This is a genomic window from Thermobifida cellulosilytica TB100, assembly GCF_001517975.1.
In the GTDB taxonomy this organism is placed as follows: Bacteria; Actinomycetota; Actinomycetes; order Streptosporangiales; family Streptosporangiaceae; genus Thermobifida; species Thermobifida cellulosilytica.
This window is the reverse complement of sequence record NZ_KQ950180.1, coordinates 1173410-1231080: the sequence shown is the minus strand read 5'-3', so window position 1 is coordinate 1231080 and position 57671 is coordinate 1173410. Positions and strand designations below refer to the sequence as shown.

The 57671-nt window shown below is 71.3% G+C and carries 35 protein-coding genes, 1 tRNA gene, 3 pseudogenes and 2 CRISPR repeat arrays (2 of these 41 running past the window's edge); of the genes and pseudogenes, 19 read left to right on the top strand and 20 right to left on the bottom strand.

All coding sequences use genetic code 11. The features are described from left to right. Window positions 1-125, top strand: partial view of a tetratricopeptide repeat protein gene (locus tag AC529_RS19455; RefSeq protein WP_083947936.1) — the final stretch only. 277 nt of this gene lie to the left of the window's left edge; the window shows 125 of its 402 coding nt (coding positions 278-402); its start codon lies off the left edge, out of view; the stop codon is at window positions 123-125. A gap of 62 nt (window positions 126-187) precedes the next feature. On the opposite strand, the gene AC529_RS05295 is transcribed toward AC529_RS19455, so the two are convergent. The 4 genes from AC529_RS05295 to AC529_RS05280 form a co-directional block, all read right to left on the bottom strand. Further along, the gene (locus AC529_RS05295; protein ID WP_068753997.1) at window positions 188-991 is read right to left on the bottom strand and encodes a hypothetical protein; all 804 of its coding nucleotides are present in this window, start codon (window positions 989-991) and stop codon (window positions 188-190) included. Between the two features lie 497 nt (window positions 992-1488). Then, a complete protein-coding gene (locus tag AC529_RS05290; RefSeq protein WP_068753995.1) occupies window positions 1489-1929 on the bottom strand; it encodes an ATP-binding protein in 441 nt (146 codons plus the stop codon). Next, window positions 1926-2180, bottom strand: a complete 255-nt coding sequence (locus AC529_RS05285; RefSeq protein WP_068753993.1) for a hypothetical protein — start codon at window positions 2178-2180, stop codon at window positions 1926-1928. Before AC529_RS05285 ends, AC529_RS05290 begins: the two co-directional genes overlap by 4 nt. Continuing rightward, window positions 2180-2590 carry a hypothetical protein gene (locus AC529_RS05280; protein WP_232306579.1) on the bottom strand — a complete coding sequence of 137 codons (411 nt, stop codon included), beginning with the start codon at window positions 2588-2590 and terminating at the stop codon, window positions 2180-2182. Before AC529_RS05280 ends, AC529_RS05285 begins: the two co-directional genes overlap by 1 nt. Window positions 2591-2883: 293 nt before the next feature. Here AC529_RS05280 and AC529_RS05275 point away from each other — a divergent pair, with 293 nt between their 5' ends. Together AC529_RS05275 and AC529_RS05270 are read left to right on the top strand one after the other, a co-directional pair. Next, window positions 2884-3699 carry a UTRA domain-containing protein gene (locus AC529_RS05275; protein ID WP_068753991.1) on the top strand — a complete coding sequence of 272 codons (816 nt, stop codon included), beginning with the start codon at window positions 2884-2886 and terminating at the stop codon, window positions 3697-3699. A gap of 911 nt (window positions 3700-4610) precedes the next feature. Continuing rightward, the gene (locus tag AC529_RS05270) at window positions 4611-5564 is read left to right on the top strand and encodes a DUF559 domain-containing protein (RefSeq protein WP_198156294.1); all 954 of its coding nucleotides are present in this window, start codon (window positions 4611-4613) and stop codon (window positions 5562-5564) included. A 595-nt stretch (window positions 5565-6159) separates the two neighbouring features. Here AC529_RS05270 and AC529_RS05265 read toward each other — a convergent pair. After that, on the bottom strand, window positions 6160-10209 hold the full coding sequence (locus tag AC529_RS05265; RefSeq protein ID WP_068753987.1) for an Eco57I restriction-modification methylase domain-containing protein: 4050 nt from the start codon (window positions 10207-10209) through the stop codon (window positions 6160-6162). After that, the gene (gene drmD, locus AC529_RS05260) at window positions 10206-13340 is read right to left on the bottom strand and encodes a DISARM system SNF2-like helicase DrmD (protein ID WP_068753985.1); all 3135 of its coding nucleotides are present in this window, start codon (window positions 13338-13340) and stop codon (window positions 10206-10208) included. Before drmD ends, AC529_RS05265 begins: the two co-directional genes overlap by 4 nt. Before the next feature lie 345 nt (window positions 13341-13685). On the opposite strand from drmD, the gene AC529_RS05255 reads away from it, so the two are divergent. From AC529_RS05255 to AC529_RS05245, 3 genes are read left to right on the top strand one after another with little or no spacing between them, the layout of a single operon-like run. After that, window positions 13686-17783, top strand: a complete 4098-nt coding sequence (locus AC529_RS05255) for a TerB N-terminal domain-containing protein (protein ID WP_068753982.1) — start codon at window positions 13686-13688, stop codon at window positions 17781-17783. Then, complete coding sequence (locus AC529_RS05250; protein ID WP_068753980.1) at window positions 17780-19111, top strand: ATP-binding protein; 1332 nt, start codon at window positions 17780-17782, stop codon at window positions 19109-19111. Before AC529_RS05255 ends, AC529_RS05250 begins: the two co-directional genes overlap by 4 nt. Continuing rightward, window positions 19080-21284: a DEAD/DEAH box helicase gene (locus AC529_RS05245; RefSeq protein WP_068753978.1), complete on the top strand. Its 2205-nt coding sequence runs from the start codon at window positions 19080-19082 to the stop codon at window positions 21282-21284. The genes AC529_RS05250 and AC529_RS05245 overlap by 32 nt, the downstream gene beginning before the upstream one ends. Before the next feature lie 106 nt (window positions 21285-21390). Here the strand turns inward: AC529_RS05245 and AC529_RS05240 are convergent, their stop codons facing one another. From AC529_RS05240 to speB, 3 genes are all read right to left on the bottom strand, one after another. Continuing rightward, the gene (locus tag AC529_RS05240) at window positions 21391-22998 is read right to left on the bottom strand and encodes a BCCT family transporter (protein WP_198156293.1); all 1608 of its coding nucleotides are present in this window, start codon (window positions 22996-22998) and stop codon (window positions 21391-21393) included. 206 nt (window positions 22999-23204) lie between these two features. Continuing rightward, entirely contained in the window at window positions 23205-24599 is a 1395-nt protein-coding gene (locus AC529_RS05235) for an FAD-binding oxidoreductase (RefSeq protein ID WP_068753976.1), read from the bottom strand. Between the two features lie 261 nt (window positions 24600-24860). Beyond that, the gene (gene speB, locus AC529_RS05230; protein WP_068753974.1) at window positions 24861-25814 is read right to left on the bottom strand and encodes an agmatinase; all 954 of its coding nucleotides are present in this window, start codon (window positions 25812-25814) and stop codon (window positions 24861-24863) included. Between the two features lie 365 nt (window positions 25815-26179). On the opposite strand from speB, the gene AC529_RS05225 reads away from it, so the two are divergent. From AC529_RS05225 to AC529_RS05215, 3 genes are all read left to right on the top strand, one after another. After that, window positions 26180-28267 carry a WD40 repeat domain-containing serine/threonine protein kinase gene (locus AC529_RS05225; RefSeq protein WP_068753971.1) on the top strand — a complete coding sequence of 696 codons (2088 nt, stop codon included), beginning with the start codon at window positions 26180-26182 and terminating at the stop codon, window positions 28265-28267. 350 nt (window positions 28268-28617) lie between these two features. Continuing rightward, a complete protein-coding gene (locus AC529_RS05220; protein ID WP_157080052.1) occupies window positions 28618-30672 on the top strand; it encodes a WD40 repeat domain-containing serine/threonine protein kinase in 2055 nt (684 codons plus the stop codon). Between the two features lie 306 nt (window positions 30673-30978). Then, window positions 30979-33189 (top strand): WD40 repeat domain-containing serine/threonine protein kinase, encoded by a 2211-nt coding sequence (locus AC529_RS05215; RefSeq protein ID WP_083947934.1) that lies wholly within the window; start codon window positions 30979-30981, stop codon window positions 33187-33189. Between the two features lie 37 nt (window positions 33190-33226). Here the strand turns inward: AC529_RS05215 and AC529_RS19960 are convergent. Together AC529_RS19960 and AC529_RS05200 are read right to left on the bottom strand one after the other, a co-directional pair. Further along, a pseudogene (locus AC529_RS19960) lies at window positions 33227-33391 on the bottom strand (MmcQ/YjbR family DNA-binding protein); the annotation flags it as partial. A 454-nt stretch (window positions 33392-33845) separates the two neighbouring features. Continuing rightward, window positions 33846-34115, bottom strand: coding sequence for a GntR family transcriptional regulator (locus tag AC529_RS05200; RefSeq protein ID WP_068753965.1), 270 nt, complete (start codon window positions 34113-34115; stop codon window positions 33846-33848). A gap of 475 nt (window positions 34116-34590) precedes the next feature. Between AC529_RS05200 and AC529_RS05195 the strand changes: the two genes are divergently transcribed. After that, window positions 34591-34806 (top strand): hypothetical protein, encoded by a 216-nt coding sequence (locus AC529_RS05195; protein WP_068753964.1) that lies wholly within the window; start codon window positions 34591-34593, stop codon window positions 34804-34806. 174 nt (window positions 34807-34980) lie between these two features. On the opposite strand, the pseudogene AC529_RS19445 reads toward AC529_RS05195, so the two are convergent. Then, a pseudogene (locus AC529_RS19445) lies at window positions 34981-35207 on the bottom strand (MmcQ/YjbR family DNA-binding protein); the annotation flags it as partial. 84 nt (window positions 35208-35291) lie between these two features. Then, window positions 35292-35918: a class I SAM-dependent methyltransferase gene (locus tag AC529_RS05190; RefSeq protein ID WP_068753962.1), complete on the bottom strand. Its 627-nt coding sequence runs from the start codon at window positions 35916-35918 to the stop codon at window positions 35292-35294. A 132-nt stretch (window positions 35919-36050) separates the two neighbouring features. On the opposite strand from AC529_RS05190, the gene AC529_RS05185 reads away from it, so the two are divergent. The 8 genes and pseudogenes from AC529_RS05185 (at window position 36051) to AC529_RS05155 (ending at window position 44991) form a co-directional block, all read left to right on the top strand. After that, on the top strand, window positions 36051-37190 hold the full coding sequence (locus AC529_RS05185) for a sensor histidine kinase (RefSeq protein ID WP_083947933.1): 1140 nt from the start codon (window positions 36051-36053) through the stop codon (window positions 37188-37190). After that, window positions 37187-37846 carry a response regulator transcription factor gene (locus AC529_RS05180; protein ID WP_068753958.1) on the top strand — a complete coding sequence of 220 codons (660 nt, stop codon included), beginning with the start codon at window positions 37187-37189 and terminating at the stop codon, window positions 37844-37846. Before AC529_RS05185 ends, AC529_RS05180 begins: the two co-directional genes overlap by 4 nt. A 67-nt stretch (window positions 37847-37913) precedes the next feature. Beyond that, a complete protein-coding gene (locus AC529_RS05175) occupies window positions 37914-38633 on the top strand; it encodes an ABC transporter ATP-binding protein (protein WP_068753956.1) in 720 nt (239 codons plus the stop codon). Then, entirely contained in the window at window positions 38630-39421 is a 792-nt protein-coding gene (locus AC529_RS05170) for a hypothetical protein (protein WP_068753954.1), read from the top strand. The genes AC529_RS05175 and AC529_RS05170 overlap by 4 nt, the downstream gene beginning before the upstream one ends. Window positions 39422-39435: 14 nt before the next feature. After that, window positions 39436-40188, top strand: coding sequence for a hypothetical protein (locus tag AC529_RS05165; protein ID WP_068753952.1), 753 nt, complete (start codon window positions 39436-39438; stop codon window positions 40186-40188). 171 nt (window positions 40189-40359) lie between these two features. Next, complete coding sequence (locus AC529_RS05160) at window positions 40360-44541, top strand: tetratricopeptide repeat protein (protein WP_157080051.1); 4182 nt, start codon at window positions 40360-40362, stop codon at window positions 44539-44541. Window positions 44542-44565: 24 nt separating this feature from the next. Further along, window positions 44566-44685 (top strand): annotated as a pseudogene (locus AC529_RS21295) (tetratricopeptide repeat protein); the annotation flags it as partial. A gap of 18 nt (window positions 44686-44703) precedes the next feature. Then, the gene (locus AC529_RS05155) at window positions 44704-44991 is read left to right on the top strand and encodes a tetratricopeptide repeat protein (RefSeq protein ID WP_068753948.1); all 288 of its coding nucleotides are present in this window, start codon (window positions 44704-44706) and stop codon (window positions 44989-44991) included. A 41-nt stretch (window positions 44992-45032) separates the two neighbouring features. On the opposite strand, the gene AC529_RS05150 is transcribed toward AC529_RS05155, so the two are convergent. Together AC529_RS05150 and AC529_RS05145 are read right to left on the bottom strand one after the other, a co-directional pair. Then, window positions 45033-45242: a hypothetical protein gene (locus AC529_RS05150; RefSeq protein ID WP_068753946.1), complete on the bottom strand. Its 210-nt coding sequence runs from the start codon at window positions 45240-45242 to the stop codon at window positions 45033-45035. Window positions 45243-45374: 132 nt separating this feature from the next. Then, window positions 45375-46622 (bottom strand): SEL1-like repeat protein, encoded by a 1248-nt coding sequence (locus tag AC529_RS05145; RefSeq protein ID WP_068753944.1) that lies wholly within the window; start codon window positions 46620-46622, stop codon window positions 45375-45377. 638 nt (window positions 46623-47260) lie between these two features. On the opposite strand from AC529_RS05145, the gene AC529_RS05140 reads away from it, so the two are divergent. Next, complete coding sequence (locus AC529_RS05140; RefSeq protein WP_068753943.1) at window positions 47261-48688, top strand: DHA2 family efflux MFS transporter permease subunit; 1428 nt, start codon at window positions 47261-47263, stop codon at window positions 48686-48688. Window positions 48689-49343: 655 nt separating this feature from the next. Further along, a CRISPR array of direct repeats spans window positions 49344-50533; the repeat unit is 29 nt; unit sequence GTGCTCCCCACGCACGTGGGGATGGTCCG. Window position 50534: 1 nt separating this feature from the next. Here the strand turns inward: AC529_RS05140 and AC529_RS05135 are convergent. The 5 genes from AC529_RS05135 to AC529_RS05115 all read right to left on the bottom strand — a co-directional run. Continuing rightward, window positions 50535-50786, bottom strand: coding sequence for a hypothetical protein (locus AC529_RS05135; protein WP_157080050.1), 252 nt, complete (start codon window positions 50784-50786; stop codon window positions 50535-50537). Window positions 50787-50854: 68 nt separating this feature from the next. Beyond that, a complete protein-coding gene (locus AC529_RS05130; protein ID WP_068753938.1) occupies window positions 50855-52075 on the bottom strand; it encodes a helix-turn-helix domain-containing protein in 1221 nt (406 codons plus the stop codon). Window positions 52076-52295: 220 nt separating this feature from the next. Then, window positions 52296-53360: direct repeats of the CRISPR family, unit length 29 nt; unit sequence GTGCTCCCCACGCACGTGGGGATGGTCCG. Window positions 53361-54355: 995 nt separating this feature from the next. After that, window positions 54356-54432, bottom strand: a tRNA-Pro gene (locus AC529_RS05125). A gap of 99 nt (window positions 54433-54531) precedes the next feature. Continuing rightward, window positions 54532-56619 carry a SpoIIE family protein phosphatase gene (locus AC529_RS05120; RefSeq protein WP_232306577.1) on the bottom strand — a complete coding sequence of 696 codons (2088 nt, stop codon included), beginning with the start codon at window positions 56617-56619 and terminating at the stop codon, window positions 54532-54534. Between the two features lie 190 nt (window positions 56620-56809). After that, a protein-coding gene (locus AC529_RS05115) for a metallophosphoesterase (RefSeq protein ID WP_068753936.1) crosses the window boundary here: on the bottom strand, window positions 56810-57671 show its 3' portion. The gene runs 74 nt beyond the window's last position; only the last 862 of its 936 coding nucleotides appear in the window; its start codon lies beyond the right edge, outside the window; its stop codon occupies window positions 56810-56812.

Sequence of the window (57671 nt, the reverse complement as noted above, 5' to 3'; positions counted from 1 at the left end):
TGGGACGGACCGGGGAAGCCCGGGAGCACCTGGAGGCCGCCAAGGCGCTGCTGGACGAGATCGGCAGCGAGCAGGCCGCCGACCTCGCAGAACGTATCAAGGGCTTGGACGTCGGCGGTGAGTAGCGGCCCCCGTGGACCTGCCGGGGAGGAGCGCTTCCCCGGGCCTGTCTCCCCGGGGGTGGGGGTCAGTCCCAGGGGACGGCGGCGAGGATGCGGCCGCGGTGGAAGCGGCGGAACGCGGCGTCGATGCCCATGCCGGGGAGTTTGAGGGTGCTGACGTAGGTGCGGCCGACGGCTTTGCGCAGGTCGGCGAGCGAGGCGCAGTCCGGGAGCTGGGCTGCGGCCTCGGCCAGGACGGGGTCGGCGGAGGCGCGGGCGGTGGGCGCGTCGACGACGGGCGCCCGGGGGAGGCGCAGCTCCTCCCGGTCCGCCCAGCCGCGGACGGCCTCGGCGTCGGGGTCGGCGGGCTGGCCGAAGAACCACTCTGAGAACGCGTCGTCGAAGTCCTCGTAGCAGCCCGCGCGGACCGCGTCGGCGGCGCGGCGGACGCCGTCGGCCAGGTCGAGCAGCCAGTGCGCCAGACTGGGCGCCTCGAAGCGGGCGTTGAGGCTGTCCCAGAAGGCGAAGACGCCGTGCCATTCGCCGGTGTCCGGGTCGACGTCCACGTAGTAGGCCTCGGCCACGCCGTTGGTGTGCAGGACGCGGAAGGTTCCGGGCGGGCCGCAGCGGTGGTCGGGTTCGGTGTTGAACTCGTTTTCGAAGCCGAACGCCTCGAAGAGGTCGGGGCTCCCCCCTCTCACGGGGGCGAACCCGCCGGTCTCGCGGGCGATGGCGCGGATGTCCTCGGGGACGGGGGCATCCCAGGCGTCCATGGCGCTGTCGCTGATCCCGGGCAGCAGGACGATTCCGCCGTCCGAGGCGTCCGCCGCCGCGCGCAGCGCCGCCACGACCTGTCGCGGGGTGGGGGGATCCGAGGAGAAGGCGTTCATGGGTCCTCCGGGGGTGGGCCGTTGCCGACGGTGACCACCCTGCCACGGGGGTGTGACGCGGGATGGGGGGCGAGGGCAGAGGGCTGGTTGCCGGGGCGGGGACGGGGTGTTCGAGGGCTGTCCATTCAGTCGCGCTATCCGGGAATCCTGTCCGCTTGCCTCGGCCGGGAGGCCCGGCAGCTTTGCCCTGTTCCTCGGGTGTGGGAGGGGTTGTCGGGTGGCGGGTATCCGGTGGCAAAGCGTTGCGGGAGGGTGGGAGTCCCTCCGGTACCGGAGCGGCGGTCAGGGCTGCCGGGCCTCCCGGCCGAAACGAACCAGCCACTTCACCGCCTGCCCGGTTTCCGAGGGGTTTGGGCTGGTGGAGGATCTCAACCCTTCCGGTCTGCCTCAGCCGCGAGGCGCGGCAGCCCTGCCCGGTCCTTGGGTGCGGGAGGGGTTGCCGGGCGGCGGGTGGGCTGCGGGCCGGGGCCGGGGAAGGAGCGGCCCCGGCCCGCAGGTCAGGCGGTGAGAGGGTCGGGGGGTTGGCCGGTGTCCCAGGTGAGGAGGAAGTAGACGCCGTGCTGCCAGGGGGCGAGGCTGCCCCACTTGGTGGCCAACTGGTCGACGAGGAACAGGCCCCGGCCGTGTTCGGCGAACGGGTCCTCGGGGGCGGCCACGTGCGGGAGGGCCTGCCGCAGGCGCGGGGCGCGGGTGCGGACCTCGGTCCAGGCACCGGAGGAGTCCACGCTCACCCGGACGGTGAACGTTTCGCCGGGGTCGCCGGAGCGGGTGTGGCGGATCGCGTTGGTGGCCAGTTCGGAGGTGAGGAGCGCGGCCCGGTCCACCACGTCGTCGGGGGCGCTGCTCTGCGGGTAGAGCCGGATCGCACCGGCCACGAACCGGCGGGCCGCGGCCACGCTGGCGGGCAGGCCGGGAAAGGACGTGAACGCCACGGTCACCGGGACTCCTCCCCACAGGACGGACCACTCCAGGGGCGGGTGCGGCGGTACAGGGCGGCGGCTGAGAGGGCCGCGCCGAGCAGGCTGTCGAGGTTGGCCAGCGCGGTGACGGTCGTGGCCGCGTTGTGGATCGGCAGGATCAACCGGTCTGAGCCGAGCACGACAGCCAGGCCGGTTTCGTGGTCTTCGACGTAGGCGCGGCCGTCGGCGAGCAGGGCGATCTGGTCGGTGCTCAGGGTGTAGTCGGCCATCAGAGTCCCCCGCTGTTCAGGTAGGCGCGGATGCGGCCGCGTGTCTGCTGGCCGTAGTAGCCGCGCACGGGGTGCGGGGGTTCGTAGGTGGCCAGGATGTGGTCGAGCAGGTCGAGGTCGCTGACGGCCACCACGTGCCCGGTCACCCGGTTGCGCGCCCGATAGGGAGAGGAAGAGCTGTACTCGTAGGTGGTCTCCCAGCGGGCCGAGTGCGCCTCGGCGGTCGCGGCGAAGGCCGCGTAGTCCGGGATACGGGGGATTTCCCGGGCCTGGCGGCGTGGCGGCGCGGCATGCCGCGGCCGGTGCACCACCGACCGACGTCGGGGCGGGTGGGGCGGGCGTCGGACGGCGAGCACGCCGAACTCGGCGAGCATAGCTGGTAAGAAGGGCAGCAACAGTAGAACACGCATCATTGGGTGACCTTCGGTTCAGTGCGGCTGGGAAACCGCGTCCACCAGGAATGCGGAACCATGCGGCTCGCGGCCGTGGGCTCCGAAGCGCCGAAGTTCGGAAGTATGCGACAGACTGACGGTGTGAGACCCCCGAACTCCGCCGCACACTCGCATCCCCACAGGCTCCCGAGAACCCCTCGTTTATGGGGGCTAAACTTCGGTGTGTACTGTGACGGTAGCCCAACTGCGCGGACCCTGCAATAGGGGGGCTAAACTTTTTTCGGGCGGACTAGCTACAGAGGACTAACAGCGTGGATGCCAGGACGCTGCACGACATCGCAGCCATACCCGACCCGCTCGACCGGGCGCGTGCCGCGTCGAGCGCCATGACCACCCTTCAGGGGCAGTCCGTCGAACTGTCCCGAATCCGCCGCCAGGCGATCATCGAAGCTCAGGAGTCCGGCGGTCTGCGGCAGGAGGACATCGCCCGGCATCTCGGCGTGACGCCGGGGCGCGTGTCGCAGATGAAGAAGGCGGGCGCGGGACCGGCGCACCAGGCGCCGCCCGGACCGACCGAGCCCCGGCCGCGCGTTCTGGTGGAGCGTGCTCTGCCAACACCGCCGAGTGTGCGCGGCTCCAAGAGCCTGTACCTGACCGAGGCCGAGCGGCAGGGGCTGACCGCCGAACGGAAGATGCTCTACATCGGCCGTGAACCGGCCAGTGACCATGTCGCCGCCGGACTGCGGACCGAACCGGGTGAGGATGTCATCGCCCGCCGCAAGATGTTCTGGGCCAACGGAGTTCCGGTGCGCATCTCCACCAGCTACTTCCGCACCGACGTCGCGGAGGGGACCCGGCTTGCCGAGGAGGGGTTCGTGCTGCCGACCCTCCAGGCCGCCATCGAGGAGTTGGGACACCGGTTCTCCCACGCCACGGAGACGCTGACCGCGCGACCGCCGACACCGTACGAGGCCGACCTGCTGGAAGTACCCGGCGAGTGGGTGGTCCAGATTCTGCGGGTCAGCGTGTCCACCGACGACATGCCGATCCATGCACTGGAGACCGTGTGCGCCGCCTCTCGCCACACCTTCCCCATCGGCCAGGTCGCGGGCTCCGACCAGTTCTGAGGACGCACGAAGGCCCCGGCAGCGCCGGGGCCTTCGCACATTCCTGGCGGAATATCCCAAACCGACTCTACACCGCCTGCCCAGGTGCCGATGGTCGTGACGAGAGTGGGCCATGATCTCAGCCCGAAGCCCTCATCCGCCACGACCGTCGGTGTCTGGGCCGGATTAGACACCCGCTGGCTGCTCCCCGTTCAGTGACCATGGTTGTAGTCCGTGGTGCTCGATCGCGCTGGGGTCCTGGGCCACAGACGGGCAGGGTCGTGCGATCGAGCGCCACGGGAACCGAGGGCACCAGAGACCACAATCCGGCACCCACAGCCGTCACCCGCTCACAAGCCGACCGGGGCACGGTCGGCGGGGAATCAACCGGTTTGTTTCAGCCGGGAGGCCCGGCAGCCTTGACCGCCGCTCGGGTACGGGAGGGATTGTCAGGTGACAGGTCTTCGGGAGTGAAGCGCCGTCACACGGCCACAGACTGGCCGGGGGTGAAGCGCTACGGGAGGGTGGCCATCCCCCAGGAACCGGAGCGGACCTCAAGGCTGCCGCGCCTCGCGGCCGAAGCAGACAGGGAGTGTTGAGGTCCCCATCAGCCCCGGAGCGGCCGGGGTGGGGTGGGCGGTGAACCATCCGGTGTCTTCGGCCGGGAGGCCCGGCAGCCTTGTCCGCCGCTCGGGTGAGGGAGGGGTTGTTGGGTGACAGGTCTTCGGGAGTGAAGCGCCGTCACACGGTCGCAGGTTGGCCGGGAGTGGAGTGTTGCGGGTGGGTGGCAGTCCCCCAGGAACCGGAGCGGACCTCAAGGCTGCCGCGCCTCGCGGCCGAAGCAGACGGGGACTGTCGGTGTGGCGTAGAGCTGTCCACAGCCTGGGGAAGAGTCTTGCTCGATGCCGGGGACGCTGCCGGACCCTGGGGGCATGAGCAGTCTTCCTCCGTATTCGGTGCACGCCGCCGGGTTCGTCCAACGCCGCCATCCCCGTGGCGGGACCATCGCCGAGCGGGCGGCGTTGCTGGGCGACACGCTCGGGGACGCTGTCCTGGTGGGGCGGGCCGCCGCTGCCCTGCACGGTCTGGACGTGCTGCCCCCGGGAGTGGCGGAAGCCGCCTGGCCGTTGCAGGTCGTCGTCGCGCCGGGTGTACGCCCCCGTGGTCTGGCCGGATGCGACATCCACGAGGCCGTGCTGCCCGAGGGCGACGTGTGCACCGTCGCAGGCATTCGGGTGACCACGTTGGAACGCACGGCCCTGGACTGCGCCCGGTCCCTGCCCCGGCTGGAGGCCGTGGCCGCAGTCGACCAGATCCTGCGGGCCGGGGTGGAGCTTGACCGGCTCCAGCGGCGCGGCCTGGAGTTCGCCGGACAGCGGGGAGACGCCGTCGTCTGCTCGGTGCTGCGGGTGTGCGATCCTGCGGCCGAATCCCCGGGGGAGAGCTGGACGCGCTGTCTGATCCTGGACGCCGGCCTGCCCCGCCCGGTCGGCCAGTACCGCCTGGACGTTTCCGGCCACGGCATCGTGCGGTTGGATCTGGCCTATCCCGACTACCGCCTGGCGATCGAGTACGACGGGCGGGAGCACCACACGAGGTTCTCCGATGTGCTGCGCGACCGTCGGCGGCGCGGCGCGCTGGAGAGTGAGGGCTGGACGGTGCTGGCGGTGCGCTCCGGTTCGGTGCTGCACCAGCCGGACGTGCTGTTCGCGAGGCTACTGCACCAGTTGCACGAACGCGGCTGGTCTGCCCCGGCGGGAACGCTGGCGACCATCCGCAAACGGATCAACTACATCTGCATGTGCCAGCGCAGGAACAGGGAGGAGTTCCGCTACACACAGCAGACAACGGCCATCGGACTGGGACGACCACTACGAGAGGAATAACCGACACCGGTCGGGGTTGCTGGTGAACTTGCCGGTTTGCTTCGGCCGGGAGGCCCGGCAACCTTGACCGGTCCTCGGGCGGGGGAGGGATTGTTAGGTGGCGGGTCTTCGGGGGTGAAGCGCTGCGGGTGGGTGGTCATCCCTCCGGGACCGGAGCGGGCCTCAGGGCTGCCGCGCCTCGCGGCCGAAGCAGACAGGAAGTGTCGGAGTCTTCATCAGCCCTGGGGCGACCGAGGGTGCGGCGGGCGGTGGGGTGGCTGGTCTGCCTCAGCCGGGAGGCCCGGCAGCCTTGACCGGTCCTCGGGCGGGGGAGGGATTGTTAGGTGGCGGGTCTTCGGGGGTGGAGCGTTGCGGGTGGGTGGTCATCCCTCCGGGACCGGAGCGGGCCTCAGGGCTGCCGCGCCTCGCGGCCGAAGCAGACAGGAAGTGTCAAGGTCCCCATCAGCCCCGGAGCGGCCGGAGTCGGGACAGGCGGTGAACCATCCGGTGTCTTCGGCCGGGAGGCCCGGCAGCCTTGGCCGCTCTTCGGGCGGGGGAGGGATTGTTGGCTGCCGGGCCTCGGGAGTCCAATTAATTCCGGGGCAGGTGGGCGGCGTCAGTCAAGCAGGCTCTGCTGGGTGGCGCGCGTGCCCTTCTTCTTGTCGTGCAGGCCTTGGGCGACCTCTTGGGCGTAGCGCTCGTGGTTCAGCTCAAGCAGGCTGTCCAGGATCTCGCGCTGGGCGGCCGGGCCGATGGTGTAGCGGAGTTCCTTCCTGCCGACCTTGTGGAACCCGTGGTCGAGGCTGCCGACTTTCTCGATGCGCTCCTCCCAGCCGTAGGCGCGGACAGTGGCCTCATCGATGGCTTTGTGGATCCGGCGCAGCTCCTCGATGTCGTCGTCGGAGCACTCCGGGTCGAAGACCAGGTTGTAGGTCTTGGTGAGACCGGACTGACGGGAGAGCATCACGTCCCGACGGAAGGAGTCCAGGCGGGAGCCGAGCTCGCGCAGTTCCTCGGTGAGTTCAGGGAGAGGGAAAGTTTCGAAGACGTCGGAGGGGGTGTAGCGGAGATCGGCCTTCATTGAAGAGCCACGGGACTTGGCCCACCAGTAGTGCGGCGAGCTTGAGAGCAAGGCCAGAATGGCGGTGTCGTCGGTGGCAAAGACTGCCAGCATATGCGAGAAAACTTGGCCAGTCGACACCATCATTGGCATTACAGTCTTACTGACGAGGGTAATTGCGATGGTGCGATCTAGGTCAGAAATAGCCGTATAAAGGTTTGGTGCTATCTCAGCATATTGCCACCATCGATCCCGGCGAGCTTTGCGTTTGTTCTGCTCTCGATCTGGCTTAACCAGCTTGACGACCTGCTCGTAGCACTCCGGGTACTCCTTCGCGCGTTCCTCTGACCAGTCGTGGAAGTTGATGACCCAACGGCTCCCCGAGTAGTCCGGGCGCGTGTTCAGGTCCTGCCCGTTGAGGTAGGGGAAGAGGACTTCCTTGTTGCGTGGGTCCTTCTCGATGAGTTCTTGTGCCTTTTCGGGGGGCATAGTGAAGCCTGTGCCGAGGATGTTGCTCCCCTGGAAGGAAATCCCCCTGTTGCTCGCAAGCCGCTCCGGATTTCCACTCACCCGGGAAGCAGGGTCCAGTGAAGGAGTGATGCCCGCTACCTCGCTTCCGTCAAGAATCTTCTTGGCCTTGTCCGACAGTTCGGCCCTGCTTCCCCATACCGCGCAGTACTCCAGAGCTGCACTCTTTGAAGGCCAAGGTTTGCTCTTGACTGCCTGCCGGATGGTGACCTTGTTAGCGACCAGTTGGTCCAACCCGACTTCCCGGGTGTCTCCTTGAGCCAAGGTATTGGTGGCGATCAGTCCGGTCTGACCACCGCTATTGAGGACGTCATGCGCCCGAAGTGCGAAGTAGGCGACTAGGTCGGCGCTTCCCCGAGCACCGTGGCCGATACCGTGCACCAAGTGTTCGCGGTACGCGGTTCCCAGGGCTCCGGTGAGCTTCTGTCCTCCCAAGAACGGAGGATTCCCGATCACCGCATCGAATCCGCCCTTTTCGAACACTTCCGGGAACACCAGTGGCCAGTGGAGCGGCTCCCGCTTGAAGGCCCCTTCCGGCCTGTCTGTCTCCAGCCATTCCCGGATCTGTTCGCGGGCCTGGGCCTCGGCGGTGTCGATCCGTCGAGCGTAGTCGGCGGCCAGGATAGAACCGTTTCTCAGGCCGGTGTCCCCGCGCTTGACATGGGCCAGCGCTGCTCCCACACACAGGTCGGCGAACAGTTCGGCGTATCCGGTGTCCAGTCGTACTCCGGCGAGAATGGAGCTTTTGCGGTGCACGCCATCGATCGTTCCGCCGTCGACCTCGGTGATCCTTCGGCGCTCTTTGGCGATTCCTGAAACCACCGAGCGCACGTTCGCCAGGAGTTGCGGATCGAGTCGGTCGTGGACCTCTTTACCCCTTTTCGGGTCCATGTGCATGTACTCGACCTGCTCCAGGGACGTGATCCCCAGCAGCGAGTCCCCCGCCACCAGTCGGTCGTCCAGGAACGTGAACGGCCGCTTCGGGTCCATGGACACCAGCCACAGCGACAGCTTTGCCATCTCCACGGCCATCGGGTTGATGTCCACCCCGTACAGGCAGTGCTCGATGATCTGCCGCCGTGCCTCGATGACGACCGGGTCCTCGTCGGCCCCCAACCCGTCACCGGTGGGGGTGTAGTCGCGGACCCGTTCGTCGCCTTCGGCGACCCACGCCTCGATGAGGCGGTCGCCCAGGTACCGGGCCGCGGCGACGAGGAACGCCGCCGAGCCCATCGCGATGTCGGCGACCTTCAGGTCCAGGATCTCGGCGCTCGACTTGAGCTTCCACTCGTCGCGGTCGGCGGTCTGCAACGGCCCCGGTTCGTACACCAAGGGCTCCAGCGCGCCCTCGACGACCTGTTCGGCGAGGAAGCGCGGCGTGTAGTGCGTGCCCGTGTTCCGGCGCAGCGGCGACTCCGTCACGTACAGCTCGCCCGGCAGCACCACCACCGGCAGTCCGCGCAGGTCGGTGCGGAGAATCCCGAAGAACGGCAGCAGCCGCTCCGCCAGCGGGTAGTCGCCGCGGGTCACCGCGAGCAGCTTCTTGCGGGCCTCCTCCCTCGCCGCGCCCGACAGCGGGGCCAGCCGCTTCTCCACGGCCCGCGCCGAACCGATGCCGGACTGCCTGTAGGCGTCCGAGACGGCCTTCGCCAGTCCGCTCAGGTCGGAGTGGTGCGCCGCCAGCGCCTCCAGGTCGGCGAGGCGCACCTCCTCCTCGCGGCCCTCCTTGCCGACCAGGCCCACGACCACGTCGTCGGCGCGGAAGCCGTCGAAGGACAGTAGGCCCTCGTACACGTAGCCGATCTGCTCGACGTCCAAGGTGCGGAACGACAGCTTGCGCCGCTCCTTCGACCGGCCCGAGCCGATCTCGACGTACTGCACGGCGCGCAGCATGTGCAGCACGGTGCGGTCGTCGATGTGCAGCGGCAGCCACGCGAACTGGTCCGGGTGGAACAGCGACCCGTCGTGCGCGGTCATGCGCAGCCTCGGGTGGTCCACGCCGTGGTAGACCGCGTTGAACAGGGCGAGCAGCCGGTGCCAGGCGGTGTAGGTGTTCTCCAGTTCCTCCTCGGAGCCCTCCAGGGCGCGCTGCTCCAGTTCGGCGCAGAGCCGGCCCGCCGAGTACGCCCTGGCGTACAGCTCGTTGTCGGACGGCAGCAGCTTCCGCTCCTCCGCGAACAGCAGGAACACCACGCGCATCATCACCGACACCGCGCCCCGGTACACCTCGTGCGCGGGCACGTGCGCCAGACTGGGCTCGCCGTGCTCCCGGGACCAGGTGTCGGCGCGGCCGATCGCGGCGACCAGCAGCTCCACGGCCTGGCGGACCTGCACGCCGAGGGCCTCGGTGATCTCCTCCTGAGAGTCCAGGCTCTTGCGCAGCAGCGGTACGAGCGTCTCCTCGTCGGGCACCGCGAAGAAGCGGCTGCGGCCCAGCAGCGAGAAGAACGCGCGCACCACGATCCGTTCGGCGGCCTCCGCCCAGGCGACCGCGTCGAACACGGCGGTGGTGGTGACGCCGCCGCGCGGCGCCCACACCAGCACCCACCAGCGGCCGTCGGTGGCCAGGCCCAGTTCCACGCCGTGGTGACGGCACAACTGGGCGAGCCGGTCCACGGGGGTCGCCGACCACGCCTCGCCCTTCACGCGGGCCGTGGGGGAGGCGTTCGGCGGACACACCAGGCCGAGCAGCCGCACCGTGTCCGGCTTGACGTCCTCGCCCGGCTCCACGAGGGCGAACGACGGGGTGACCGTGGTGTCGTGCTCGGGCACCTCCATCGCGAGGCCCGCCAGCTCCTCGGCGTCGGTGCGGTACTCCTCCCGCCAGTCGAGCAGTTCGCCGAGCACGAAGTCCACCCAGGGGCGCTGTCCGGCGGCCGTGTCGGCCTGCCAGGCGGTGTGCGCCCGGCGCAGTGCAGCGACCTGCTCCTTGGTCAGCGCCTCCAGGCTCGGCCAGGTGTCGCGGAGCACCGGCAGCGACAGGAACGGGCCGCTCACCTCGATCAGCGACAGCCACTCGCGGTGCTGCTGCGCACTGTCGGGGGCGGCGGGGCGGGAACGGCGAGGACGGGGACTCATCGGACGGCCTCCCGGGACGGAATGACGAACACCACGGCGACGGGGAACAGGTGCGGCTCCTGGCGGCTGTAGCGGGCCTCGATCGCCGCCAGTTCGCGTTCGCGTTCGGCGTCCAGCTCGTCGAGGCGGCGCTGCCAGTTGCGGCGGTCGCGCCGGTACTGCTCCAACTCCTCCTTCGACTTCTCCAGCTCGACTCGGCTGAACAGGGCGTCCTCGGCGTCGTCGGGGTCCGCCGCGAGCGCGGCGCGCAGGGTCGCGGAGAACTGCTTGAACACGGAGGTGATCCGCTCGCGTTCCTCGGCGGCGCGCTGCTCCAACTGGCGGCCCAGCGACTCCTGACGGGTCTTCTTCCGCCACTTGACGGCCGACATGAGGCCGTCGGAGATCTGCGGCCACCGCTGCGCGACGCGCTGCCACACCACGTCCGAGGCGGGGCGGCCACTGGTGAGCGCGCGGTCCAGGATGCCGCCGAGCACGCCCAGGTTCTCCAAGCGGCGGAACCGGCCGTGCTCGGGCGCCCACCCGCCCGCGTACAGCACCTCCTCGTGCAGTCGGATGCCGTCGGCGCCCACCAGCACGAACCGCGAGTAGGCGCCGACCAGTACGTCCTCCAGGGCCGGATCGTCGCTGACCACGGCCGTCACCCGGCGCAGCCCCACCCGGTCGTTGGACACGGCGGCGCGCAGCAGCCGCGTGGACATCGCCACCAGCGGATGGTTGAGGTGCGCGAGCACCACGTCGTCGCGGCCCCGCGCCACCTCCGGGTCGAAGGTGACCGGAAGCTGCCGGGGCTCGCCGCCCGACGGCAGCTTCTCCGTCAGCCCTTCGGCGGCGCGCGCCCACGAGTCGGTGAGCGTGGGCACGTCGAACAGGCCCTCGGCGAGCTCCCGCTCGTCGACGTGGGGGGTGAGGCTCTGCTGGTTGGCGAGGGCCAGCGCGGTGTCCACGACCCGCTTCACCCGGTCGGGGGTCAGGCCCAGCTCCTTGACGGTGGCGTCCAGCTTCTCGCGGAGTCTGCGCACCTGGTCGCGGACGTTGGCGTCGGAGGCCAGCCGCTCCTTGCGCGACCCGGCGTTCTCCACGTCGACGTCGGTGGCCTGGCCGAGCATGCGTCGCTGCACCGCGTCCGCCAGCACCGCGTTGACCTGGCCCAGGTCCTCCTCCATGCGCGCCACCTTCGTGGCGACCCGGGACAGGAACTCCAGGTCGGCCTCGTAGGAGTCGACGGCGCCCTGCCAGCCCGATCCCACGAAGTGCCGCACCTCGGGGGTTTGGGACTGGCCGTAGCGGTCGATGCGGCCGATGCGCTGTTCCAGCTTGTTCGGGTTGAACGGGATGTCGTAGTTGACCAGGCGGTGGCAGTGGCGTTGCAGGTCGATGCCCTCACCGGCGGCGTCAGTGGCCAGCAGGATGCGCACCGGGTGCTCGGACGGGTGCTTCTGGAAGGCCAGCCGCACCTGTTCGCGTTCGTGGGCGTTCATGCCGCCGTGCAGCACCGCCACCCGGTCGCCGCCCATGCCCTCCTGGCGGAGCAGGTCCACCAGCCAGTCGAGGGTGTCGCGGTACTCGGTGAACACCACGACCCGCTCGTTGGTCCAGTGCTGGTCGGGCCGGCACACCGACTTCAGGTAGCCGATCAGTTCGCGGGCCTTGGCGTCGGCGTTGGCCTCGTGGCTGACGGCCCACTCCAGCATCTGCTCCAGCAGGGCCGTCTCCTCGGAGTCGGCGTCGGGCTGCATGGGGCGGGTGCGGTCCAGCGCGTCGTCCTCCGCCTCTGCCAACTGCTCGTCGTCGTAGGCGGCGGTGTCGTCGAAGAAGTCCTCCAGCCACTCGGGCACGTCGTCGTCGACCGTGGTCAGGGCCGCGCCGGAGCGGCGGTTGAGCGTGTCCAGGTAGACGGAGAGGGTGTGCGCGAACGCCGCCGGACTGGAGAACAGGCGCTTCTTCAGCAGCAGGGTGACCAGGTCGGTGGCCTTGCGGCCGCGACGCGACGCGATCTTGGCGCGGCGCAGCTCCGCGAACCGGGTGAGCAGGCCGTGGATCTCGCGTTCGCTGTCCGGGTAGACCACCGGGAGCGCCTTCGCCTCGCGGCGTTGGAAACGCGGGTTGCCGTCGGCGTCCACAATGTCGGTCTTGAGGCGGCGCACCACCGTCTCGCGCACCGCCGCCCGGTCGGGGGCCACGCCGCGGGCGAACCGCTGGTCGTCGAGGATCTCCAGCAGCGCGGTGAACGACGCCTGGTAGCCGTTGTGCGGGGTCGCCGACAGGAACAGGCGGTGCGTGAAGTGAGGGGCGAGTCGGCGGATCAGCTTGGTCTGCTGCGAGTCGACCGCGTACACCTGCTTGGGCGCGGCCGGAGCGACATGGTGCGCCTCGTCCAGGATCAGTAGGTCGAAGGCGCGCGGGTAGCCGGGGCCGTCGGCGGGCAGCACCTCGTCGAGCAGCCGCTGCGCCTTCGCGCTGCGCAGCCACGGCAGGCTGACGATGGTCAGCGGGTACACGTTGAACGGGTTGGCGGCGCTGCCGAAGTCGCGGCGCACCCTGGCGCAGCGCTCCGAGTCCACGATGGTGAAGTCCAGGCCGAACTTCTCGGCCATCTCGTCGCGCCACTTCACGGTGAGGCCCGCCGGGCAGACGATCATGACGCGTTTGGCGCGGTGCCGCAGCAGCAGCTCCTGGGCGACCAGGCCGGCCTCGATGGTCTTGCCGAGGCCGACGTCGTCGGCGAGCAGCAGGTTCACGCGGGGTGCGGCCACGGCGCGCGACACCGGCTCCAACTGGTAGTCCTCGACGGTCACTCCGGAGCGGAACGGCGCCTGGAGCAGCCGTACGTCGGCGGAGGTGACGGCCGACCAGCGCACCGCGTCGAGGAATGCGGCGAGCTGGTCCGGCGGGTCGAACCCCGCGGCGACGGAGACCTCGGGCAGCGAACCGGCGGGCAGCACCCGGCGGCCCGGCTCCACCTCCCAGATCACTTCCAGGGTCTCGCCGAAGCGGCCGTCCTCGACGCTCTGCAAGGCCACCAGGGTGGCCTGCTCTCCGGCTGGTTCGACCTGGCTCACCACCCACTTCTGCCCCCGGACCGCCACCAGGGCGTTGGGGGTGGGCGTGTCCTTGGTTGTGCTCGCCATCGGGGTTCCTCGTCGTCGGACGGGTGGACGCGGACGCGGATCTAACTTACGGACGGGGTTGTGATCTGTCGAGAGTGGACATTATCTTGTTAGCTCAGTTCACACAACTGTAGTTGGTGGGTGGCTCCACAGGGATCGTGGCACACCGTCGGGGACGGTGTCTGGGAATCACCAGGAAATCACCACAATTCGGGACGCAGGTCCCCAGAAGGGCTGGTAGGAGAAGAGTGGGGACAGTGCCGCGCGGTGAGAAGCGGTCCCGGGGTGAACAGGCGGGGCGGAGCAGGCGCCGATCGCCTCTCCCCCTCTGACAGCATCGGGCGCTCGAGCAGCAAGGAGCAGGACTTGGCCAAGAAGTCATCGTTCTCCAAGCGCTTCCTGCCACCGGAGAGGCGGCAGAGCCCCGGTCCCAGCAAGGAGTGGCAGCAGGAGAACGACGGCCTCTGGTGGGTTCCTCCGGGAAGTTCGCTGGCCGTGATAAGCCTGGTCATCCCGGACGGAATGGTCTACGTCAACACCGGCTCCCAGGCCGCCGAGATCTCCGCGATCATCCCCGCTCTGTCAGTCGGTCTGATCGCGGACTTCCGACCCCAGACGATGAAACCGTCGGCCCTCCTCCCCTACCGCCGGCTTTCCCCGGCAGCCAGAGCCGCATACCTGCGGTGGCATGCCGACGGCAGGAAGAAGCCCGACGTGGCCGTCAACTTCGTCTACCTCTTCTTCACCGGACTGGAACGCCGGGTGCTCGGACAACTGCAGAAGAGCAGGCAGGTGGCCGACCTCCCGCTGCTCCGTGGAGAGGTGGACCGGCTGCTCACGGTCTACGGCCGCGACCCGCTCCTGAAGCAGCAGGCCGCCAACTTTCTCGACCTGCTTGCCTATGTGGAGGAGACCCCGCGACAGGACTGGCGCCTCGGTTGGGAGAAAGAGACTCTTCCGCTGTCGAGGACCTACCGGCCGGCCAACCCCGGCTGCCAGCCCGTCTACTACGGGAAGCGGCGGGTGACGAGTGCTCCTCCCCGGCCTGCCACCTCAGCGGGCCAGCAGCAGAAGACGGAGAACAGGCCACCCCAGCAGCCCGCTCCCGCGCCCGAGAGGCGGACTGCGGAGCCGACGAGGCCGGAAGCGCCCACGCCTCCGCACGACCTCTCAGGCGACGACGAGCAGTCCGCTGCGGTGCTGCCGCCGTCACCGGCACCCGGGACCGCCGGCCAGGACCAACCGGCCCCCACGCGAAGCGGCTTCTACCTCGACCTCGAACGGCTCGCCGCCGTGCAGGACGACGTGCGCCGGGCCGACGCGCTCCTCGCTGACCTCGATGACGACGAAGACGAGGAGGAGACCGGAGAAACAGCCCCGGTACCGGCCGTCGGCGCTGCCAAGAGCGTCCCCGCCCACGCCGGAGCCGCAGACCCGGAGCTTCCGGGACTGGAGCCTGCCCTGCGCACTTTCCTCGCGACCCTGGTGACCAGACAGGAGTGGTCCCGAGCCGACGCTTCCGCGCTCGCCCGGCGGCAGGGCCTGATGGTCGACGGCGCGCTGGCCGAGATCAACGAGTACACCCTCGACGCCGTCGACATGGAGCTCCTCGACGAGGACGGCGACACGATCGTCGTGGACCCCGAAGCACTGGAGGTACTCCGGGAACAAGGGGCACTGCCGACAGCAGTCGAGACGGCCGAGACACGGCGGGACCCCCAGCCCGCCGCCACGGCGGAGCCGCGCTCCGCCACCGTCCAGGCCAGAGAACAGCCCGCAGGAGCGCAGAGCGGTCCCCGCTGGACCAGGAAGGGAGAGGAACTCACCGTCCGGGGACGGAGGATCACCGCCGGAATGGTCTATTTCGGTACGCCCGACAGAGGCGACCGGCGGGCCGCGGTGATCGACCCGACCCTTCCCGCTCCCCTGTCCCCGGGAAAAGCGCTCACCAGCGACTACGGCAAGGGCTACCACCAAGGCGCCGACAGCACCCGAGGGCAGTATCTGGACTGGCTCGCCACGGGGCGCAACGGGACGCTCGACGACGACAGCCCGCTCTTCCTCTTCCTCTACGGCCTGGAACAGCGGGTGCTGTGCGACATCATGCCCGGCCACGCGCTCGCCGACGAACTGCCGGACATCCACACCGAACTGGTCCGTCTGATCGGCACCTACCGGTCCCTACGGCGTTTCCGGCACCGGGCACGGACCTTCAACTCGGTGGTCAGGCACCTCATCTACGGGGACAACGACTATCTGTTGACCCCGCCGTCCCCCACCGACCCTTTCGACTCGTTCCCCGACGAACTCCGCTACGGGCTCGGCATGCTGGCCTCCCGAGACGGAAAGATCCCGGTCGACTGGGCGCTCTCCTGGGCGGTACACCACAAGGAAGTCAGCCCTCCGATGGCCAGACGGTCTTCCGAGGACTTTCACGAGGCGTTCCGCAAGCGCTTCGCCGACGAGTTCCCCGAAGGGCTGCCCGTGCCTTTCCGCGGCGGAAAAAACGTCGTCTGGACCTACCAGCCGGCCAACCCGGACCTTGAGACGGTCACGCTCCCCGTCCGAGAAGTCGACGACGTCCACAGCCTTGCCCTTCCGCTGAACCATCTCCGGCGGATCGTGCAGGCCGCACTCGCCGACCTCGAGAAGAAGACCGGACAGCGGGATCCGGAAACGGCGCAACCCCCGGCAACTCCGACGGGACACCGCACACAGCCGACCGCTTCCACGACCGCGGCCGGGCTGCCGGCAGAACTGTCCACGGAGATCACCCACCGCTGGTCGAGCTGGAAAGCTCCGGGAACCATGCTGAGGGTCGGCCGCTACACCATTCCTGACGGGATGGTGTACGCGGGAAGCTCCGGAGCGGTGGGCATCACCGACATCGTGCAGTGGGCCTCAGCGATCGACATCTCCCTGGAGCGGGACCACACCGTTATGCATCCGAGAGGCAGAGCCCCGCAGCGGGAAGTCCTCGGATACCCCGACCTCACCCCCCAGGAGCGGTCGCGGTACCTGTCCTGGCTGGCGAAACGGGAAAGCAACGTATCGGTCCCCCTGGTCTTCGGAAGACTGTTCCGCAACGGCCTGGAACGTCGGATCGTCGAAATGATCCGCTCCCCGAAGGGGACGGTACGGGTTCCGCCGCGACTGCGCGAAGAACTGGAGAGGCTGGCCGAGTGGTTCGCCGCGAGCCCGGAGTTCACCGAGCAGACGCACCGCCTGCTCACCCTCGCCGACCTCGCCTCCGAGAAGGCCGAGCCGCCCGCCGAGCCGCCGCGCTACCGTCCGGGGGACGAGCAGATCCCCTACGGCTTCCGGCTGGGACTGGGTGTGCTGGCCAGGGACAACCGCTTTCTGCCCGCCGACTGGGCGCTGGAATGGGTGCTGTACCACCTGCGCCCCGCCGACCCCGAGGTGTACCGGAGGCTCACCCCGTTCGACGAGGAGGTGCTGCCCTACCGGGGCGAGCAGATCGTGCCGCGCTCCGCACCCCTACTCGAGTACGTCTACCAGTCCTCCTGCCCAGGGCTGGGAGAAGTCCGCCTGCCGGTACCGGGAGTGCGCGACGTGGAGAGGACCGCTCCGCCGGACAACCTCGTACGCCGCGTGCAGAAAGCCTACGAACAGGCCGTGCGGTCCCGCCGCCCTCCCGCGGAGACGGCCGCCGAGCAGCGCGCGGCGCGGGGGAGGGGAACGGCGCCGCCGACCGTCACGGGCCTCCGCACGGCCGCCACGCCTCCGGACGAGGCCCCCGAAGCGGTTGCCCGGCAGGGGACAACCGCTTCGGACTTCGCTGAGCTCGCCGTTCGGCTGGTTTCCTTGGAGGGGCCGCCCGCCGTGGCGCACAAGCTGGCCATCGTCCGCGCCATTGAAAGCATGGCGGACCTGGCCGGGAAGGAGTGGCGGGAGCTGCGCCTCCACGAACGAGGAATCGCCGGGGAGACCCCGCTCGACCTGTGCCGCCGTCTCGCCGGACTGCCGCTGCGGGACCGGGAGAAGGTCGGCGACCTCCTGCTCGAAGCCGCTGAGAGCGCAGGGAAGATCACCCGCGACCAGGCAGTCTTCCTGCTCGGCGTGCACCGCGTTCTCGGCCTGGAGGCGGTGCTCCGGCTGAGGCTGAGCTACCGGGGCACCGCGCTGCCACCCGAGAACGCCGTACCGGGGACTCCTGATGCCTTCTTCTTCCCCTCGGCCAGGACGCATCCCACGGAGCGGAGCCCCCGGGAGATCGACGGGCTCGACCAGCACCACGCCGCGCTGCTCACCGACCTCTCCACCCGGGAGCGCTGGAGCCTGGCCGATGCCGTTCGGCTCGCACGCTGGTACGGCCTGGATTACGACGAGGCGGTCGACCAGATCAACGAGGCCGCGTGGGACCTCGTCGACACCCCCGTGATCGACGAGAAAGAAGAGCGTGTCACCGTGCGCACGGTGATCTTCGAGGAGATGACCCAGTGACCGAAACCCCCGAAACCACCCGCAGCATCCGCAGCCGAGACAGGGGACCCCTGCTCGACGCACTGCGCAACGGCGTCGTCCCGCACCGCGGCGCCAGCCTCATCCAGGTCGGACGGGCCCGGGAACTCGAAGCGCTGCAGACCAGCATCGAACAGATCAAGCACGGAGCGGGCGCAGTCCGGTTCGTCATCGGCGACTACGGTGCCGGAAAGACGTTCTTCCTGCACGTCGTGCGCTCCCTCGCCCACAAGAACAAGCTGGTCACCGTCCACGCCGACCTCACCCCCGACCGCCGCCTCCAGGGCAGCCAGGGGCGCGCCCGCAAGCTGTACTCCACCCTCATGGCGAACATGGCGACCCGTGCCAAGCCAGGCGGCCAGGCGCTCACCTCAGTCGTGGAGCAGTTCGTGGCCCAGGTGCAGCGTGATGCCGAAGCCTCCGGGACCACAGCCGAAGAGCAGTTGAGCAAGCGCCTGTGGGGGCTGCGCGAATTCCCCGGCGGTCCGAGCTTCGCCAAGGTCGTCCAGGCGTACTGGCACGCCTACATCAACCAGGACGAGGAACTGCGTGCGCACGCCCTGCGCTGGCTCAGCGCCGAGTACGCGAAGAAGACCGAGGCCACCCGCGACCTGGGCGTCAGCGAGATCATCGACGACCGATCCCTGTTCGACCACCTCAAACTCATGGCGGCCTTCACCACCATGGCCGGATACAGAGGGCTGCTGGTCTGCCTCGACGAACTCGTCAACCTCTACAAGCTCAGCCACAAGGGATCAAGGGTCGCCAACTACGAGCAGATCCTCAACATCATCAACGACACCCAGCAGGGCCGGGCCGAACACATCGGCTTCCTGTTCGGCGGTACCCCCGAGTTCCTCGAGGACCCGATGCGCGGCCTGTACTCCTACGAGGCGCTGCGCTCCCGGTTGGAAGAGAACCCGTACGCCACCGGCGGGCTCGTCGACTACCACGGCCCGGTGCTGCGGCTCAGCCACTTCACCAAGGAGCACTTCTACGAACTGCTGCGCAAGGTCCGGCACGTCTACGCGGGCGGTGATCCGGCGCGCTACCCGCTGCCCGACGAGGCGATCGAGGCGTTCATGCAGCACTGCGCAGAGCGGGTCGGCGACGCCTACTTCCGTACCCCGCGTAGCACCATCAAGCAGTTCATCGGCCTCATGGACGTACTGGTGCAGAACGAGGACGCCGACTGGCGCGCCCTGCTGTCGACCGTGGAGATCGTCAAGGAGGCCAACCCCGACCTGCAACCCCTGCGTCCCGAGGACGACGTGGACAATGACTCGCCCCTCGCCTCCTTCCGGCTCTGAGAAGACGGGACCGGACGCGTTCGCCCTGCTGCACCGCGGAGTCCAGCGCTGGGTCTGGGAACGACGCTGGACCAGCCTGCGCCCCATCCAGGAACAGGCCATCCGTCCGATCATCGGAGGCGACACCGATGTGCTCCTGGCCGCGGCGACCGCCGGAGGCAAGACCGAGGCGGTGTTCCTGCCGGTGTGCTCGGTGCTGGCCCGCGACGCCGAGCACGGTGAGAGCACCGGAATCCAGGCGGTCTGCCTGAGCCCGCTCAAGGCACTCATCAACGACCAGCACACGCGCCTCACCGACCTGTGCGCGCGCATCGGGATCCCCGTCACCGCCTGGCACGGCGACATCGGGGTGATACAGAAGGACCGGCTGCGCGAGGAGCCCTCCGGCATCCTGCTGATCACCCCCGAGTCGCTGGAGGCGATGTTCGTCACCCGCGGTTCCACAGTGGCGCGGCTCTTCGCCGACCTGCGTTACATCGTCGTTGACGAACTGCACGCCTTCCTCGGCACCGCGCGCGGAGCACAACTGCGCTCCCTCATGCACCGGCTGGAGCGTGCTGCCGGCCACCGGGCTGCCCGAATCGGATTGTCCGCGACCCTTGCGGACCTGCGGGCCGCTGCCGAGTTCCTCCGTCCGGGGGAGGGCGATCGGGTCACGATCCTCGAGGACCGGGGAGCAGGCAAACAGTTGCTGCTCCAAGTACGCGGCTACGTCGCGGACCTGCGTGAGGACGCCGAGGGCGGAGCGTGCGACGCGGCCACCGGGCATCTGTATCAGGTGGTCCGCACCGGGCACAACATGGTGTTCGTCAACTCGCGGGCCGAGGCGGAGAGCTGCGCCGCCGCCCTGTCGGAATTCGCCGAACAGGACCGGATTCCCAACCCCTTCACCCCCCACCACGGCTCGCTCTCCGCAGAGCTGCGCGCCCATGCCGAACAGCGGCTGAAGAACCGGTCGGCACCCGCCACGATCGTGTGCACCGCGACTCTGGAGCTCGGGATCGACGTGGGTTGGGTGGACACGGTCGTGCAGCTCGGCACCCCTCCCACCGTGGCAGGGCTGCGCCAGCGGCTCGGCCGCTCCGGTCGGGGCAGCGCACCCGCGAAGCTGTACGTGTACATCACCGAACAGAGCCTGCCCGAGACCCCGGTGGAGCGGCTGCGCCTCGACCTGGTGCAGACCGTGGCCATGGTGGAACTGCTGCTGCGCCGTTGGTGTGAACCTCCCGATCTGGAGACGCCGCATCTGTCCACACTGGTACAGCAGATCCTGTCCGTGCTCGCCCAGCACGGCGGAGCGAGTGCACTGCGACTGTACCGGGAGCTGTGCGCCGACGGGGCCTTCCCCGGAGTGGACGAACAGACCTTCGCGGACCTGCTGCGTGCTCTCGGAGCACACGGAATAGTCACCCAGGAGCGCAGCGGCCTGCTGCTGCCGGGGAAAGTGGGGGAGACGCTCCTCAACCACTACTCGTTCTACTCGGCGTTCGACACGGTCGAGGAGTACACGATCGCCACCGTCGACGGCGACATGGGCACCATGCCGATCAGCCCGGCCGTGGACACGGGGGCGCTGCTGGCGTTCGGCGGACGCTCCTGGCAGGTGGTGGAGGTCAAACCCGCGGAACGCCGGGTACTTGTCGTTCCCGCCCGTGGCGGGGGCGTGCCGCCCGGGTTCGCCGGGGTGCCGGTGCCGGTCAGCGACGGCGTCCGACAACACATGCGAGAGGTGTACCTGGGCACGGACGTCCCCCGTTACCTCGACGAGGCAGCAGCGATCCTGTTGGAAGAGGGGCGTATGGCGTTTCGGGAGATCGGACTGGCCGACCTTCACGTCCACGAATACGACGGGGAGACGCTGCTGTTCCCGTGGCGAGGGGACCGAGTCGTCGAAACCATCTGCCATCTGCTGCGGTGGGTGGGGATCAAGGCGGCACACGCCGGGGCGCTCGTGACCGTGCCGGACGTGCCCCCGGAAAGGCTGCGCGGTGCGGTGTCCCGCCTGGTCAAGGCCGGGCCGCCCGATCCCGTGGACCTGGCCGGAATGGTCGCCGACAAGCGCCGCCACAAGTACGACCACTACCTGGGCGAGGAGCTGCTGTCCCGCTCCTACGCCGCGCAGGCCCTCGACGTGCCGGGAGCGATGCGCTTTCTGGAACAACTGAGCGGATGAGCGGCACCCGTCCTCAGCCGTTCTGGCTCTGGGGCCATGATCGGTGCCTGTTCTGGTAGTGGTGCCAAGATCGTTGCGCAGCCGCCCCCAGGACGCCCCCTCGGGATCACCGGGGGTGGTGGCGGGGGAGGCGCGGCATCCGCTGGCGGGGCAGGTGGACGTGCAGGGTCGGCAGGCGGTGGACGGCCGGGGGCACGGTCTCGCTGTTCAGCGATCGCAGCAGGGCCGCCATCATCAGGAAGCCCATGGCGAAGAACGGCAGCCCGATGACGGTGACCACCTCCGACAGCGCCTCCAGGCCCGACTGGCCGGTGGCGGTGATCAGGGTGGCCGCGACCACGCCCGAGGTGATGGCCCAGAACACGCGCTGGCGCACCGGGGTCGTCCCCTCCTCGTCGCGGGAGACCAGCATGTCGACCACCAGGGCCGCCGAGTCCGCCGACGTGGTGAAGAAGATGATCACGATCAGCACCGACAGCGCCGACACCGCCGTGGCGAGGGGGAAGTTGGAGAGGAACGCGAAGAGCGCCCCGGGGATGTCCCCCTCGACCACCACGGTCTGCACGAGCCCGCCGGGGCCGTTGCGTTCGATGTCGAACGCGGACAGGCCGAACACGCTGAACCAGACGACGGTGAACGCGGTGGGCAGGCCCAGCACGCCGAGCACGAACTCGCGGATGGTGCGGCCCTTGGAGATGCGGGCGATGAAGATGCCGACGAACGGCGCCCAGGTGATCGTCCACGCCCAGTAGAACACCGTCCAGGTGCCCTGCCAGCCGGTGTCGCCGAAGGTGTCGTTCCAGAACGCCAGGGGGACCAGCCAGCCCAGGTACACCCCGACCATCTCGATGGTGCCCCTGATCAGGTACAGGGTGGAGCCGGTGGCCAGGATGAACAGCAGCAGGCCGACCGCCAGGGCGATGTTGATGTCGGACAGCCGTTTGATGCCGCGGTCCAGGCCGAGCGCCACCGAGGTCGTGGCGAGGGCAGTGGTCACGGTGATGAGCAGGACCTGCACCGGTTTGCTGAACTCCACGCCGAACAGTGCGGCCAGGCCGCTGTTGATCTGTAGGGTGCCCAGGCCCAGGGAGACGGCGACGCCGAACACGGTGCCGAGGACCGCGAGGATGTCGATCGCGCGGCCGATGGGACCGTGGATGCGGTCGCCGAGGAACGGGTGGAAGATCGAGCTGACCCGCATGGGCAGGCCGCGCCGGTAGGCGAAGTAGGCGAAGCACACGGCGGGCAGGCAGAAGATCGTCCAGGTGTGCAGGCCGAAGTGGTAGAGGGTGTAGCCCATGGCCTGCTCGGCGGCGGGCACCGACTGCGGGGCGACGTCGTTGCGCGGCGGGTTGGCGAAGTGGCTGATCGGCTCGGCGACCCCCCAGAACATGAGGATGGTGCCGATGCCCGCCGCGAACAGCATGGCGAACCAGGTGAGCCTGGAGTACTCGGGGCGGTCCCCCTCCCGGCCGAGGCGGATCCTCCCGTAGCGGCTGAAGCAGATCCAGATCAGGAAGATCAGGAACGTGGTGACGCCGAGGATGTAGAACCAGCCGAGGTTGGTGATGATCCAGGCGGACACCGTGCCGAACAGCGCGTCCACCGGGGCGGTGAACAGGATGGAGGCCCCGACGAACAGGACCGTCAGCGCCACCGAGACGGAGAAGATGACGGGGTCCGTGCGCAGGCCCAGTCGGTTGAGCAGAGACATCTGGCGTTCGACTCCTCGTGCCGGGTGGCGGGGCGGAGCGGTCCGCGGACGGGAGTCGGGCGGAGAGCCCGCTTCCGGCGGAAGCCCCGCCGCACACACAGCGTGCTACTTGCGCGAACGGAGCGTGGTGAAACGTGTCGCGCGGAAAACGCTGTGCGGCCCCGGACGCGCACCGGCCGAGGACACGGGGGCCGACGCGCCGGAGGTCAGGCGGGCCTGACGTTGTGGTTGCGGTGGAAGACGTTGTCCGGGTCGTACTGGGCCTTCACCCGGGCCAGGCGGCGGTAGTTGTCGGGACCGAAGCCCGCGACGGTCCGCTGTTCACCCTCGTCGCCGATGAAGTTGAGGTAGACCGCGCCGAGCGCCCACGGGCGCATGTCCGCGCGGGTGCTGTGCGTCCACTGGATGACGCGTTCGTCGTCGTCCGGGTTCTCCCACAGTCCGAAGGGGTGCACCACCCAGGAGGCGCGCCGCCACGGCACCGGGTAGTCGGCCAGGGACCGTGCCACCGCGCCGCCCTGCGCCGACAGCAGGTACTGCGACGGCGAGGGGACGAGCATCCGCTCGGCCCCGGCGCAGAACCGGTCCACCGCCGCGCCGGGCAGTGCGCCCAGGTACTCGGCCGACCAGTAGTTGCGGTGGCCGGGCGGGTCGTCGAGCATGGATTGCAGGTCGGCGTAGGCCATCTCGGCGGTCAGTTCGGCGACGTGGCCGAGCTCCCGCATCGGCCGCAGGTCGCGCATCGCCTTCTCGTGGTCCCCGCCGGCGTGGATGAGCAGGGCCGCGCACGCCAGGCGGCCGACCAGCCGCTGCGGCATGAAGTCCTCGGGCGGGGCGGTGAGGTAGATGACGGCGCCGCCCACGTCGTCGGGGGCGCCGACCATGAAGTCGCGGTAGGCGCGCACCACCTCGGGGCCGCTCTCGGGGTCCCAGAACAGCAGGGACGCGGTGACCGTCGACAGGTCGTGCAGGCGCAGCGTGAGCGACGTGGCGACGCCGAAGTTGCCGCCGCCGCCGTGCAGCGCCCAGAACAGTTCGGGGTTCTCGTCGGCGGAGGCGCGCACGAGGCTGCCGTCGGCCGTCACCAGTTCGGCTTCCAGCAGGTTGTCGCAGGCCAGCCCGAACTTGCGTTCCAGCCAGCCGCTGCCGCCGCCGAGGACGAGCCCGCACACCCCCGTGGTGGACACCCGGCCGCCGGTGGTGGCCAGGCCGTACGGCTGGGCGGCGCGGTCCAGGTGGCTCATCGTGGCGCCGCCGCTGACCCGCGCGGTCCGCTGTTCGGGGTCGACCACGACCTCGTTCATCATCCGCAGGTCGACGACGATGCCGCCGTCGGTGAGGGAGCTGCCCGCGACGCTGTGGCCGCCGCCGCGGACCGCGATCTCCAGTCCGTGGTCGCGCCCGAAGCGGACCGCGCGGACGACGTCGTCGACGGTGGCGCACTGGGCGATGACCCTCGGCCGCAGGTCGACCATGGCGTTGAAGAGGGTGCGGGCCTGTGCGTAGTCGGGGTCGCCGGGTTGGAGGACGCGGCCGGAGAAGTCGGCGCGGAGTTCGGTGAGGGCGGTGTCGTCGAGTGTCGTGCTGTTGAACTGGGCCATGGGGACCTCCCCGTCGACTCGGGTCGAACCGGGGTGTCGGAGCCCTGGCCCGCAGCGGGCCCCGGACCGGGGCCCGCCGACGTGTTTCGGCCCCGATCGGCTAGCAGCCTAGGCGTCCCCGCGGGCGCGTCCAACAGTGTTTTGTCGATGGTTCTCCCAGGTTCTTTTCATGAGAGCGGCCCCGCCTGGGGCCCTGCCGGAGACGGCGCGGGGCCGCACTCCCCTGCGGCCCCGCGGTCCGTGCGGCCCGTGTCGGCGGGGTCAGCGGCCTCGAGCCAGGTTCAGCGCGAGCACCGAGACCAGGTCGTAGGCGACGTGGGCGGCGGCGGTCGCGGTGATCTGCGCGTGGTCGTAGGCGGGGGCGACCTCCACGACGTCGGCGCCGACCAGGTTGCAGGGCGCCAGGCCGCGCAGGATCTCCAGCAGCTCCCGGCTGGTCAGCCCGCCCGCCTCGGGGGTGCCGGTGCCGGGCGCGTGCGCCGGGTCGAGGACGTCGATGTCCACCGACACGTACAGCGGCCGGTCGCCGATCCGCTGGCGCAGCAGGTCCACGACCTCGTCCACGCCGCGGCGCATCACGTCGGCGGAGGTGAGGATGCCGAAGCCGAAGCGGCGGTCGTCCTCCAGGTCCTTCTTGCCGTAGAGGGGGCCGCGGATGCCCACGTGCGAGAGGGCCTCGGTGTCGAGGATCCCCTCCTCCACGGCGCGCCGGAAGGGGGTGCCGTGGGTGTAGGGCTCCCCGAAGTAGGTGTCCCAGGTGTCCAGGTGCGCGTCGAAGTGCAGCAGCGCGACCGGGCCGTGGACGCGGTGCACCGCGCGCAGCAGCGGCAGTGCGATCGTGTGGTCCCCGCCGAGGGTGACCACCCGGGTGCCCGCGGACAGCAGTCGGCTGACGCCCTCGTCCACGGTCTCGATGGCGTCGCCGATCGAGAACGGGTTGACCGCGATGTCGCCGCCGTCGGCCACCTGGACCTCGGCGAACGGGGAGACGTCCAGACCGGGGTGGTAGGGCCGCAGCAGGCGGCTGGCCTCCCGGATGGCGGCCGGGCCGAACCGGGCGCCGGGGCGGTAGGAGACCCCGGTGTCGAAGGGGATGCCGACCACGGCGATATCGGTCTTCTCCACCTCGTCGGTGCGGGGCAGACGGGCGAAGGTCGCCGGACCGGCGAACCGGGGGACCCGACTGGAGTCGGTGGGGCCGATCGGAGTGCTCACGGGCTACCGCCTTCCGTCACTGTCGCATCGGGGACACGGCTTGGGGCGCGGTTCTCGACCTGTCGAAGGCACAGGTCAGGACCTCCCACACCATAGACTCGGGGCCGGTGCCGGGCAGGGGCGCCCCGGTGCACGGCTCGCTGCCCACCGGTCTCGTCGAACTCTGCCGTGCCCGGAGCCTTCCCCTGCTGCTGGTTCCACGTGAAACGCCGCCTGTGGCGGTTGGCGAGGAGCCGGGGCGGCGGCTTGCCCGCTGGACGGGCCGCGGGGCGCGGCTGACCGGATACGGCTCCAGGCCTTGACACCGTGCCGTACAGGTATACGTTCGGTGCCTGTTCGACTGGTTTCAGTAAGGGCGGACGGGTATGGAGCCGTTGCTGCCGGGGGATCCCGAACAGGTCGGCCCCTACCGGCTGGTGAACCGCCTGGGCGCGGGCGGGATGGGGCAGGTGTTCCTGGCCCGCTCTCCGGGCGGGCGTCCGGTGGTGGTGAAGGTGATCCGCCCCGAGCACGTCTCCGACTCCGAGTACCGGGTGCGGTTCGCGCGTGAGGTGGAGGCGGCGCGCCGGGTGGGTGGCTTCCACACGGCGCAGATCGTGGACGCCGATCCCGACGCCGATCCGCCGTGGATGGCTGCTGCCTACGTGCCCGGCCCCTCCCTCGACCAGGCGGTGCGGCAGCGGGGGCCGCTGGACGAGCACGCGCTGTGGACCCTGGCCGCCGGACTCGCCGAGGGGCTGACGGCGATCCACTCCTGTGGGTTGGTGCACCGGGACTTCAAGCCCGGCAACATCATCCTGGCGGCCGACGGTCCGCGCATCATCGACTTCGGCATCGCCCGGCCCACCGACGCCAGCACCATGACCCAGACGGGGGCCGTGATCGGCACCCTGTCCTACATGTCGCCGGAGCAGGTCCAGGGGCAGCCGGTGGGCCGGGCCAGCGACATCTTCTCCTTCGGCACCGTGCTGGCGTTCGCGGCCACGGGACAGTCCCCGTTTGCGGCCGAGACGCTGGGCGCGATCGTCATGCGCCTCATCAGCCCGCCCCCGGAACTCCCGCAACTCTCCCCGGACCTGCGGGAACTGATCCGCGCCTGCTGGGCGCAGCGCCCCGACGAGCGTCCCACGGCGGCCGACCTGCTGGCCCGGATCGGCGGCCGGGCCGGGGCCGACTGGCCGCCGCCGCACCTCGCCGACCTGGTCGGGACGGCACTCCCCGTCGGGGCGGCCGTCCCGCCCCCGCCGCCCGCGCCCCCGCCCTCGGACATCACCCCCCAGCGGTGGGAGGGGGAGGAACCGGGAGGCGGCGGGGAGGCGGAGAGCAGTCCGCGGACCGGCGCGACGCTCCGGCAGTCCGACGCGAACGCCGCCCAGGGGAAGAAACAGAGCCAGGACAACGCGGGGTGCTGGTCCGCGACCCTGATGCTGATACCGGTCGTGGCGCTCGCCTGGGGATGGGTGGACTCCCTCCCCGCGACCCCCGACCTGGTCCTGCCCGGACAGGAGTCCTACTCGGGCGCGCCGCTGGTCACCGACATCGAGGAGAGCGTACGGGCGGTGGCGTTCAGTCCGGACGGCTCTCGACTGGTCGTCGCGGCCGAGAACATCCGGGTATGGGACTTCGAGAGCGGAGAGTTCCTGGACTTCCTCGACGAGGACGACGAGGAGAAGACGTGCACCATGGTCACCGCGCTGGCCTTCAGCCGGGACGGGAGCACGCTGGCCGCCGGCTGCGACAACGGCGCCCTCCGGCTGTGGGACTTCGAGAGCGGGCAGCAGACGGCCACCCTGGTCAACCCCGACCGGTACGAGTCGTTCGACTGTCGGATCACCGGGGTGACGTTCGACGAGGACGGGGCCGTGGTGGCCAGCGTCGCGGCGGACGACGTGGTCCAGAGGTGGGACGTCGCGAGCGGAGAGCTGCTCTCCGCGGCGGGCCCCTCCGACCCGGAGCACATGGAGTACGCCACGGCGAACCCGGAGGCGCTGCACCCGGGCGGTCTGCTGCTGGCTACCGAGTACGAGTACGACCATGTACGGCTGTGGGACGCGGAGAGCGGGGAGGGAGGTCCCGTCCTCCAGGGGGCGGAGGACAACTACTCGGTCGAAGCGTTGGCGTTCAGCCCGGACGGCTCCCTGCTGGCCCGCGGCGGCGGCGAGGCGATCGACGTGTGGGAAGCCGAGTCCGGCAGGCTCCTGCTCTCCATCGCGCACAGCGGCTCTCAGTGGTGGTTCGAGGATCTTGTCTTCAGTCCGGACGGCTCCCTGCTGGCCAGTCTGGACAGCGACGACCGGGCCTACCTGTGGGACCTGGGTGAGGGCGGGGAGGAAGTGGACAGCTTCAGCAGGGCCACCGCGCTGGCGTTCCACCCGGACGGCTCCGTGGTGGTCAGCGGCAACGAGGAGGGCGACGTCGAACTGCACTATCTGGAGGACCCCCAAGGCGGGTGACCGGTGCGGGCGGAGCCTGCGGCACCTCAACAGGGCGGCGGACGACGGGGCGGGCCGTTGCGGATTCGGACCTGTCGTAACAGCAGTTGCTGTCGAACCGGCCGAACGGACATGAATCCGGCGTGATTCGGAGGCGGGCTGGCGGCGCGGTTGTGTCCCGTCCTGACCTGATACTGCAAGAAAAGCTGCTGAACTGCTCCTCTGGCCGTTTGACGGGAGTGGCTCCCGTGCGGAGAGGACAATTGGGTTAAAAATTTCAAGAGCGTCCGAAATTAAGTTCCGTCTTGAAATAATGCCGCGCAGAAAAGAGGCCGACGGTCGTCTGGGCGATTTCGGTGAGGGCGGGACTGATGGAGCCGTTGCGATCGGGAGACCCGGAGCGGGTCGGTCCGTACCGGCTGGTGGGTCGCCTGGGGGCGGGCGGGATGGGGCAGGTGTTCCTGGCCCGGTCTCCGGGCGGGCGTCCGGTGGTGGTGAAGGTGATCCGCCCCGAGTACGCCGCGGACCGCGAGTACCGTGCCCGGTTCGCGCGTGAGGTGGAGGCGGCGCGCCGGGTGGGCGGCTTCCACACGGCCCAGGTCGTGGACGCGGACCCGAATGCGGACTCGCCGTGGATGGCTGCTGCCTACGTGCCCGGTCCCTCCCTGCAACAGGCGGTCCAGCAGCGGGGGGCGTTGGACGAGCACGCGCTGCGGATCCTGGCCGCCGGACTCATCGAGGGGCTGGCGGCCATCCATTCCTGTGGTCTGGTGCACCGGGACTTCAAGCCCGGCAACATCATCCTGGCGGCCGACGGTCCGCGCATCATCGACTTCGGCATTGCCCGGCCCACCGACGCCAGCACCATGACGTTGAGCGGCGCGGTGATGGGCACCCTGGCCTACATGTCTCCCGAGCAGATCGGAGGAGGCCAGGTGGGGCCGCCCAGCGACGTGTTCTCGCTGGGGAGCGTGCTGGCGTTCGCGGCCACGGGACAGTCCCCGTTTGCGGCCGACGGGATCGGCGAGGTCGTCATGCGTATCGTCAGCAAGCCGCCCGAGCTGCCGCAGCTTCCCGACGACCTGAGACGGCTGATCCACGCGTGCTGGCGGCAGGCACCCGACGAGCGCCCCACCACGGCCGACCTGCTCGCCCAGCTCAGCACCGCCCAGACCAGCCATGACTGGCCTCCGCCCGGTTTGGCGGATCTGGTCAACTCGGAAACTCCCGGTCCGGCAAGCCCTCCGAACCTCCCGAACCCTCCGAACCCCCCGAAGCCGCCGCCCGCCGCGATGGGACCGCCGCGGCCGTACACTCCGGCTGCACCGCCGAACCAGCCCTTTCACCAAGGCGGTGAGGAGGGACGCTTCGGTCCCGTCCCCGTCCAGGCTGCTCCGCCACCCGTGTGGTTTCCCCCGGCAGCGCAGCCTCCGCCACGCCAGCGGTTCTTCTCCTGGCGGGGAGTCCTGGTGGGAGGGGCGGCGGCAACGGCCGTGGTCGGTCTCGTCGCCGCCCTGGCGGTCCTGCTTCTGCTCCGGCCGACGCCCTCCCAGCGTGTTCTTGAAGTCGATGCAGAGGTGAACTCGGTGGTGTTCAGTCCGGACGGTTCGGTACTGGCCGGCGCCGGCGGCGACAACACGGTGCGGTTGTGGGACGCGGGGACCGGGGAGGAGCTGGCCGAGCTGGAGGGGCATACCGACTGGGTGCGCTCGGTGGCGTTCAGTCCGGACGGCTCGGTGCTGGCCAGTGCCAGCTACGATCGCACGGTCCGGTTGTGGGACGCCGAGACCGGGGCGCAGCGCGCCGCTCTCGAAGGCCACACCGACTGGGTGAACTCGGTGGCGTTCAGTCCGGACGGTTCGGTGCTGGCCAGCGGCAGTGACGACGGCACGGTGCGGTTGTGGGACGCGGGGACCGGGGAGGAGCTGGCCGAACTGGACGGCCACCCCAACGTGGTGAATTCGGTGGCGTTCAGTCCGGACGGTTCGGTGCTGGCCAGCGGCAGCGGCGACAACACGGTGCGGTTGTGGGACACGGGGACCGGGGAGGAGCTGGCCGAACTGGAGGGACATGCCGACTGGGTGCGCTCGGTGGCGTTCAGCCCCAACGGCTCCCTGCTGGCCAGTGCCAGCGACGACGGCACGGTGCGGTTGTGGGACGCGGGGACCGGGGAGGAGCTGGCCGAGCTGGAGGGGCATACCGACTGGGTGCGCTCGGTGGCGTTCAGTCCCAACGGCTCCCTGCTGGCCAGTGCCAGTGACGACGGCACGGTCCGGTTGTGGGACGCGGGGACCAGGAAGGAGCTGGGCAGGCTGGAGGGCCATATCGGCTGGACAACCTCGGTGGCGTTCAGCCCCAACGGCTCCCAGGTGGCCAGCGCCGGCAACGACGGCACCGTCCGCCTGTGGCCGGTCGACGTGGAATAGTCCCGAACCGGCCCCTCTCGTGCCGGTGGTGCGGGACTGATCTCCGTGACCGCCTTCGGCCGGACGAACGCGGCCCCGGCCTCGACCTTTCTGCTGCGGAGCGGCGGATACGGCTGTGGCCCATTCCACTCTGAGCCGCTGGAAAAGCCCTGACCTGCCATTTCTCCTCTCCGGAGCGGCGGTCGCGCGGGCGGGCCTCCCACAGGGGAGGCGTTCAAGATCGCCCTGATCTGTACTGACTTCTTGAAATAATGCCGCAGAAAGCGGTTGATATCCGCCTGGGCGATTTCGGTGAGGACGGGACTGATGAAGCCGTTGCAGTCAGGGGACCCGGAGCGGGTCGGTCCGTACCGGCTGGTGGGTCGCCTGGGGGCGGGCGGGATGGGACAGGTCTTCCTCGCGCATTCCCCCGGCGGGCGCCCGGTGGTGGTGAAGGTGATCCGCCCCGAGTACGCCGCGGACCGCGAGTACCGTGCCCGGTTCGCGCGTGAGGTGGAGGCGGCGCGCCGGGTGGGCGGCTTCCACACGGCCCAGGTCATCGCTGCCGATCCCGACGCCGACCCGCCGTGGATGGCCACCGCCTACGTGCCCGGACCCTCCCTGCAACAGGCGGTCCAGCAGCGGGGGGAGTTGAGCGAGCACGCGCTGCGACCCCTGGCCGCCGGGCTCATCGAGGGGCTGGAGGCGATCCACTCCTGCGGGTTGGTGCACCGGGACTTCAAGCCCGGCAACATCATCCTGGCGGCCGACGGTCCGCGCATCATCGACTTCGGCATTGCCCGGCCCACCGACGCCAGCACCATGACCACGGGCGGCGCGGTGATGGGCACCCTGGCCTACATGTCTCCCGAGCAGGTCGGGGGCGGTCCGGTGGGGCCGCCCAGCGACGTGTTCTCGCTGGGGAGCGTGCTGGCGTTCGCGGCCACCGGCCAGTCGCCGTTCGGGGTCGACTCGATCGGCGAGGTCGTCATGCGTATCGTCAGCAAGCCGCCCGAGCTGCCGCAGCTTCCCGACGACCTGAGACGGCTGATCCACTCGTGCTGGCAGCAGGACCCCGAGCAGCGTCCCACCACGGCCGACCTGCTCGCCCAGCTCCGCACCGTCCAGTTCGGGAACACCTGGCCCCCGTCCGAGCTGGCCGACCTGGTCGGATCGGCGCTCCGCGCCTCGGCGGTCTCCCCGGAACGGCAGTTCTTCGCGACGCCGCCGCAGTCGTACGCCCTGCCCGTTCCTCCGCCCCGGCCCTCCACCCCGTCCAGCGGCCCGAAGGACGCTTCGCCGGTCGTCGAGCAGGCCGCCCCGCCCGCGTCCGACGACTCCCCTCGGGGCCGCCGGGCCCGGCACCCGCGGAGGAGGCGCCCCGCCCTCGCGCGGAACTGGCTGGTCGGCGGAGCGGTGGCGGCGGTCGTGGTCGGCCTCGTCGCGACCTTGACCGTCTGGCTCTGGAAGCCGAACCGCCCTCTGAGCGCCATGAGCTCCTCCCAGACCACGCAGGGACCGTTCGACGTGCTCGTCCTCGAAACCGAGAGCGAAGTACACAAGGTGGTGTTCAGTCCGGACGGCTCGCTGCTGGCCAGCGCGGAGTCCGAGGGCATGGTCCGGCTGTGGGACGTGCAGACCGGGAAAGAACTGGCCGAGCTCCAGGAGGCCCCCAGCGGCTCGTGGGACGTGGCGTTCAGTCCGGACGGCTCGCTGGTGGTCGGTAGCGGCCGCAACAGCAGGATCTGGGCGTGGAACGTGGAGACCGGGCAGCACCTCGCCACGCTCGAAGGCCACACCCACGGGGCGGTGAACACGGTCGCGTTCAGTCCGGACGGCTCGCTGCTGGCCAGCGGGGGCATGGACAGCACGGTCCGGCTGTGGGACATGCAGACCGGGGAGCAGCGCACCGTGTTCGAAGGCCAGCATGACGGGACGGTGGATCTGGTGGTGTTCAGTCCGGACGGCTCGGTGCTGGCCAGCGGGGGCACCGGTGAGGCGGTCCGGCTGTGGGACGTCGAGAACGCACAACTGCTGGCGGAGCTACGGGGCTACGAGGAATCCGTGGTGGAGTCGCTCGCGTTCAGCCCGGACGGTTCGGTGCTGGCCAGTGCCAGTGACGACGGCACGGTCCGGTTGTGGGACGTGGAGACCGGGGAGGAGCTGGCCGAGCTGGAGGGGCATACCGACTGGGTGCGCTCGGTGGTGTTCAGTCCGGACGGTTCGGTGCTGGCCACTGCCAGCGACGATCACACGGTCCGGTTGTGGGACGCGGGGACCGGGAAAGAGCTGGCCGAACTGGAGGGCCACGCCGGCTGGGTGAACACGGTGATGTTCAGTCCGGACGGTTCGGTGCTGGCCAGTGCCAGTGACGACGGCACGGTCCGGTTGTGGGAGGTGGAGACCGGGAAGGAACTGGCCAAACTGGAAGGCCACACCGACGTGGTGTGGTCCGCGGTGTTCAGTCCGGACGGTTCGGTGCTGGCCAGCCCTAGCGACGACTACACGATCCGCCTGTGGTCGGTCGGGGCGAAATAGCCTCGGCCCGGCGCCGCATCGGCGGCCCGTCCCCGGTTCAGGGCAGCGGCGGCGCGTCCTCGCCCAGCACGGCGAGCAGCCGTTCCCGGTCGGCCCTGCGCAGTCCCGCCACCACCTGCTGGTAGGAGTGGCGCAGCATCTCCACCAGTTCGTCGTCGGGCACCGTGCCGTCGAGCAGCACGGTGTTCCAGTGCCGCTTACTGCCGTTGCATTTTTCTCCGACCTCCGACCGAACATTTGTGCGGTGTCGAGCCGGTAACGCAGGAGAGTGACCACGTACCGTGGAGGCCCCCACATGCCCACTGCTGTCCTCCACCTCCGTCCGTCTCGCGACACCGAGGTGTCCGACAGCCTGGACGGGCAGGAGGCTGACTGCCGCCGCCGCGCGGCGGAGTTGGGCGCTGACCGCGCCGTAGTCTTCCGCGAGGTGGTATGCGGAGGTGGACGGGAGTGCCACGAGTGTGGCCGCGAGGTCCGCGCGGTTCCGTCTGGGATCGGGTCCCCGGTCGTGGGGGTGCTGGACGCCGTGGACGCGTTGGGAGCGGAGGAGTGGTGACTCCGCCCGGGCAGTGATCGGGGCCGGATGCCCCCCGTGAGGGGGAGCGTCCGGCCCCGTTTTTTGTGCCCGGAGGTTGGGCAGGACTGCGCAGGCAGGCTTAGCGGTCTGCGTCCCCGTCCTCGTCCGCGTCCCGGGACCGCTCGGCCACATAGGTCCCCTTCCCGGGGACGGTGACGATGAGTCCCCGCTCTGCCAGTAGCGCGTATGCGCTCCGGGCCGTCCGCCGCGAGACGCCGAATTCTTCGCATATGGCCGATTCTGAGGGGACCTTCCTGTTTGGGGGATATGTCCCGTCCGCTATCCGCCGCGCTATGAAGTTCGCAATCTGGCGGTACAGCGGTTCCGGCCCGTCCAGGTCGATCGACATGGAACGACGCTAAGCGGCTCGTACTAATGACACTCAGCACGACACATCACGAGACAGGACGTAACAGGTTGGGATAAGCTCATGGGAAAACAAAGGACCCGGCGGACGCGGCAACGTCCCCGGGCCGTGGCCAACGCTTCCAGGGAGCGCTGACAATGAGAACTCTACTTGTCGTTGTGGCGGCCCTTGTCCGCCTCGTTCTTCCTGCGCGCGGTGCCCACGCCGCCCCACGCGGGGCCGCTGACCTCGTCCAGGCGGGCCCCGCCCCGCGAACAGCTCCCCGCGTCCAGGCGGACGGTGCACCGGCCCCGCGAACGACGTCCCGTGTCCGCCGCTACGCGCTCCCCGAAGTGCGGAGTCCCTATGACCCGGCCGTTCCGTGGACGCCGCCGGTCGTGGATCTGGAGAACGTCAACCCGCAAGCGGCCTTTGTCCGCCCCTACTACGTCGCCTATGAACGGGCGGGGGTGGCGCGGTGACTCGCTACCCGGAGGAGGGCGCGGCGGGGCCGGAGTGGGACGCCGCCGAACACGCGGACTGGCTTTACGACGCCTTGAGTGAAGCGCTCCGCGATCACGTGGACGTGTTCCCGGACACGGACGCGGCGTTCACGGCCCTGGACCAGTGGCTCCGTTCCGGCGGGGTGCTCCCCGGGCCGTGGCGCAACGCCGCGCGGGACGCGGACGAGTAGGACAGCAGAGACGTCCCCGTGGACAGGCGGGGACAACGGGGCCGAAAGTAGGTACGGCGCGGTACCGCTTCCGGCCCCCTGGTATGTCCGGGGCCGTTGGCCGCGAACCGGGCCGTGTTGCTGTCCGTGGGCCCGCCTGGTGGGAAGAGCGGTGATTTGATCCAACGCTGGGTTGTTGGTGTGGTGGCCGGGGATCACCGAGGCGAACTCCGCGCGCAGCTCCAGGGCGAGGCCGGGGGCGCACTTGAGCGTCACGAACGGGACCCCTCCCGGTTGCGCTCGCCGAGCAGCGCGAACATCGTGCCCGCCACCTTGTACACCAGTGTTCCCGGGCCGAACGGCTCGGTCCCGACCGCCTCGGGGAACCACAGGGCGGCGTCGATGAACTGCTGCGGGGTCACGGGCGGCCTCCTCGCTCGGACGGGACAGGAATCCGCGGGCATGACGGCAGCCGGTGGTGACACTCCGCGGACGCCCCGCGGACCTCACCGGTCGGCGCGGTGTGCGACCACGAGGGAGTCGATCGCGGTGCGCGTCCCGTCCTCGGCGACGACCTCGCGGGTCACCTGTCCGGCGCGTTCGATGCGCACGGCGAAGTGCTCCAGGGCCGCGGTCTCGGTGATCGCCATGGCGATGTTCTGGGGGACGTGCAGCACCTTCGGATCCTGCGGGCCGCCGGTGCCGCGGACCAGGTTGTCCAGGGCGTGCCCCACGCTCACCAGCCGCCCTCCGGGGGCCAGCGCCCGCACCGCCTCGGCGAGCGCACGCCGCCAGTCGTCGCGCGGCAGGTGCAGGTAGCAGAGGAGCACCAGGTCGTAGCCCTCCCGGAGGGGCGCGGGGTCGCGGGCGTCGGCGACCAGCCACTCCACCTCCACGCCGCGCTCCCGGGCGACGCGCCTGCCCCGCTCCACCGCCACCGGCGAGAAGTCGTAGGCCGTGACCTGCCAGCCCCGCTCGGCGAGCCACACCGCGTTGCGCCCCTCGCCCGCGGCCACGTCCAGCGCCCGCCCCGGCGGCAGGTCGGCGGCCGCCTCGACGACGAACCTGTTCGGCTCCGCGCCCCACACCAGCTCCCGCTCCCGGTAGCGGCGGTCCCACTCCTGCGCGTCCACGACACCTCACCCCTCCCCGACCGTTCCCCGTCCATTCTCCGTGGAACCGGTGGCCGGTGCCCAGCACGGACCCGGCCGCGGGGCCGTCTGCGCGCGGGAAGCGAGGACGCCGCGTCCCCTACGATCGGGGCCATGAGCCAGCGGCGTGCCTCCAGGAGCGACCTCGGAGGGCCCGCCGTGGAGGTGGGCGCGGTCCTGCTGTGCGTGCTGCTGTTCTGGACCCCGTTCGGCGGCGGGCCGGGGTGGGTGACCGCGCTGCACGCCGCGGCAGCCCTGGTCGCCGTGGCGGGAACCCTGACCCGGAGCCGCTGGCCGCTGGGCGCCTTCGCCGCCGTCACCGGTGCGACCCTGACCGGCCTGCTCCTCGGCGTCACCGAGGAGCCGTTCCTGCTCGCCGCGTGGACGCTGTACGAGGTCGCCCTGGAGCGCGGGGAGATCCGGTGGCGGCTTCCGGCGGTGTTCTTCGCGGCGATCGTCGCCCTCTTCCTGGTCGGCGGCAGCGAGCGCGCCCTCGAAGTGGTCCGCTACCTGCTGGTGAGCGGGCTGGCGCTGGGCATGGCGTGGGCGCTGGGCAGCACCGCCCGGCGCAGGCAACTGGAGGCCGCGCACGCGGCGCGCGCCGAACGGGACCGCGCCGTGGCCGCGGAGCGGCTGCGGGTCGTGCGGGAGCTGCACGACGTCGTGTCGCACTCGCTCGGCACGATCTCCATCGTCTCCGGGGTGGGGCGGCACAGCACCGCCGACGACCCCGAGGCGCTGCGCGCCAAGCTCGCCACCATCGAGGAGACCAGCCGCACCGCGCTGGCCGACATGCGGGCCATGCTCGGCGTCCTGCGCGCCGACACCGGCCCCGCCGAGCACGCCCCGCAGCCCGGCCTCGACGACCTGGACGCGCTCGCCGCCCGCGCCGAACAGGCGGGCACCCCCGTCACCCTGACGGTCACCGGTCCGCCCCGCACGCTCCCCGCGGGCACGCAGCGGGCCGTGTACCGGGTCGTGCAGGAAGGGCTGACCAACGCGGTCCGGCACGCCCCTGGCGCCCGGTGCGCGGTGACCGTCACCGCCACCGACACGCGGGTGGACGTCGAGGTCGCCAACGGCCCGGCCGCCCGCCGTCCGGAGCCCGGCGACGGCCCCGGCTTCGGCCTGGTGGGCCTGCGCGAACGCGTCGGCCTGCTGGGCGGGGAGCTCACCGCCCAGCAGCGCCCCGACGGCGGGTTCGTCCTCCGCGCCTCCCTCCCCGCCGACCCGCACGGACAGGACACCCCATGAGCGAACCGATCGGCGTGGTGGTCGCCGAGGACGAGGACCTCTCCCGCGCCGCCCTCGTGGAACTCGTCGACAGCGCCCCCGGCATGGCCGTCCGGGCGCAGGCGCGCAACGGGCGGGAGGCCGTCGCCGCGGTCCGCGCGCACCGGCCGGACGTCGTGCTCATGGACGTCCGCATGCCCGTCCTGGACGGGCTGGCCGCCACCCGGCTGGTCTGCGACCACCACCCGGACACCAGGGTCGTCGTGCTGACCACGTTCGACCTCGACGAGTACGTCTACGAGGCGCTGCGCGCGGGCGCCTCCGGCTTCCTGTTGAAGAACGCACCCCCCGAGGAGATCGTGCGGGCCGTCCGCACGGTCCGGGACGGCAACGCGATGCTCGCCCCCGAGGTGACGCGGCGGATGATCGCCCACGTCGCCCCGCGCCGCCGCACCGCCGACCGCTCCCGCTTCCGCGGCCTCACCGACCGGGAACGCGACGTCGTCGCCGCGATCACCCGCGGGCTGTCCAACGAGGAGATCGCCGCCGAGCTCTTCCTCAGCAAGGCCACCGTCAAGACCTACCTGAGCCGGCTCTTCACCAAGCTGGGCGTACGCGACCGCACCCAACTGGTCATCCTCGTCTACGAGTCCGGGTACATCGCCGAGATCCGGTAGGCCGCTACGACGCGGTGTCAACCTTTGGCCGATGTGCGCCGGACCGTCCCGTTGCGACGCTGGGCGCATGATCGACGTGGCACACCTGACCAAACGCCGCGGCGGGAGAGCCGTCGTGGACGACGTCAGCTTCACCGCCTCCCCCGGCAGGGTCACCGGGTTCCTCGGCCCCAACGGCGCCGGGAAGACCTCCACGCTGCGCATCCTCCTCGGCCTGGACTCCGCCGACGGGGGAACCGCCCTGATCAACGGGGTCCCCTACCGCCGCCTGCGCCACCCGCTGCGGACGGTCGGCGCCCTGCTGGACGCCGGGGCGCACCCCTCCCGCAGCGCGCGGGCCCACCTGACCTGGCTGGCCCGCAGCAACGGCATTCCGCGGTCCCGGGTGGCCGAGGTGCTCGACACCGTGGGCCTGACCGGTGCGGCCCGTAGGCGGGTCGGCGCGTTCTCCCTCGGCATGGGCCAGCGCCTCGGCCTGGCCGCCGCCCTGCTCGGCGAACCCGAGGTGCTCGTCCTCGACGAGCCGGTCAACGGCCTGGACGCCGAGGGGATCCGCTGGATGCGCCGCTTCCTGCGGGACTACGCCGCGGCGGGCCGGACCGTGCTGCTCTCCAGCCACCTGATGGGCGAGGTCGCCGAGACCGCCGACGACCTGGTCGTCATCGACCGGGGCAGGATCGTCGCCCGGGGGACGGTGGCCGAGGTGACCGCGGGGCACTCCTCCCTGGAGGACGCGTTCTTCGCCCTGACCGGCCCGGGCGGGCAGGACGCCGGAGGTGGCGCGTGACCTTCCGCACCGCGTTGGCCGCCGAGTTCGCCAAACTGGCTTCGCTGCCGTCCGGGTACGTCGCGCTGGGCCTGCTGCTGCTCCTCGCGCCGGGGGTGGCCGTGGTGAACACGTCGGCGCTGCGGCGCGCCCTCGACACGGGAGACACCGGAGGACTGGTCGACCTGTCCACGATCGACGCGGGCCTCGACGGGATCCCCGTGGCCGCGGTCGGCGCGATCGTCCTCGGCGTGGTCGTGATGAGCAGCGAGTACACCCCGACCCGGCGTGGCGCGGGCAGCGGACGCCAGATCACCGCGACCCTGACCGGGCTGCCCCGGCGGGTGCCGCTGCTGGCCGCCAAGGCGCTGGCGCTGGCCACGGTGACCGCCCTGGCCTCGGCCGTCGCGGTCCCGGTCTCGGTCGTGGCGGCCCAGGCGGTGCTGGGCGGGCACGGGCACCCCCTGGACGAGGTGGCCGCCGAGATCGGCGGGCGGGTGGTCGGCGGCGTCTGCTACCTGGTCCTCACCGCGCTGCTCGCGTTCGCGGTCACCGTGCTGGTCCGCAACGGGGTCGTCCCGCTGATCGTGCTGATCGTCAACGGCACGTTCGTGTCGCTGTCCCTGCTGGCGTCCATGGTCACCCCGCTGGCGAAGTACCTGCCGGACCTGGCCGGGGGCCGGATGTTCGGCGCCTACTCCCCGGTGGAGGACCCGCTCGGACCGGTGGCCGGAGGGCTGGTCATGGCCGCGTGGACCGCCGTGCTCCTCGCCGTCGCCGCGGCCGTGTTCGTCCGCCGCGACGCCTGACCGCCGGAGCCGCCATGAACCTCGACCTCGGACACGTCACCGCCGCGGAGGCCGACAAGCTCCGCACCCTCCCCGCCGCGCTCGCCACGGTCGCCGCCACCGTCGCGGGGACGGCCGGGCTCGCCGCGCTGCTCGCGGTCGTGGCCCGCGACGCGGCGGACGCGGGAGCGGTCTCCGCGCTGCGCACCGCCCTCCAGGCGGTGGGGTACACGCAGGTCGGCTTCGTCCTGCTGGGGGTCCTCACGGTCACCACCGAGTACTCGGGAGGGCAGATCCACGCCAGCCTGACCAGCGTGCCCCGGCGCACGGTGCTGCTGGTCGGCAAGGCCGCCGCCTACCTCGCGGCCGCGCTGCCCGCGGCGGCCGGCTCCGTGGCCGCCGCGGTCGCCGCCGCCCAGCTCGTCCTGGGCGGCCTGGCGCAGCCGCTGGGGGAGCAGTTCGCCGAGGACGGCCTGCGTCCCCCGGTCGGCGCGGTCGCCTACCTGGTGCTGGTCGGCCTGCTCTCCGGTGCCGTGGCGGTGCCGCTGCGCAGCACGGTCGCGGCGCTGGCGGTGCTGCTTCCCGTGCTGTTGGTCGTGCCGTCCCTGCTCGAAACGGTCACCGACCGCGCCGACTACTTCCCCACCCTGGCGGGCGCCCGGATGTACGGGACGGGGCCGGTGCCCGACGACGCGCTGGGACCGCTGCTCGGCGGGGCCGTCCTGGCCGCGTGGACGGCTGCGGCGGCCGTGGCGGCGGCCGTGGTGTTCCACCGGCGGGACGCCTGAGCGCAGGGCGGGCGCCCCGCCCGGGTGGCCGGGCAGGGCGGTCGCGGCCCACCGGATTTCCCGCCCCATACCGTTCTCGGGGTGGAAAGGCAAGAGTGAAATTCTGGAAACGCCATATCAAAACGGGAAAACGGTAGGAATTCTCAACAAGTGCTGCAAAGATGACCCGCTGTGGGTCGATCGAAGAAGTTCTCCTCCGCAGTGGCGCTCGCCCTGCTGATCGTGGGAGGCGTGGGGCTCTGGGGGCCGGGGTCCGGCGGGTACGCAGCCGAACCGGCGGACAGGCGGCGGCGCGGCCCGCAGTGGTGGTCGGCGCCGGTCACCACGGTGGACCCGCTGTGGGTGGGCGTCCACCCCTCCAGGCGAGGACTGCCGTGCTACGTGCCCCGGGACTGCGACACCGAACTGGTCCGGCTCCTGGACCACGCGGTCACGCACGGCGGGATGGTGCTGGTGGTGGGCCAGTCCGCCGCGGGGAAGACCCGGGCGGCCTGGCGGGCGGTGGACGCCCGGCTCGCCTACCGGGACGTGTTCGTGCCCGACCCGGGCACCGACCTGACCCTGCTCGCGGCCGCGGTGGCCGACCACGCCCGGAGCGGCAGGCGCGCGGTGGTGTGGCTGGACGACCTCGACCGGCACCTCAACGAAGGCGCCCGTCTCACCCCGGCCCTGCTGGAGCAGTTCGACGAGGCGGGCGCGGTGGTCGTGGCCACGATCCGCCAGAGCGCCTACGCCCGCATCACCAGCCCCGTCCTGACCCGCACCGACGACGCGGGCGGCTGGAGCGTGGCCGAGGAGGAACGGCGTCTGCTGTCCGGAGCCCGCACGGTGGAGGTGGCCCGGCAGTGGAACGACGCGGAACTGGACCGCGCCCAGTCCTGCGGGGACGCGGCCGTGGCGGACGCGGCGCGCCGCCAGCGCCTGGGCTACGGGCACGGGGTCGGCGAGTACCTGTCCTCGGCCCCCGCACTGCACGACCTGTGGCGCGCCCAGCAGGACCAGTCCGGAGACGAGGGCGGGCATCCGCGGGCGTTCCGGGTGGTGGCCGCGGCCGTCGACCTGGCCCGCATCGGCGTCGAACACGCCGACCGCACCCTGCTGGAGGCCGCCCACGAACTCTACGACCTGCCCTCGCACCTGCACCCCGAACCCTTCGACGAGGCCCTCTCCTGGGCCGCCCGGCTCCACGAGGGCACCTGCGGCCTGCTGCTGCCCATCACCGTCGGCGGAAAGCAGGGACCGGCGGGGTGGCGGCCCTTCGACTACCTCGTCGACCAGACCGACACCCCCGTCCCCGACGGCCTGTGGCGTCTGGCCCTGGACCGCGCCGACCGGCCCGAGACGCACGTCGCCGTCGGCCTCGCCGCCTACGACCGCGGTCTTCTCGACACCGCCGAGACCGCCTGGACCCGCGCCGCCGAGGCGGGCCACCCCGGCGCCGCGTACTACCTCGGCGTCCTGCTGCACGAGCAGAAGCGGCAGGACGAGGCCGAGTCCTGGTACCGCCGCGCCGTCGGCGCCACGGGGAGCCCTCGGGCCATGGGCAACCTCGGCGTCCTGCTGGCCGAGCGGGGCGCGGCCGCGGAGGCGGAGCGGTGGTGGCGGCGCGCCGCGGAGGCGGGCGACTCCGGAGCCCTGTTCAACCTGGGCGTCCTGGACGCCGAGCGGGGCGCGGCCGCGGAGGCCGAGCGGTGGTGGCGCCGCGCCGTCGAGGCGGGCCACCCCGGAGCCGCCCACCACCTCGGCGTGCTGTACGCGGAGCGGAGCGAGTGGGTCGAGGCCGAGCAGTGGTGGCGGCGGGCCGCCGAGGCGGGCCACGCGGGCGCGATGTTCAACCTCGGGGTCCTGGCGGCCGGACAGGGCGAGACGGACGAGGCGGAGCAGTGGTACCGGCGGGCCGCCGACGCGGGCCATTCCGGCGCCGAGTACAACCTGGGCGTCCTGTTCGCCGAGCGCGGCGAGACGGACGAGGCGGAGCAGCGGTGGCGGCGGGCCGCCGACGCGGGCCACCCCCGGGCCATGGTCACCCTCGGCGTGCTGCACCAGCAGTGGAACGAGATCGAGGAGGCCGAGCGGTGGTGGCGCCGCGCCGCGGAGGCGGGCGACACCGACGCCCTGTTCAGCCTCGGCCTCCTGGCCGCCGAGCGCGGGGACCCCGCCACGGCCGAGTCCTGGCACCGGCGTGCCGCCGAGGCGGGCCACTCCACCGCCATGAACCACCTCGCCGTCCTGCTCCGCGAGCGGGGCGAGGTCGACGAGGCGGAGCGGTGGTGGTACCGCGCCGTCGAGGCGGGCGACGTCGACGCCATGGCCAACCTGGGCCTGCTGGCCTCCGAACGGGGCGACGAGGCCGCGGCCGAGCGGTGGTGGCGGCGCGCCGCCGGGGAGGGCCATTCCGGAGCCGTGGTCAACCTCGGCCTGCTGTACCGGCGGCGCGGAGAGGACGAGAGGGCCGAGCGGTGGTACCTGCGCGGCACCGACAAGGGCGACCCCGAGGCCATGCTCGGCCTCGGCTACCTGTTCCACCAGCGCGGCGAGACCGAGAAGGCCGAGGAGTGGTGGCGGCGCGCCGCCGAGAAGGGGCATTCCGGAGCCGCGGTCAACCTCGGCCTGCTGGCCGCCGAACGGGGCGAGGAGGCCGCGGCCGAGGAGTGGTACCGCCGCGCCGCGGAGGCGGGCAACTCCGACGCGATGTTCAACCTGGGCCTGCGGGCCGCCGAACGCGGGGACCTCGACACGGCGGAGGGATGGTACCGGCGGGGCGCCGAGACGGGCGACGTCGACGCCATGGTCAACCTCGGATTCCTGCTCAAACAGCGGGGCGAGTGGGACGAGGCCGAGCAGTGGTACCGGCGGGCCGCCGAGGCGGGCAACGTCGACGCGGCGTACAACCTCGGCGTCCTGCTGGCCGCCGAACAGGGCGAGGAGGCCGCGGCCGAGGAGTGGTACCGCCGCGCCGCGGAGGCGGGCCACGCGGGCGCCATGAACAACCTCGGCGGCCTGTTCCGCCAACGGGGCGAGGAGACCGCGGCCGAGGAGTGGTGGCGGCACGCCGCCGTGGCGGGCCACGCGGGCGCGATGTACAACCTGGGGGTCCTGTCCGCCGAGCGCGGGGACCTCGGCGCGGCGGAGGGGTGGTACTGGCGGGGCGCCGAGGCGGGCGACCCCGACGCCATGGTCAACCTGGGCCTCCTGCTCGTGGAACGGGGCGAGACGGAGGAGGGCGAGACCTGGTACCGGCGCGCCGCCGAGCAGGGCGACACCGGCGCCATGCTCAACCTCGGTGCCCGGTACAAGGAGCGCAACGAGCTCGAGGAGGCGGAGTTCTGGTACCGGCGCGCCGCCGACGCGGGCCACCCCGACGCCATGTTCACCCTCGGGGTCGTGCTCGCCGAACGGGGCGAGTGGGACGAGGCCGAGCAGTGGTACCGCCGCGCCGCCGAACAGGGGAACATGCCCGCGATGGGCAACCTCGGCGTCCTGCTCGCCGAGCGCGGTGAGGACGAGGAGGCCGAGCGGTGGTGGCGGCGCGCCGCGGAGGCGGGCGACCCCGACTCCGTCGTCAACATCGGCATCCTGCGGGAACGGCGGGGAGACCTTGACGAGGCCGAGCGGTGGTACCGGCGGGCCGCCGACGCGGGCGACCCCGACACCGTGAACAGCTTCGCCCTCTTCCTCGCCCAGCGGGACCGGATGGACGAGGCGGAGCAGTGGTGGCGGCAGGCCGCCGACGCGGGCCATCCCAGCGCCATGTTCAACCTCGGCGTCCTGTACCAGCGGCGAAACGACGAGACCGGAGCGGAGCCCTGGTACCGGCGGGCCGCCGACGCGGGCCATCCCGGCGCCATGGCCAACCTCGGCCTGCTGCTCCACGAGCGCGGGGAGGTCGACGAGGCGGAGCAGTGGTGGCGGCAGGCCGCCGACGCGGGCCACACGGACGCCATGACCAACCTCGGCGTGCTGCTCGCCGAGCGCGGGGAGGACGAGGAGGCCGAGCAGTGGTGGCGGCAGGCCGCGGAGACCGGCGACCCCGACGCCATGGCCCACCTGGGGTCCCTGCTCGCCCAACAGGGCAAGGACGAAGACGCCGAGTCCTGGTACCGCTGTGCCGCGGAGGCGGGCCGCACCGACGTCATGGGCGACCTCGGCCTGCTGTTGCAGCAGCGGGGCGAGACCGACGAGGCCGAGACCTGGTACCGGCGCGCCGCCGACGCGGGCCACGCCGACGCCATGCACCGTCTCGCCGTCCTGCTGGAGACCCGGGGCCGGGAAGCGGAGGCCGAACAGTGGTGGCGGCAGGCCGCCGAGGCGGGCCACGCCGAGGCCATGAACCGGCTCGGCCTGCTCAAATAGCGGAACGGGGACGACGGGGCGGAGCGGTGGTACCGCCGCGCCGCCGACGCGGGCCACCCCGACGCCGGACACAACCTCGCCGTCCTGCTCCGCGAGCGGGGCGAGGTCGACGAGGCCGAGACCTGGTACCGACGCGCCGCAGAGAACGGCGACACCGAGGCCGTGAACGGCCTCGCCGCCCTGCTCCAGAAGAAGGGCGAGCTCGACGAGGCCGCGTCCTGGTACCGGCGGGCCGCAGAGAACGGCGACACCGAGGCCATGAGCGGCCTCGCCGCCCTGCTCCGCGAGCGGGGCGAGGCCGACGAGGCGGAGCGGTGGTACCGCCGCGCCGCCGAAGAGGGCGACATCGCAGCCGTGGAGAACCTCGCCGCGCTCTACGAGGAGCAGGGGCGGCAGGCAGAAGCCGAGCAGTGGCGCCGCCGACTCGACGACGTCGACGGGAACGAGTAGTCCCGCCCCGGTGCGGGCCGCCCTGCCCCGAGGCCCGGAGGTCACTCCTCGGCGGCCGGGGAGCGGCGCCACGCCTCCGGCAGCCGTACCGTCCCCGCTGCGGCCGCTGCGGCCGCCGCGGCCTCCCCCAGCCCTTTCGGACACACCCCCGAGACCGGGAAGTAGCCGTCGAAGCCGACCGTGCCGTCGGCGAACACCGCGGCGGTGAAGTGCACCGTGGTACCCGAGAACACCGCGTCGGCGAAGACCACCGGGCCACCCCGGACGTGTCCACCGCAGTGGAGCGCACACGGTTCTCCGCGATTCTCCTCGTTGCCCGCAGCCGTCCGGGCAGACGGTCGCCGGGCGGACGGCGGAGCCCTGGCGTGCGACACCGCGGACCGCTACCGCTCCCGCGTCGCGCAGAGCGCGGCCAGGTCCGCCACGGCATGGGACTGGCCCGCCTCGGCGGCCCTGCGCCACCACCGCTCGGCCCCGTCGCAGTCCCCCCGCTGGTGGCACAGGAGGCCGAGGTTGCGCATGGCGTCGGGATCGCCCGCCTCGGCGGCGCGGCGCCACCACCGCTCCGCCGCGTCGGCCTCGCCCCGGTCGGCGAGGAGGAAGCCGAGGTTGACCATGGCCCCGTGGTGGTCCGCCTCGGCGGCCTTGCGCCACCACCGCTCCGCCTCTGCGGTCTCGCTCCGCTGGTGCAGGAGGAACGCGAGGTTGAACATCGCGTCGAGGTGGCCCCGCTCGGCCGCGCGGCGGTACCACTGCTCGGCCTCCGCGACCTTCCCCCGCTGTTCCAGCAGGAGAGAGAGCAGGTACATCGCTGCGGCGTCCCCCGCCTCGGCGGTGCGCCGCCACCACTGCTCCGCGTCCTCGTCCTCGCCCCGCCGGTGGAGCAGCAGGCCGAGGTTGCGCACGGCGTCGGAGTCGCCCGCCTCGGCCGCGCGGCGGTACCACTGGGCCGCCTCCTCGTCCTCGCCCCGCCGCTCCAGCAGCAGACCGAGGTTGTACGCCGCCTCGACGTGGCCCCTCTCGGCGGCCTGCCGCCACCAGTGCTCGGACTCCGCGGTCTCGCCCTGCTGGTGCAGGAGGAACGCGAGGTCGACCATCACGGCGGCATGGTCGGTCCGGTCGAGGGCGCAGCGGTACCAGAACTCGGCCTCCTGGGCTTCGCCCCTCCTGGCGAGCAGAGCGCCGAGACTGCGCATGGCCTCGGGGAGGCCCGCTCTGGCCGCGCGCCGCCACCACTGCTCGGCCTCGGAGACCTCCCCCCGCCGCCTGGCCAGGGCGCCGAGGGAGAGCATCGCGGGGGCCTCGCCCGCTTCGGCGGCCTTGCGCCACCACTGCTCCGCCTCCTCGTCCTCGCCCCGCCGCTCCAGCAGCAGACCGAGGTTGTACTCCGCACCGCTGTGGCCCGCCGCCACGGCGCGGCGGTACCACTGCTCGGCCTCGGCGACCTCCCCCCGCTGGTGGAGGAGGGCGCCGAGGAAGCCCATGGCCGCCGGGTCGCCCGTCCTGTCGATGGCGAGGCGGTACCAGGTCTCGGCCTCGCCGACCGCCCCGCGCTGGTGGAGGAGGGCGCCGAGGTTGCGCATGGCCTCCGGGTCGCCCGCCTCGGCGGCGGTCCGGTACTGCTGCTCCATGGGATTCCCTGTACTGGTGAGTGCGGCGGCGCGCCCCGCTCGACGGGGACGGGGCGGAGGAGACACTGCCGCGTCGACGCCGTGACGGACCGGGGCAAGGGGCCTGGGCGGGCAACGGGGCGGTGCGGTGGCGGCCGAAGAGCGGTGGCAGCCCGCGTTCATCCGTTCGTTTCCCGACTCGTGGTCGTAGCGCGTCCATTCTCTTACACAAATCACGGCAAACCGTATGAATTTCTTCTCCGGGGACGGATCCGACGCGGACGTCTTCGGGGACAACGGCGGTCGGCCGGACCGACGGGAAAAGCGGCCACCTTTCGACGCCTTTTCGGAAAGGGCCGTATCGGTGCCCGGCCGGATTCCGGGCGGGAGCGAGAGGGCGGAGCCTCCCGCACGGCCGGGAGCGGACCGTGCCACGGCCGGGACGGCAGGCCCGGCGGGAACGGCGGTCCGGGCACTCCGGTGCACAGGCACCCGGGCCGGTGTCCGGCGTGCAGCGGGCGTCCGGCATGCTGGAAAGCGCGGGCCGGCCCCGGAAGGTCACCCCCGGTAAGGCTCTGACCAGCCGGTTCGCCGCCCGGAGCGCCTGTTCGCGCTCACCGTTCCCTGATCTCCCAGAGAGGCGGAACAGCGTGCCAGGAATGCCCTCCCCAGCCTCCGCCGCGCCGCCGGTGTCGGAGAAGCAGGCGTGGAAAGCGCTCAGCGCACTGTGCGTCGGCCTGTTCATCACCCTGCTGGACCAGTCCCTCGTGGCGGTCACCCTGCCCCAGATCACCGAGGACCTGGGCAACAGCGTCAACCAGGCGGTCTGGGTCTCCGCCGGCTACCTGCTGACCTTCGCGGTTCCGCTCCTGGTCACCGGGCGCCTGGGAGACCGCTTCGGGCAGCGCGCCGTGTACCTGGCGGGCATGGTCCTGTTCACGCTGGCCGCGGCCGCGTGCGCCTTCGCGCCGACGATCGAGACCCTCATCCTGGCCCGGGCCGTCCAGGGGTTCGGCGCCTCCCTGCTCAACCCGCAGCCCCTGAGCGTGATCAACCGGGTCTTCGCCCGCAACCGCCGGGGCGCCGCGATGGGCGTCTGGAGCGCGGTCGCCAGCTCGGCGGGCCTCTTCGGCCCCGTCATCGGCGGCCTGCTGGCCGGAGGAGCCGGGTGGCGCTGGGTCTTCCTCCTCTACCTCCCCCTGGGACTGCTCTCGCTGACGCTGGTCACGCTGTGGGTGCCGCGGCTGCCCACCGGTGTGGGCTGGATCGACCTGGTCAGCGCCGTGGTGTCCCTGGTCGCCGTGCTCGGGATCGTGTTCACCCTGCAACAGGGGCCGGACCTGGGCTGGCCGCTGTGGCTGTGGGGGGTGCTCGCCGTCGGGCTCCTCGCGCTGGTGCTCTTCGTCCGGTTGCAGAAGCGGGCGGAGCGGCGCGGCAGCGACGCCCTGGTGCCGCCGCGGCTGTTCCGCATCGGCAACTTCCGCTTCGGCACCCTGTCCATCGCCACCCTGGGCTTCACCGTCTACTCGGTGAACCTGCCCGTCATGATGTACCTGCAACTGGGGGTCGGCCTGTCGGCCCAGACCGCGGGCCTCCTGCTGCTGCCGACCGGCATCGTCTCGGTGACGCTGGCCCCGGCGGTCGGCCGCCTCGCGGACCGCCTGGCCCCGGGACGGATCTCGAAGATCGGCTTCTCCTCGATGATCACCGCCGTGGTGCTGTACGTCGTGCTCATCAGCCAGGAGGTCCCGTTCGGCTGGCTGGTCGTCCCCCTGGTCCTCATGGGCGTCGCCAACGCCATGTGCTGGTCGGCCAACGCCGCCATCAGCATGCGCCAGCTCCCCACCGACCTCCTGGGAGCCGGGTCCGGCGTGTACAACACCGCCCGCCAGGTCGGCGCGGTACTCGGTGTCGCCGCACTCGGCGCGGCCATGCAGATCGGACTGCAACACACCAGCTTCGCCACCGCGATGGGCCTCTCCCTGGCCCTGCACGCCGCGGTCCTCGTCTTCGGCCTCGCCATGGTCGCCAACTTCCGGGACGACCGCCTCGCCTCACCCCCCGACCGGACCGGAACGGCCGGATAACCGGAACCGCGGTGCCCGGACGAGCGAGCCGGAACGGGGGATTCTCCCGAGAGGGTGGCCCGGGGCAGTTCCACGGGCAGAACCTGCCCGCGAGGCTGGCCGCGGGAAGACAACACCCGAGAAACCACAGTTCGGTTTCTGTGTCCCCACGCGGGAATGGTCCGCTGCTTTCTCGTGAGCACGAATGCCCGAAAGTCCGCTTCCCACGCACGTGGGGCGGTGTCCGTGCCGCAGTGACCGTCTCCGCCTGCTTCGGCCGGGAGGCCCGGCAGCCCTGACCACCCCGCGGGTACGGGAGGGGCTGTCGGCCGCCGGGGTCCCAGGCGGTGAAGCACCAGGGAAGAACGGGGGTGCAGCGCTGAGGAAGGGGAGCCGCCGGGTTCCCGGATGGCGAAGCGCTGCGGAAAGCCGACGGTCCCTCAGGTACCGGAGCGGCGGTCAAGGCTGCCGGGCCTCCCGGCCGAAGCAGACTGGAGGCTTCCCCGCCCGCATTGCCCCACTAGGGGTTTCGTGCCTGCACCTCCAGGATCCGACCAACCAACCGGAACGGCAGCGTTCTACCGCGAAATTGGCCTAGGCTGACTCCACAGCCGGAGGCTGCCCGTGTGGTTGGTCACGCCAAGATAACGCCCTGAGAAATCGCAGGTCAGCTTCTGTGCTCCCCACGCACGTGGGGATGGTCCGGCCTGCCAAGTGCGTTGGGGGAGGGTGCCCGTGTGCTCCCCACGCACGTGGGGATGGTCCGTCCGCCACGGCGCGCGCGTGCGCGATGCCCGGGTGCTCCCCACGCACGTGGGGATGGTCCCCCTAGCCGCACCCCCCCCGACCCGTCGGCGCCGTGCTCCCCACGCACGTGGGGATGGTCCGGCGGCCGGTGTGCGGGCGCTGCGCTCGCGGATGTGCTCCCCACGCACGTGGGGATGGTCCGCCGACTAGGGGAGAATCAGCAGGTAAAAGGCTGTGCTCCCCACGCACGTGGGGATGGTCCGCACTTCGGCCGCACGCTGAAGCGTGATGCCACGTGCTCCCCACGCACGTGGGGATGGTCCGCATCGCGTCGCCCTCCTGGGCGAGCCGCTGCCGTGCTCCCCACGCACGTGGGGATGGTCCGGGCTTAGGCAGCGGGAATTCCTTGCAGAACGGGTGCTCCCCACGCACGTGGGGATGGTCCGGATGTCTTGGCCGCGACGTGGTGCGCGATCGAGTGCTCCCCACGCACGTGGGGATGGTCCGGTCGCCGAGTTCGGGACCAGGTTCGCGGACTGGTGCTCCCCACGCACGTGGGGATGGTCCGATCGAGGAGCAGATCGAGAACGACTGGGCGCCGTGCTCCCCACGCACGTGGGGATGGTCCGCCCTGGCCGTGATGGGGATCGGCACGACTGCGGTGCTCCCCACGCACGTGGGGATGGTCCGGAAATGTCTCGCGACGAAACGATTCTTAATGAGTGCTCCCCACGCACGTGGGGATGGTCCGGCCCCGCACCAGGTGGTGCGGGGCCTACCCTGGTGCTCCCCACGCACGTGGGGATGGTCCGTCAGGTAGCAGGGAGTACACCGGAACCGGATCGTGCTCCCCACGCACGTGGGGATGGTCCGGGCCGACGTCGTGGAACTGGTCAGTGACCAGCTGTGCTCCCCACGCACGTGGGGATGGTCCGGGCCGACGTCGTGGAACTGGTCAGTGACCAGCTGTGCTCCCCACGCACGTGGGGATGGTCCGAGCACCATCGCCCGCTACCTGCCCGTCCTGGAGTGCTCCCCACGCACGTGGGGATGGTCCGGACGGCGGCTGGTACGCCAGCCGCCGCGCCGAGTGCTCCCCACGCACGTGGGGATGGTCCGCCTACTGCGACGACGCCCTCAGGATGTCCTGCGCCCGCTGCTCCGCCCCCAGGTCGGCGAGCAGCCGGTCCATGGTCGGCGCGACGATCTCCCGCCGCCGATGCTGCTGGGCCTCGACCTCGGTGAGCGGGTCGTGTCGCCAGGCGCGCCACCGCCGCCAGGTTTCGCGGTTGGGGTCGTAGGTGATCTCCCACAGCGGGAAATCGAGGCGGAGGCGGGCCAGCGCGTCCTGTAGGGGGTCTGTCGCGGTCATGACACCCACGGTAGACACGAGACACCAGAGGCAGGGGCACAGTTTGTGCCCCCACCTGTGTCTCTCTGCTAGTCCATGCCGACCCGCGCAGCCAACGCCGCGGCCCGCTGCCGCACCATCCCCCGCCGCGTCTCGACCTCCTCCAGGATGATCCGCCGCGCATACCCGTTGTAGCGGATGGTCTCCGGCGCAGCCTCGAACGCGGCTTCCAACGTCGCCAGCGCCGCCACCGGGTCCCCGGCGAGGTGGTGGGCGCGCGCCACCTCGATCTCGTGCCTGGCCCGGCGCGGCCGGGACGGGATCGCGCCGGTAGCGGCCCGCGCTTGGCGCACGGCTTCCCGGCCGGCGCGGAGTTCGACGGCGGTGGTGACGGCGTGCGCCCCCATCACCGCGCGGGAGAACGACGTGACGGGGTGGTAGTAGGCGTCGGGTAGCCGCTCCGCGACCGCGTGGGCGGCGTCCCACCGGTTCCACGCCGTCCCGGTGTCCCCGCGCCGGGCAGCGGTGTAGGCGGCCTCGGCCAGTAGCGCGCCACGCATGGCCGCGGTCTGGGTGTCGGCGCCGTCCAGATGCCGCTCGACGAGTTCGAGCGCCTGGGTGATGACCGTGTCGGCGGCGTCCCACTGCCCCGAGTCTCGGTGCGCCTCAGCGAGCAGCCAGGACGCGACACCGATGGCGTGCAGGTTCCCGGAGTCCTGGGCGGCGATGATGCCGCGCTCGGCGACCCGCCACAGCAGCTCGCCCGCGCCGGTCTGGTAGGCGAGGAAGAACTGCGCCAGCGAGTACACCTCTGAGAGCAGCGCCTGGGCGCGTTTACGTTCCCCGCCTTCGGCTTGGGCTGCGGCGAGTTGGGCGTCGCCGATGAGACCGGGTAGGAGTTCGCCGAGGACTTCCCGGTGGTAGGGGGAGGCGTGCCTTGCCGCCCAGGCGTGGTCGAGTCGGGCGCGTAGGTGCTCGACGGGTGGGGCTTGGCGGTCGGTGGTGATGATGAGCGAGTCGATCGCGGCGCGCACGGCGGGCAGATACCGGTGGCTGGGGCCGGTGAACAGGTCGACGTGCTGGTTGGCGTGGCCGGTGAGGTCGGCGAGGTCGCGGACGCGTAGGGCTTCGGCGAGTTGGAGGAGGACGGGGAGTCGGGGTTCTTTGAGTCGGCCGGTTTCGAGGGCTTTGACCCAGGATGCGGATCGGCCGACGAGTCCGCCGAGGACTTCGCGGGTCATCCCGCGGCGGGTGCGTTGGATTTTGAGGCGCTGACCGAACGATAGCGGCTCGGGGTACTCTGCTGGCATAGGCCCTGCCCTTCCTGTGGTTCGCTGCTTTCAGGATAGGCAGGGCCGTCCTCGCGCTCGGGGAAGTCCCTCACTGCACGCGCATGCTGTTGACTACAACCCCCCGTCGTCCTCGCGCTCGGGGAAGTCCCTGGTCCGCAACGGCGAGTTCCCTCTCAAACCGCCCGTCGTCCTCGCGCTCGGGGAAGTCCCAGTTGATGACCTGGGCTTCCCTGCCCCGGTGCTCCCCACGCACGTGGGGATGGTCCGGACGTGCTGCGGATCGTCAACGCGATGATCCCGTGCTCCCCACGCACGTGGGGATGGTCCGGAGCTGGCGCTCGTGCGGGCCTACTGGCGCGAGTGCTCCCCACGCACGTGAGGATGGTCCGTGCCCTCGCCGGGCTGCATCCCGACGAGGGCGGTGCTCCCCACGCACGTGGGGATGGTCCGCGGGACGGCGACCGCCACGTGGCCGCTGTGACGTGCTCCCCACGCACGTGGGGATGGTCCGCTCAACGCCGCCCGCTGGCAGGATGCCGCCGAGTGCTCCCCACGCACGTGGGGATGGTCCGCGCTTGGCCCGGGCGCTGGTCCGGCTGATCGGGTGCTCCCCACGCACGTGGGGATGGTCCAACCGCCCCGGCCTGGCGATGCCGACCGGGACTGTGCTCCCCACGCACGTGGGGATGGTCCGGCGGGGGTCTACCAGGTCACCAGGTTGGACTCGTGCTCCCCACGCACGTGGGGATGGTCCGCCGGTCATCACCCTGGAGGACCGCGACGGCTGGTGCTCCCCACGCACGTGGGGATGGTCCGCTTCCCTTATCGAAAACCAGAAACCGGGGCAAGTGCTCCCCACGCACGTGGGGATGGTCCGACCGACGACGCCGCCGTTGCCGCCCTCGGTGCGTGCTCCCCACGCACGTGGGGATGGTCCGATCCAGGGCCGGGACCAATTCGGCGGTGAAGCGTGCTCCCCACGCACGTGGGGATGGTCCGAACCGCCGCGGCCGGTCGGGACGGAGGTCGCGGTGCTCCCCACGCACGTGGGGATGGTCCGTCGCGGGCGGCGGCGATGAGGCGGCGCTCCTGTGCTCCCCACGCACGTGGGGATGGTCCGCGGGCACCTGCGTTCCCGACCCCTGAACTGGTGTGCTCCCCACGCACGTGGGGATGGTCCGCTGGTGCGCCGCGTCCCCAAACCGGAGCGGGAGTGCTCCCCACGCACGTGGGGATGGTCCGGTCCTGGACCCGCTGATCGAGACGATGCGCGGGTGCTCCCCACGCACGTGGGGGTGGTCCGGCCGCGTTGTCGTCAGCGGCGTCGAAGTTTGCCCGTTGCTTCCCACACATGTGGGAGTGGCTGTGTTGCGGTGATGGTCTCCGTCTGCTTCGGCCGTGAGGCGCGGCGGCCTTGACCGTCCCATGGGCGTGGGAGGGGTTGTCGGCCGTGGGTTCCCAGGTGGCGGGGGGTTGGGGAAGGCCGGGGGAGGGCCGTCGGACGGCAGGCACTCTGGCCGGTGAAGCGCTGGGAGAGGTGTGGATGGTTGGGTGTCCAGGAGCGGGTTCCCGGGTGGTGCAGCGCTGCGGGAAGCCGACGGTCCCTCAGGTGCCGGAGCGGTGGTCAAGGCTGCCGGGCCTTGCGGCCGAAGCGGACAGAAACCGTTGCTGCGTCCCAGAACACCCCGCATGCGCGGGGAGCATCCCTGCCGTCAGGAAACGTCTCACAGCCCCACGGTCTCAGCCTGGCTGCTCGGTGTCCTGCCTGCTGTCCAAGGCGCCTCCTGCTGGTCCGTGGAGCCGGCGGAGGCCCTCTTGCCGCCGGATTCTGCGGACGACCGCCGGCACGGGCTTGACGATCATGGCCCTGGGGGCAAAACAGATGGCCGTTCTGCCTCTAGGGCCATGGGAGACGGGGAAGTGGTGCCGCAGCTTCGTGGCCTGGTCGGGGCTGGTGGGAGGCAGTTCACCGCCCGTCCGCTTCGGCCGGGAGGCCCGGCAGCCTTGACCACCGCTTCGGTACTTGAGGGGTTGTCGGCTTCCCGTAGCGCTTCGCCTTCCGGGAATCCGGCGGCTCCCCTTCCCCCGGCGCTGCACCCCTGGAAACCCGCCACCCGATAACCCCTCCCGCGCGCGAAGAGCGGTCAGGGCTGCCGGGCCTCCCGGCCGAAGCAGAGAGGGGATGGTTCAACGCTGACAACGGTCCCGGCAGGGGAAGGCGGCGTGGCGTCTTCCCCGCAGGACACCCGCTCTCGGAGACGCCAAGAAGGCCGGTTCTTCCGAACCGGCCTTCTGCGCTGGTCGGGGTGGCGGGATTTGAACCCACGACCTCTTCGTCCCGAACGAAGCGCGCTGCCAAGCTGCGCTACACCCCGAAGCACCGATGCCAGTCTAGCGGACATTGCGGGGTGCTCGCACAGCGAGCACGACCGGGCAACCCGGACACGTGGCCGTGCCGGGCAGGGGCCGGGGCCTCACTCGGAGAGCGTGCGCAGCACCGAGGCGATGTCGGGGGTGGCGGAGTCCAGGCGCAGGGTGATCAGCGTGATGTCGTCGTTCCCGGCGATGGGCAGGTCGCTGAGCAGCCGGTCGCAGAGCTCGTCCAGGGGGGAGTCCGCGAGCGCCGCGCAGTGGCGGGCCAGACGGTCGAGGCCCCTGTCGAGCGGTTCGTCGGCGTGCTCTATCAGGCCGTCGGTGTAGAGCAGCAGGGTGGCGCCCGGCGGCAGCGGCTCCACCGCGCTGGTCCTGGGGGACTGGGGGTCCACGCCGAGGAGGAGGTCGTGGGAGTCCTCCAGGAAGCGCGTCCGCCCGTCGGGGTGGATCAGGAGCGGCGGCAGGTGTCCGGCCACCGAGTAGCGCACCTGCCAGTTGCCGTCGCTGTCGAGGGAGACCCGGGCGAGGACGCAGGTCGCCGTGCCCTGGTACTCCCCGGAGCGCTCCATCGCGTTGTCCAGGCGGCGTAGCGCCTCCGCGGGGTCCTGCGGGTGGTCGACGGCGAAGGCGCGCAGCATGTTGCGCAACTGGCTCATGGCGATCGTGGCGGACAGGTCGTGCCCGGCGACGTCGCCGATGGCGAGCGCGACGGTGCCGTCCGCCACGAAGGCGTCGTACCAGTCGCCGCCCACGTCGGCGGAGGTCGGGCTGGGCAGGTAGCGGCCGGCCATGGGCATGCCCGGGATCTGGGGCGGCTCCCGGAGCAGGCTGCGTTGCAGGGCCAGCGCCACGCGCTGGGTGCGCTGGAAGCTCGCGAAGGCGTCGACGGCGGGCCGTAGGTGATCCAGCAGGTCCGACAGCAGGTCGGTGGCGTCCTGGCCGAGCGGTTCCCGGCCGCCGCAGGCCACCGCGGACAGCGAGGCGACCAGTTTCCCCTCGATGACCAGGGGGAGGATGGCCACGCTGTTGGCGTCGATCTCCACGAGCCAGTCCACCGTCTCGGGGGAGAGGAAGTCCGCGGGCGGCTGGCCCACCGGGAACACCCGGTGCAGGGGGCGGTGCTGCCGGATCGCGTGGACGAACGCGCCGTCGACGGCGAAGCGGGTCCCGTGCCGCGCCGGCGGCTCGGGAAAATCCTCCCGTTGGGCCAGGGCGATGCGTTCGACGAGGAACGGACGCCGGACCGAGCTGCTCTCGGAGGTGGAGATCCGGTGGACCGCGCAGGCGTCGGCCAGCTCCGGCACGACCACGTGGGTCAACGCGGTGAGCATGTCCTCCAGCCGGGTGGCGTCGGCGAGGGCGGCGGAGGCGCGGTCGAACAGGGTCCGGCGGCGCTGCTCGCGCCACTGCAACTCGACGTCGGTACAGGTGCCCGTCCACTCCACCACGGAGCCGTTCTCCCGCACCGGGACGGCGCGCACGCGGAAGTGCCGGTAGCTGCCGTCGCGGACCCGCACCCGGAAGGTGTGCTCCAGGGGTGTGGTCGCCTGGTCGAGCGCCCGGGACCAGGCCAGCACGAGCGCGGGCCGGTCGTCGGGGGCCACCGCGTCCAGCCAGCCGTAGCCCTGGTACTCCTCCGGCCGCTGGCCGGTGATCTCCTCCCAGCCGCGGGTCCACCGGATGGCGCCGTCGGAGGGCGAGGCGGTCCACTCGACCACGGTTTCGGAGTGGACGAGGCTGGCGTAGCGCTGGAGGGCGCGCTCCCGCCGCTCGGCGTTGATCCGGCCGGTGACGTCCAGCAGGACCGACAGGACCCCGTGCTCCCCGCCCTCCAATTGGACCGGGGAGAAGCTGATGTTGAAGTAGCGTTCCTCGCGGCCGCCGTCGGGGGAGTCGGCGGTCACGGGGGCGTCCGGCAGGAAGGCGGGCTCGCCGGAGGTCATGACGCGGTCGAGCAGCAGGATGTAGCCCGTCTGGACCAGGTCGCCGAAGACCTCCCGGAAGGGTCTGTCGCGGCGGCGGGGGCCGAAGAACGCCTCATAGGCGGCGTTGGCGTAGACCAGCCGGTGGTCCGGGCCGCGGGTGACCGACACCCCCACCGGGACCTGGTCGAATATCGACAGCGTGGGACTGCTGAGCCGGATGTCCCGGCCGGTCCCCGCCGCGTCCGTTTTCGCTGCTCGCTCCACGCACTCGCACCACCCTTGGAGAATGAGCGCTCTACCTGCATGTATGCCTCGGCCCCGGGGATGTATGCGCAGATCGGGCACGGGCGCAGGACGCGGCTTCCGGATCCGCCGGGAAGCGGCGGATCCGGTCGGAGAGGCCTGGGTGGTGCTGTGCTGCCGTGTCGTCGGCCGACCAGGGCTGAGCGGCGGCTCAGGAACGGGGCACGAGGTCGAGGATCGCGGCCTCGGGGCGGCAGCAGAAGCGGACCGGGGCGTAGGGGGAGGTGCCCAGACCGCCGGACACGTGCAGCCAGGACGTGCCGTTGCGGCTCAGTCCCCAGGCGCGGGCGCGGTCGATGCCGCAGTTGGTGACGATGGTCCCGGCGAAGGGCAGGCAGATCTGGCCGCCGTGGGTGTGCCCGGCGAGCAGCAGTTCGTACCCGTCGGCGGTGAAGCGGTCCAGGTTGCGCGGCTCGGGGGAGTGCATGACGCCGATGCGCAGGTCGGCCTCGGGGTCGGCGGGGCCCGCGATCTTCTCGTAGCGGTCCAGGCCGATGTGGGAGTCGTGGACCCCTGCCACCGCGAGGGTGAGGTTCCCGGCCTTGACGGTGCCCTTCCGGTTGTTGAGGTCGAGCCAGCCCGCCTCGCTCATGGCCGCGCCGAGCTCCCGCCACGGCAGGTCGGGGACCTTGCGCTTCTTGTAGTCGGTCTTGCTGCTGCGCCACAGGTAGCGGACCGGGTTCTTCAACTGGGGGGAGAACAGGTCGTTGGAGCCGTAGACGAACAGGCCCGGCCGGTCCAGCAGCGGCCCCAGCGCGTCGAGGAACGGGCCCACCGCCTCGGGGTGGGCCAGCGAGTCGCCGGTGTTGACCACCAGGTCGGGGTCGTACGCGTCGAGCCCCCGGATCCAGTCGATGAGCATGCGGCGGCCCGGGGTGAGGTGGGCGTCGGAGAGGTGGAGCACCCGCAGGCGGTCGCTGCCCGGGGCGAGCACCGGGATCTCGTAGCGCCGCAGCCGGAACCAGTTGCGCTCCACCACGGAGGCGTACACGAACCCCGCGACGCCGACGGCC

Bases quoted from the DNA above. Each gene is read 5' to 3' on its own strand.
- AC529_RS05220 (WP_157080052.1), top strand. From the start codon at position 28,618: ATGGAGCCGTTGCGATCGGGAGACCCGGAGCGGGTCGGTCCGTACCGG.
- AC529_RS05175 (WP_068753956.1), top strand. From the start codon at position 37,914: ATGATCGACGTGGCACACCTGACCAAACGCCGCGGCGGGAGAGCCGTC.
- AC529_RS05145 (WP_068753944.1), bottom strand. From the start codon at position 46,622: ATGGAGCAGCAGTACCGGACCGCCGCCGAGGCGGGCGACCCGGAGGCC.
- AC529_RS05270 (WP_198156294.1), top strand. From the start codon at position 4,611: ATGAGCAGTCTTCCTCCGTATTCGGTGCACGCCGCCGGGTTCGTCCAA.
- AC529_RS05295 (WP_068753997.1), bottom strand. From the start codon at position 991: ATGAACGCCTTCTCCTCGGATCCCCCCACCCCGCGACAGGTCGTGGCG.
- AC529_RS05245 (WP_068753978.1), top strand. From the start codon at position 19,080: ATGACTCGCCCCTCGCCTCCTTCCGGCTCTGAGAAGACGGGACCGGAC.
- AC529_RS05180 (WP_068753958.1), top strand. From the start codon at position 37,187: ATGAGCGAACCGATCGGCGTGGTGGTCGCCGAGGACGAGGACCTCTCC.
- AC529_RS05225 (WP_068753971.1), top strand. From the start codon at position 26,180: ATGGAGCCGTTGCTGCCGGGGGATCCCGAACAGGTCGGCCCCTACCGG.
- AC529_RS05185 (WP_083947933.1), top strand. From the start codon at position 36,051: ATGAGCCAGCGGCGTGCCTCCAGGAGCGACCTCGGAGGGCCCGCCGTG.
- drmD (WP_068753985.1), bottom strand. From the start codon at position 13,340: ATGGCGAGCACAACCAAGGACACGCCCACCCCCAACGCCCTGGTGGCG.
- AC529_RS05280 (WP_232306579.1), bottom strand. From the start codon at position 2,590: ATGCGTGTTCTACTGTTGCTGCCCTTCTTACCAGCTATGCTCGCCGAG.
- AC529_RS05240 (WP_198156293.1), bottom strand. From the start codon at position 22,998: ATGTCTCTGCTCAACCGACTGGGCCTGCGCACGGACCCCGTCATCTTC.
- AC529_RS05135 (WP_157080050.1), bottom strand. From the start codon at position 50,786: ATGACCGCGACAGACCCCCTACAGGACGCGCTGGCCCGCCTCCGCCTC.
- AC529_RS05130 (WP_068753938.1), bottom strand. From the start codon at position 52,075: ATGCCAGCAGAGTACCCCGAGCCGCTATCGTTCGGTCAGCGCCTCAAA.
- AC529_RS05265 (WP_068753987.1), bottom strand. From the start codon at position 10,209: ATGAGTCCCCGTCCTCGCCGTTCCCGCCCCGCCGCCCCCGACAGTGCG.
- AC529_RS05285 (WP_068753993.1), bottom strand. From the start codon at position 2,180: ATGGCCGACTACACCCTGAGCACCGACCAGATCGCCCTGCTCGCCGAC.
- AC529_RS05165 (WP_068753952.1), top strand. From the start codon at position 39,436: ATGAACCTCGACCTCGGACACGTCACCGCCGCGGAGGCCGACAAGCTC.
- AC529_RS05215 (WP_083947934.1), top strand. From the start codon at position 30,979: ATGAAGCCGTTGCAGTCAGGGGACCCGGAGCGGGTCGGTCCGTACCGG.
- AC529_RS05235 (WP_068753976.1), bottom strand. From the start codon at position 24,599: ATGGCCCAGTTCAACAGCACGACACTCGACGACACCGCCCTCACCGAA.
- AC529_RS05200 (WP_068753965.1), bottom strand. From the start codon at position 34,115: ATGTCGATCGACCTGGACGGGCCGGAACCGCTGTACCGCCAGATTGCG.
- AC529_RS05140 (WP_068753943.1), top strand. From the start codon at position 47,261: ATGCCCTCCCCAGCCTCCGCCGCGCCGCCGGTGTCGGAGAAGCAGGCG.